This is a genomic window from Pseudothermotoga elfii DSM 9442 = NBRC 107921 (assembly GCF_000504085.1).
Taxonomy (GTDB): Bacteria; Thermotogota; Thermotogae; order Thermotogales; family DSM-5069; genus Pseudothermotoga_B; species Pseudothermotoga_B elfii.
This window is the reverse complement of the sequence record NC_022792.1, coordinates 1257844-1315514: the sequence shown is the minus strand read 5'-3', so window position 1 is coordinate 1315514 and position 57671 is coordinate 1257844. Positions and strand designations below refer to the sequence as shown.

The following is a 57671-nucleotide window of genomic DNA, read 5'->3' as shown; positions in this document are numbered from 1 at the left end:
ACATGGTCCATCACCATCTTCGAGCAATTTATTTTCTCTTATTTCTTTGAATAGATTGCTTTTTAATCCCTCTTTAAGCGTTGCTTTTTTCAAATTATGGGTGGAAACATTTGTGACAGGACAGGGTGTCAAATCACCAGATGCGTTGATGTGTATAAAACCTCTTCCTGCAGAAACACAACCACCGAAAGGTTCTTCATCACCGGGCGAATGGATAATGAAGATTGGCTTTTCATTTTTGTAGTACAGAATTTTTTCTCTAAAAAGTTTTCTTTGGTCATAGTCCAGGGCTTTTCCATCTTCTTTTGCACCAATATATTCTATGAAAAAGCAGAGTTTTGCACCGGCTTCTGTAAGATTGTTTATGTTTTCATCTTTTATCCAGTATGTATAGTTGTCTCTGGTTATAGTTACAGATATGCCGTTTACTACACCAATTTTCGAAAGTTTTTTCAAAACTTTTATCACAGCGCTGTAGACACCATTTCCTCTTCTTTGATCTGTTAATTTTTCATCTCCTTCTATACTCAAAATAACAGCTGTATTGGGGCAATCTTTCAGTTGCTGCAATTGTTTTTCATTAATGCGTGTTCCATTACTGAATATCGCAAAAACACGGTCTTTGTGAGATGAAATTAAATCGAGCAAATTTTCAACTAAGAAAGGTTCGCCCCCTGCTATTAGAAAAGCGAAAACCCCAAGATCTTTTGCCTGATTTATCAGGTTATTCCATTCTGATATTGTCATTTGCCTGCCAGAGAGTTTTTCCACAAAACACCCCTGGCAGTGCAGATTACAATCGTTTGTTATGCTCAATATAGCAACCGGTGGGACTAAAAGATTTTCTTTTGAAAGTAGTTCTTTACGCATTGATTCGCATTCCCAGAAAGCCTTAATCAGAAGCGGCGCATTTTTCAGATATCTTGGGTTTTTCAAAATCCATGGCAAAATTGCTCTTGAAAACCTTGGGCTTACAAAATCTGTTAGTTTTGAAATATTCATGAAAATTCCTCCTCGTTGCGCTCAGTATAACATTCAATTTCATGCCACTTTCGAAAATTGTGTAACTTTAACCAAAAGGAATGTTCTTAATACAATGCAGGGAAAGGAAATTAGGTGATACAATTGTAAAGCGATGGTGAAAACACAAATCGGAGGTGTTGATGTGCAAAAGAAAATATTTTCGATGCTGGTGCTTTTTTCCCTTATTCTGTTCGCGTCTTCATGTGTTTCTGTATTCAATAATCCTCCAAATGCGCCGGCAAACCCTTATCCTGAAGATAATGCAACAGATGTCTCGCCAGATTTATCACTTCAATGGAGCTGCAGTGACCCAGATGGAGATAGCCTTGTATACGATATATATTTTGGGACAGATTCAAATAATTTGCAGCTCGTTGAGCAAAATTATTCAAGCAATTCATACCAGATATCAGATTTAGAATACAACAAAAAATACTACTGGAAAATAGTTGCAAAAGATACAAAGAATGCAAATGAGGAAGGCCCAATCTGGTCATTCACAACTGTAGATATAAATAAATGCAAAATAACTGTGAACCAAAAAACAATTACTATAGGAAGGGTAGGGTATGTAGAAGCAAAGGTTTTGAGCAGTACAGATAAACCAGTGGAAAATATCGATGTAGCTTTTGAATACTATGATGGCACGTGGAAACAACTTTCCACTGTGAAAACAAATTCATATGGCATAGCTTCACAAGAGCTTCCGTACGATTTTCACACGCAGGAAGGTCAACTTCTTTTTCGGGCTTATATAAAAGATCAACCAGCGATCTCAGCGCAGGAAAACATAAATTTTCAAAAACCAAGCTGGGTTTTTTTGATCTATCTTGCAGCAGATAATAACCTTGAACAATATGCACTTGTTGATCTTGAAGAAATGAAAAACACCAATTCAAAAATATCGGTTTTCACATTGCTTGATGGCAAAGATGTAGAAGATGCACTTTTGACACTTGATGAATATGGTGAATACAAATACATAGAAACTTACCAGCAGGATATAAACAGTGGTGATCCAGAGGTTTTGAAAAACTTCATTGAGCGTTTTTCAAACATAACTTCAGCTTATAGGGGACTTATCATCTGGAACCATGGCTCTGCCTGGCTTGGTGATTCAGATTACACAACAAAAGCCATAGGATTTGACGATACACAAAATACTGCACTTGCCGTTAGTGAGATTCGCCAGGTACTTGAAAAATTCGAAAAGTTTAACATCCTTGGTATGGATGCATGTTTGATGGGATCAATCGAAGTTGCCTATGAACTGAAAGATTGTGCTGAATATTTTATAGCGTCGTTTTTCAGTGAACCTTCTTCAGGATGGGATTATAGTTTTCTATCAGAGATAGATGGAGATTCACTAACTGCAGGACAGTTAATTGTTGATAAATATTTTAACAGTTTGCCAGATTCCACTCCATTATCGCTTTGCGTTTATGATATGTCTCATCTTTCAGATCTGGCAGATAAAATATCTAACATAGGCTCAGAATTAAAAGATGCTTTGCAATCAGATAGCTCTCTCAGGACTCGTATATTGTATTACCGAAATTCATCAACAAAAGCTGGTTCATATCCTTACAATCTACTCATTGATATGGGAGATTTTGCCAGTCAGGTGAAAGAGAACGAAATACAAATCACTACAGCAAGCGAAGTTCTTTCATCGCTCGATAATACCGTCGTTTACAAAAAAATAAAAGGTGCTGCTGAAACAACGTATGGAGTGAGTATTTTCTTTCCAGAGAAACAAAATGATTTGAAATCTTTTACTGATGATCTAAACACACTGTTATTTTACACAGATACAACAGGGTGGATAGATTTTTTAAACGAGTTTGTGCGATAAGTTTATGCTGAAACGAGAATTTTCTGCTAATTTTGAAAACTACTCATAGAGCTTCAAAATCAATGCTTCATAAGAGCAAAGCTCCAAATTTTGTAGCCGGCAAATTTCATTAATACGTCTTCGATTACTGTGAATCACTTTCGCTTTTCCTGTTAATTTCAAATCTGCAGATATATTTTCACTCGAAAAATTGAGCGCCACAATAATCTGTTCTTCTTTCCAGGAACGCAGGTAGGCAAAAACATTTTTTGAAGATTTAAGCACACTAAGTTTCCCCAATTTCAATGCATTTGAGCCTTTTCTGAGTTTTATCAGAGATCTGTAGAAATTTAATAGAGAATTAGGATCATTTTTCTGTTTTTCTACATTTATTTCAGTCCTATTCTGATTTACTGGCAACCAGGGTTTTATTGAAGAAAAGCCACCATACTGAGAATTATTCCATTGCATGGGGGTACGACATCCATCCCTACCAATTTTTTCAGGCCAGAGATTTTTCCCTTCAGGATCTTGTATTTCCTCGTATGGGATTATCATTTCTTCCATACCTATTTCTTCGCCATAATATATCATGGAGGTGCCACGCAATGTCAAAAGCATAGTGGCAAGAAGTTTGCATTTTTCCATAGATTCGTCTATAGATTCACCACCACTGTATCTTGATCGCACCCTTTTGCAGTCGTGATTACCTAATACATAACATGGCCAACTCAGGTTTTTGAAGATACGCTCAGTATCTTCTACGATTTTGCGAAAAAGCGTTGCTTCAAATGCCGGAATGTTCATAAACTCAAAATTGAACGCGAGGTTCAATCTGCCTGGTTTTGTATATTCGAGATAAGAGTAAAGGCCCTGAGGCGATGCAACTTCTCCTATGGTAACTCTACCAGGGTATTTTTCTACAAGTTCCTGTATTTCTTCCACAACAAGCAAAGTTTCAGGTCTATCTGTGTTGAAAATAGCTTGCTGTTCTCCACTTTCCTCAGTTGGGTTATCTCTGAACTTAATATCTTTGCAAAACATGTTAACCACATCAAATCGAAATCCATCCACTCCTTTCTTTAACCAAAAATCTATCGTATCGAAGACTGCTTTTTTCACCTGTGGATTACGCCAGTTCAGGTCAGGTTGTTCTTTTGTAAAGAGATGCAGATAATACTGCTTTCTTTCTTCGTACCATTGCCATGCAGGACCACCGAAAAAAGATTGCCAGTTGTTGGGAAATTTCCCAGGTTCTCCGTCTTTCCAGATATACCAGTCTGCTTTAGGATTTATCTTTGAACTTTTTGATTCTAAAAACCATGGATGTTGATCAGAAGTGTGGTTGTAGACCTGATCAAGTATCACTCTAATGCCTCTTTTGTGTGATTCTTCAAGTAGAAGATCAAAATCTTCCATGGTTCCAAAGATTGGATCTATATTCCTATAGTCGCTGATATCATAGCCGAAATCTACCATCGGGGATTTGAAGATTGGAGAAAGCCATATCGCATCCACACCTAACCATTGAAAATAATCCAGTTTTTCCACAATTCCTTTCAGATCACCTACACCATCATTGTTACTGTCGTAGAAGCTTCTCGGATAGACTTGATAAATCACTGCACCTTTCCACCATGGATATTTCAAAGTTTATTCCTCCTTTTTATTTGAAATGATTAGAATCGAACTCCAATAATAAAGATGCGGAATCTTGATCTCATATCTGTTTTGAAAAAGTTTAACCGATATTTGCTCTGGTTCAAGTTGATTATCAGCTGAGACGAAATAAAAATCCGGATTTTCAAAGGAAATTAATTCGAATGGAATTGAGACACAAATATTCTCCAACTTTTCTGGCTGGGAGAGAGGTTTTTTCCAGGTCAGTTTTTCAACGCCGATGTAATTAACCATATTTATCATGCAAGCTTTTTTTGCTTTTAAATTTAAAATAGAAATCCAGATTTTATTGGCCTCTGGTTCTGTGGACGCGTTTTCACATATTTCGTGAGCGTTTTTAATCAATTTAAATTCACCCTCAAAAAAATCCCTGTAACGTGCAAAGAAGTCATAGTAACTGAGCAAATGTGTCGCTAAATTTTTATCTACAGTACCCCAATCGTTGGGAAAGTAAGGTCCACTCAAAAGCCTCTTGTACTCTCCCAATTCGAGTCTTTGGCCTGTGGAAGAAAGTATAGTTGCGTCAGTCAAAAGAATAGATTCAGTGAAGTTATGATTGATGTATCCAGCAATAATTGGAATTTTTCCATTACTTCTTTTTCGGGCTTCACGTGTCGCTCGGGAAAGTTCTTTTAAGGTTGGACAACATTCCCATGGTTCTATATAGACAATTTCAGTTTTAAGATTGTTTTGAAGTTCGGATGGCCAGTTATCCACATAATTAAAAATCAATGGTTTTTCAATAAACTTTTTCAGCTCATTTATGAATTCCTTGAACCCTCTTGATGTGTTGTAAGGTTTATAAGTGTCTTCTTCTAAAGCAAGGGCTTCTCCATCTTTTGGGTAACCATACTGATCGAGATGAATTCCATCGAAACCAAACTCAATAACCTTTTTGCACTCTTCATATAGTAGTTTTGTCCATCCACTATTTTTGTAGGTATTCATTATGCAGAGTTTGTTTGAAAAATCTAACAGGTTGATTTTATCTTTGTCGTGTACGTAAATTGCCCAGTTGGGATGCTTAATTGCTACATTTTTTCGTGCCGCATAAATGGATACATACGCCAAAGAAACAATATTTTTAGAATGCGCGGTATTTATCAGCTCCTTAAGTATCTTGTTCGAAATATACCTTTTTCGCCACCATGCATCTTTATACAGGTCTCCCTCTTCATACACGAGCTTGTGGTAATCATACATCCAATCGTAATACTGAAGAGCGCTGACATGATATTGAGTTAGCCAATTGAGTGTTTTCTCAATATCGTACCGTTTCGGTCTAAAATCTGTGAGATATCCATACACGGGAAAGTCAGACCATTTTTTTGCAACTGTGATTCCCCTGTGAATTTTATCAACGACCTCATTATGTTCGTCCAATGCTTCAATATCAACCCCATATCCTCCGAAAGCGTTGGGGGGGACCACAATTTCGATATTCTTTTTTGTTGTAATTGTTTCAAAAACGCAATCAGTCAATTTAAGAAATCTCACTCTGAAAAGGTTTTCCGCAGAAGATTCAATATGCAATACAATAGTATCTCCAGGGCAATAATAGGCTTTGTCGAAAATTGCTCTCATAGTTAAAATTTCAATCCTCCTTCTGCTACAGTTTTCACAAAATATTTCTGAAGCAAGAAATATATAATTATCACAGGTACCACTGCTATCATAGTTCCAGCAAAGATAAGATTCCATCTAACTGTATGCTGGCCTTTCAAAGCCATGATTCCTATGGGCAAAGTCCAATTATGTTTTGATTGTAGAATCAAAGAAGGCCAGAAGTAGTCATCCCAGATACCAAGAAACGACATTATGGCGAGAGTAGCAATAGCCGGGCGAGCCATAGGAATAACTATATGCCAGAAAATCTGAAATGCGTTGCAGCCATCTATTTCAGCAGATTCCTCTATTTCTTTTGGCAATCCTTCGAAAAACCCTCTGAGGAAAAATGCGTTGAACGCTATTCCACTAATACCAGCTGTTAAAATAACTGTCAGTTTGTTATCCATAAGGAACTTGAATTTACTGATGATTTGAAATTGTGGTATTATCAAAAGCAAACCAGGCACAGAGAGCGTAGCTATTAACAGGCTGAATACCATTTCTTTTAAAGGAAATCGGTATCTTGCAAATCCATAAGCTGTCAATGCTGAGAGAAAAACGTTGAGAAGAACCCCTGGAATAGTTATCATGACACTGTTTAAAAAATATTGTCCAAAATCTGCCTCTTTCCATATGAAGGCATAATTTTCAAAAGTTGCCGGCTTTGGTATGAGTTGTGGAGGAATTGTGAAAACATACGCAGCTTGTTTGAGAGAAGTTATAAACATATAATAAAAAGGAAAGATCATAACCATAGCACCAACGACGAGAGCAGCAAAGACGAATGTATTCATCAGTTGCTTTTTCATTTACCCACCTCGCATTTTTAATCTCTTTTGAAGAGAATTCGCTGAAGTTGTGCAATAGAGAAAACCAATATGAAAAAAACCACAGAAATTGCTGCACCATAACCAAAGTGAAAATATTGAAATGCTTGTTTGAACATATATGTTGATAATACCTGCGTTGCATTTCTTGGCCCGCCACCCGTCATGACATAAACCGACAAAAATACGTTAAATCCACCTATGGTCAACATTACAAGTTCAAAGACAAATGTTGGTTTTAATAAAGGGAGGGTGATTCGCCGAAAAGTGGTCCAAGCACCTGCACCATCAACACGTGCAGCTTCGTAATATTGTCGTGGAATAGCTTGAAGTCCTGCCAGAAAAATTAACATCGACCAGCCTATTCCTTTCCATATCCCCAAGGTGTAAACAGGTATCATAGCCATAGATGGTTGTGAGAACCACCTGATGTCTGTTGATATAATATGCAGCACATCTTTCAGCAAGAAATTCACAACTCCACCTCTTGTTGCAAACAAATATTGGAAAACAGCGGATACTATAACCCAGGAAGTAACAACAGGAAGATAATACAAAAGTCTAAAAACCGTTTTACCCTTAATATTTCTGTTTAGAAGTATTGCTATCAAAAGACCAAGGACAATCTGTCCTGGGACAGTAACAAGAACATATATAATGGTATTTTTCAATGCCGACCAGAACAAATCATCTTGAAACAATTTTCTATAGTTCTCAATGCCTACAAAAACTGGGGGTATATCGGGATTTATATTCCATTTGTAAAAACTCATTGAAAAAGATTTGATAATGGGATAAATGGTCCAACCAAAGTACGAAATAAGTCCTGGTAGGACAAAAAAGGTTCCTATGATTTTTTTTCGGGTGCTTCTTTTTTTCATAAAAAGCCACTCCTTGATGGGCATCTGTACTTATAGTAACGATATTGAGGGCAAGCGATGAATCACTTGCCCTCAGTTAATAAAATTATTCGAATTCATCGAGAATTGCTTCTATTTCTTGTGCAGCCAAATCGAGTGCTTCTTTTGGATTTATGTCTCCTATCACAGCATCTTCCCAAGCTTTTTGAAGGACATCGCTTATCTGATTCCAGGCAGGATGTGGAGATCTTGCCACGGCTGTTTCGAGCTGTTTCAGGTATATAAGCATAAATGGGTGCTCTTTTATATTGGAATCTTCAAGCAATGTTTTCAGAATGGGAATTTGCCCTACTGTAGAAAATTCTCGCTGGACTTCATATGAGACCATATATTTTACAAATTCCCACGCTTCTTTTGGATAACGCGTACTTTTGAAAATTACGATATCTTCTCCGCCAACCACAGATCTCGAACCATTTTCCCCGCGAGGGAACAGCGAATAATTAATCTCCGCGTCAGGATATTGTCCTTTAATAATAGACCAGCTCCAGGGACCACCTATAGTCATAGCATAAACCCCTTCAGCATATCCTTCAAACGAACCTATGCTACCACCGCCTGCTATGGTGTCAGATATACACCCTTCTTTGTATAATTTTGAAAAGACTTCAAGGGCTTTCACGCTTGCTGAAGAATTGACATATCCTTCAGCTTTTGAATTAGTTGGATCCAGAATTGAGCCTCCCATTGAATAAATCCAGGGTATTGTATTCCATGGATTCAAACCGCTATCCGCATAACCCCAGCGATCAATAGTTCCATCTTTATTCAAATCTTTGGTCAAAAGTTTTATATACTCTATGAACTCATCCATAGTTTCAGGTGGTCCTGACAAACCTTCTTCTTCAAACACTTTTTTATTCCATAGCAAGATACGTGTGTTCGTATCCAGAGGAAGTCCGTAATAATGATCATTCCAGTAGCACGTGGATAAAGGCCCATCGAAAAAATTATCTTTCAGAGATGCAAAATCTTCTGGAAAAGTTTCGTCACAGCTAACAGCACTCCTATCTCAGCAAATTGCGGAACCCAGATAATGTCCATCCTCATGACGTCAGGAAATTGAGCTGCAGCTGTTGCTGTGATAAGTCTTCGTCGCATTTCATCGTATGGAACCTGCATCTCGACTATTTTGATATCCGAGTGCTGTTTTTCGAATTCGGGTATGATTTTTTCTACAAGTAGTTTATATTCACCTGAATCTGTGGAATAAGAATGCCAAAAAACAATCTCTTTTTTGGAACCAACTGTTGTCACAACCATAAAAACCAGCAAGATTAGCAGTGGTAATTTAAACCTCATAAGTGTTCCCCCTTCCGTCAACCTGGAATACCTCTTTTTCAATAAGGTTTAGAATTACTCCCTGAACCCATGCCACTTCCCCCATGTCATCGATATCAATTACGACATCATCTCCAAGATCTCCGAATGAATTTTCTCGAGCTATCAGAATAGCTTTCTTCAAAAAAAGATCTCTGAATTCCAAGGCTTCTCCACCAATGAGTACATAATCTGGCGCAAAAATGTTTATCATGTTCTTAATGGCAACACCAAGAAGTACACTAATTTCATCAAAAGCTTCTATCACCGCTTCCCGATCAATCTGTAATGCTTTATGAATATAGTGTATAGCTTCATCTTCTGTAGTCAGGCAAGAACGATTTTTAAGAGATTCTATATTCGTTTTCTTTTTGATGCGATCAACCAGAGCATTGAACGAGATTTCCGCTTCCAGGCATCCATAACTGCCGCATGAACATTTCTTACCATCACAAATAACTGTCATATGACCAATTTCTCCTGCTCCCCCCCTTCCGGTATAAAGTTTTCCACCAAGGATCATTGCTCCGCCAACACCGCTCCCCAAAGTAATGAAAATACAGTTTTTGTATTTTTTTGCTCTTCCAATCGTGTAGTGTGCTACGGCAAAAGAATCAACATCATTGTATACAAGAACGGGAGCTTTGATCCTTTCTTCGAGCACGGGACCTATTGGAACGTTTCCCCATTCAAGAATGTATGAGCTTTTGACTATACCATGCTCACTGTCAACAGAACCAGATACAGCAACGCCTATTCCGAGAAATTTTCTATCAACATATTCAGGAATTTTCACGATGGTGTTTACAAAGTCTGCAATTTTTTCTACAACTGCATTGTACGAAGCGGTATTTAACGGTATTTTTTGTTCCAAAACAGGAGTACCAAGGAGGTCTGTAACAACAAAATACAGATACAGATACCCAACCTTTACACCTATAGCCCAGCTATGTTTTTCATTTATTCCAAGGAGTACGGGGCGTCGTCCGCCTTTCGATTTGCCATAGCGATTCTCTTTTATGAGATTTGCTTCAAGCAATCGAGAAGTGATGTTTGTAATAGAAGCAATGCTTAAGCCTGTTTTTTTACTTATTGTAGTTCTGCTTACTTCCCCCATTTGTCTTATTGTTCTGAGAACGATTTTTTCGTTGTGATCTTTGAGGATGTCTCTGGTGAGTTTCATCGATAACCTCCTTACGTTCATATTTCTTTATTCAATGAAAAAAGTATCACATTAAAAAAGATATCACAATCCATAAGAAATGTCAAGAAGAAACATAACATCAAAGGGCATTTTCTCAAGGAAAGCCTGCCAAGAAAAAGCGGAAAAGCGAAAGATTAGTTCACTTCGAAAAATTCTGATCAATTTCTCTCAACGGCTCCGGGCCAGGTTTTGCAAACAAGTATCCCTGCATCAAATCCACACCAAGCGCAAACAGGGTTTTACATTCTTCTTTTGTTTCAACCCCTTCGGCAATTACTTGAATATCTGATTTTTTTGCCATTGAAACCAGAGCTTCAACCATATAACGTTTCAAGCGATCTTTCTGGATATCTCTCACAAGTCCCATGTCTATTTTTATTATATCTGGTTTTAAATTTGCAAGCCTTTCGAGAGATGAAAACCCATTTCCAAAATCATCGATGGCAATTTTTATACCCCTTTTTTTCAGAGATTCAAGGACAAACTTCTCAAATTCCTTGATTTCTTTTTCGCTTTCTGTTAATTCTAAAATAACCTGCTCGGGTCTCATTTTGAGTTTTTCTAATTCATCTGAAATTGTTTTATATACAAAATCAGGATCGAGCAAAATACTTGGTGGAAAGTTTATACTTACTGGTTGAGTAATGTTTTTTTGCTTAGAGACCTTCAAAGCTTTTACTATTGCTAATTTGCTAAGCTCGAGAAGTACATCTAATCTTTTTGCCAGATCAAAAAGTAAAGCCGGGGCTATCAGTTCACCATTTTGATCGATTCCTCTTGAGAGACATTCGTAGCAAACAACCTTGCCAGTTTTGTAATTCACAACAGGTTGAAAAAAGGTTGTGAGAGATTCATTTTGAAGGACAAAATCGAGCACATCCGATCTTCGAAGATCTATCCAGTACTGAAATGTTCGTGAATTTTTTAAGCAACGCAAAGTAAAGGTTTCTCCAACATCGAGTGGTAAGAGTGTTATTTCCTCCAGCTCGATTTGTGTGAATTCTTGTGAAGACAATGCAAGATCTATGAATTTATCGAACTCCATCTCGAAAGAAAGATAATCATCCATTAAATCTATTTCCACATCGTGCTTGAAGATATCGTTGAATTTATGAAGTAAGTAATTAAGATAATCTGAATGTGGTACAAACACAATTACTTTCTTTCTTGAAGTGGGAAACTTCGGTAAAAATCTGCCCATGCTTTCCCCCCCTGATTAGATCTTACCATAACATGAAAGTGCCTTTGAAAACTTGGCAATTGAGATAATCCAGAGAAATTGTTTTAGGATCTTCCAAATATATTGTCATTATTTTACAGCAGGTGTAAAATATTGTCGAGTGATCAGTATGAAAGAATTCAGAGAAGAGAGATTGAAAAAGGTTATACAAATCCTTGAGAGATCTCAAGAACCTATCAGCGGATCGAGGCTGGCACAGGATCTTGGTGTAAGCCGGCAGGTAATTGTTCAAGATATCGCATATTTGAAGAGCATTGGGTATGATTTCATCTCAACTCCACGGGGTTATGTGCTTTCAAAAGGAAGGTCTAAGATTTCGAAATTAGTGGCTGTGAAACACGGTACTGATGAGATAATGGAAGAACTTATGTGCGTAGTGAAAAATGGTGGAAGAGTTGTTGATGTTATTGTGGAGCACCCAATTTATGGAGAAATACGGGGAATGGTTGATGTTTCATCTGAAGAAGATGTTATAAAGTTTGTGAATCTTATGAAGATGACGAAAACCGAACCATTACTGGCTTTGTCTGAAGGGGTGCATCTTCACACTATTGAGACTCACGACAGAGAATCTCTGGAAAAGATATTACATGAGCTCAGAAAAAAAGGTTTCTTGATAGAGGAGGAATAATGAATGAAGATAGACGAAGTGGTTGAGAAATATGTTGACAGGAAAACCCAGAGAAAATTTCTGCTACTCACATCGATTGCATGGATGTTCGACGCGGCAGGTGTGATGCTTGTATCTTTCGTTCTTGTTCCTGTTATAAGAGAATGGGGACTTTCTTCCACACAGGGTGCATCGATTGCCAGCATTACGTTTCTTGGCATGCTGGTGGGAGCCCTTCTGGCAGGATTTATAGCAGATCTGTTTGGAAGAAAGATCTCGAATTTGTTGTTTTTTCTCTGTACGATCACCTTCACTTTTTTATCTGGATTCACACATTCACTCCGCTCACTTCTAACCCTGAGGGCATTTTCAGGATTTGGCTATGGTGGGTTGATGCCTTCTTTCAATACGTATCTTTCTGAGTTCACAGGTTTCAAAATTAGAGGAAGATATCTGGTTCTTCTGGAATCCAGCTGGGCTGTTGGGAGTATATTGATTGGATTATTTGCTGTTTTTGTTCTTCCAAACTGGCGATGGATTTTCTGGATATTTGCCGCGGGATATCTTTTTGTTCCGGTGTTTGCCAAAATGAGCGAGACCCCAAAGTATTCTTTTCTTAAAGGTGGTAAAGAGGCTCTTGAAAAGGCAATAGGTTCAAAGATATGTGAAGATATTGAATTATCAAAGAGAGAAAAAACCTTTATTTTTTCTCTTTTCAAAAAAGATCATCTCAAAGACACTGTTGTTGTATGGGGCGCGTGGTTTGTGGTAAGTTTTGTTTATTATGCTCTGTTCACCTGGGCGCCAAAGATATTTTCTTCTCAGGGAATCAGTGTTGTTAAATCTTCGTGGTTTACTTTCTATATGATGCTATCGCAACTTCCAGGCTATCTTTCAGCCGCGTACTTTATAGAAAAATGGGGAAGGAAGGTGTCGCTTGGAGTTTATTTTATTGGGACTGGTATCTCCACCATATTGTGGGCAAGCGTTAGTGGAGACATCTCGCTTTTGATATCGGCCCTGGTGCTCTCTTTTTTCTGCTTGGGAGTATGGGGACTGGTCTATGCATATACTCCAGAATTGTACCCCACCTTTCTCAGAGGAACGGGAAATGGTGCGGCTGGCGTATGGGCACGAATAGCTGGAATTATAGCTCCTTATTACACAGGTTTTATGATGGAAAAGGGAAAGAATCTTGCACAGATATTAGGATGGATCTGTGTGATAGCAATACTAACAGGGATTGCTGTGCTGGTTTTTGGAAGAGAGACAAGGGGAAAATATCTGGATTAGCTCAAAGAAATTTACGATTTCAAGAATTACAGATTTAATAATTATTTGCTTTTTTGCACTGGACAGAAACTTTTTCGCCAGATTCGCACCATCTTTTCATCATTTTTTCCAATCTTTTTCTCACCCTGCTATCTTCCTCACACCAGAATGTAGCGAACAAAGGCTGAATTTTTAGATGGTACTTTTTTGCAAACTCTCTCACCACATCCGGCCCTTTTAACCTGATGCCAAACCTCACTCCATAGTACCTTCCGTAGTTTCTTAGAAATTTATCCAAAAGCCTTCTGTCAGATTCTTTCATCTCGATGTATTTCAAAGTGAATCTTTCCAGTTTCCTTCTTTTCATCCTTTCAAGGGCTTTCTTCACCGCTTCTTTTCTTCCTTCAATGAAAGGATGAGCCTTCACCATTGAAACAACAAATTCCATGGTCCGGTGATCTTTTGCCATGAAGTCAGCGAACGATTCAATATCTTCAAGGAGTGTGTATGCCTTTTTGAGTCTTTCTTTCCTTGAAAGAAATTCTCTATCAAGAAAAGCCATGTAAGTGGAAAGAAAAAGGATTTGTCTCTGATGAAAGGGAAATTCTTTAAGCTTTTCTGGCAATTCCTTGAATTTTAGCTCAATCTCCATTTTTATCCACTCGTTCCAGACAGGAAAGCGTGCCCATGCATCAACATCAGATGTCAACAGTCTTCTTATCGTATCCGCACGAATCATTTTTGTTTTTCCTTTCAATATATCCGAGATACCTTTGGAACTGAGAGGTTTTCCTTTCCAAGCGACCCTTTTAATGTATCTTCTCAACTGACTTGTGTTTGGATAAATCGATCTGGTGTAGTCCAACACGAACTTCTTCGCTTTTTTGAATAGAGACAGATAATCTTCTGGTACAGGAAGTGAAACGATGATATGCGCAGTGCTGTGGATAAACGGTGAATTCATATCTTTTTCCATAACAAATAGAGTATCCAGCGCTCCAAAGAGATTTCCTGGTTCTTCTCTATAGTATCCAAGCCAGAAAATGGCTCTTTGAGAAAGGACATGGGCGAGTCTTGGGTGTTTTTCCTTGATATCCCATGCAAGATCGTTCAGGGAGGAAACGATGCAAGTTGGGTGGGGAATCTCCCTGGACAGTCTGTAGGCTTGTATGTAATCGTGTGCCGCCTCAGAGAGTCTTCCAGAGTTTGCTTTTCTTCTTGCCAGGGAAAGGTATAAAAAAGATAGAGTGGATTTTCTGTAATTGTTTTTCCACACTCTTACCTTCCTCAGTGGCTTTATTCCACTTGCTTCAAAATTTATCAAGGTAACGATCACAGTGTCTCTTATTGATTTTGACATTTTGGGAAGGTTTCTTTTCAGGTATCTGTAAAGATTCATATCTACTTTGCCTGTATATTTTAAAAATGCGAGTTTGTTCGCTAAAAGAAAATATTTCGCTGCTTCGGATTTGCAGCTTCTCAAAACCTTATCTATTCTCTGGACCGCTTCTTTGAAGTTCCCTTTCCATGCAAGTTTCAGTACACAGAGAATCTCTCTACACTCTTTTGAAAGGTTCTCTTCGAGTAGCATGTAATTCACTGCTGGAAGAGAAAAAGCACCGTACCTGAATACTTCTTTCAAGTCCACTATACCTTTCATCTTTGCTCTCTCCGTTATAGTTATACTTCAAAAAATCAAATTGTTCCAGATCCTATAAAAATTGGCAATCTGAAACGCTCTTGTAGACAGGAATCCGGAGCGTGCGAAAGTTGAAAACCATATAGGGTTTGATAGAAGTTGAAGCGAAAGGAAATGGAAGGGGGCGGGAAAATGAGAAAAGCTCTTCTTGTAATTTTTATAGCGTTTTTGCTTCTTTCCGTAACTGCCTTTGCAGATAGAACAGACGCAGACAATGAAACGCACTCTTGGAATTCTGTGATTGGTGGAACTGCCGGTGGTTATCTTCAAGAGTGCAAAAGCAGCACCTCTTGGGAAGGATGTGATTCAACTATGAAGCAACCGGCAAAAGTGTGGGAGGGGGCACTGCAGCATGATACTTTATTACAAGACCAAATCCATTTGCATTCCATCTGCACTACTGGGCAGGTGCAAGAGCCATACCAGCGCAGTTCATTCGATATTTATGCTTGGCCTCCTTATTAAAAACCAAATTCTCAAATTCTTATATCGATAAGAAGGTGAAAACATATGTAAGTTGATGCGCAAACGCGAGGTCAAAATTTTATTTGCAGAATTAAAGATCTACGGAAGGATGCACGGTATCAATCAAAAAACAGCGTTTTTAATGAAGATATTAGCATTAGTGTAAATAATGAAAATAAAAGCAATTTCACGATGGTATTCAGAAGGGTGGGGGGAAAGTCATGAGGAGGTGTTAGAATGAAAATATTACTAAAATGGTCAGATGTGAAAAAGTTGATTTTTAAAGTCACAGCCGCCAGGGTGAATTGTTCGCTCTCAGCTGCTCATTGCTCATACTTCGTGCATTAAAAATTTCCTCCCCCACCCTTCCCATATGTTTTTTATCAAGAAATTAAGGAGGAAGAAAAATGCAGCGGTTTTTTAAGGATATAAAAAGTGATTATTGCTTATGTTTTGACTCAGACACTCTCAGATGGATAATTGTCGACAAAAGGTCGGCTTTAAAATGCAAAAACAGCAATCAGGATTTGATTAAAGTTTTCGAGGACAAAAAGCCAAATGAAAAAGAGATGAAAAATCTAAAGGGTAATACATTCCCCAACTTCATTGGGATATCAATACTCCCAACATTTAATTGCAATTTGCAGTGTATTCATTGCTTCTATGAATCAAAACCGGACGAAAACTATCAGATGCTCAATAAAGAATATATTCCTTTAATCATCGATCTTATCAATCGATACAATATTGAGAATGTAACAATAGGTGGGGGTGAGCCCCTAACTTGGCCGCATTTAAGAAATTTATTAACAGAGATATTAGAAAAAACAAATGCAAAAATTTTCTTATTAACCAACGGACTTTTATTAGATAAAATAGAAGACATATTGACGACTCCGCGGTTTAACGTACAAATTAGCCTTGATGCGGTGCATGAAAATACTTATCAAAAAGTACGTGGTGGAAATTTTCGAAAATTACTCAAAAATGTAGCCAAACTGAAAAATGCGAAGACTGATATTGCTCTAAGTTACACATTACATTCTTATAACAAAGACGAGGTTATAAAGTTCATAAAATATAGTGAAAAAATAGGTATTAACTTTATTCACTTTCCAATTATTGAAAATTATGGAAGAGCAAAAATTAATCAATTGATCCCTTTTCGTGAGGAATTAATTGATTTATATCAGTTCTTAGTTTATTACTCACTTCATTATAATAAAGTTAAAATCTATTTTGTTGAGGAGATTAAGTTTAGATTACTCAATCAACTTAAGAGATACAACTGCTCCGCGCTTTACAATCAACTGTCTCTTGGACCGGATGGTTATTTGTATCCGTGCAGCGAATTAATAAATGATAAATTTAAAATCTGCCATATTACAGAATCGGAGAAACTAAGGGATTATATTCATCTGTTTCGAAGTCAAACAGGTTTTGGGTCGCCTATCGTTCAAAAAATTTGCCCAAATTGTCCTATAAAATATTTATGTGGTGGTGGATGTAGGGCAGTTGACTTACTTTCCGGAAAAAATTACTTCGAAGCACAAGCTGACAGTTTGACTTGTGATATATTTTTAAAAAGCGTTTTCACTATTTTATGGGAGCTCGCCAATTATAAACTCGATCCAAAAGTCCCGATAAACTTGCTTTATTCCAACAAAGTGTTAAAGTTGGTGAAAGAACATGAAAAGCTCGACTAAAAGGCAGATATTGAGGCTTCTTAAAGAACACTTTTTACACTTGTTTTTTGCCTTTTTGCTGCTTGTTTGTGCAACGGGGATGACTATCCCCATTCCGTTGCTTTCGAAAAATATCATCAACTCTATACTGGCTAAGAGTATTTCAGACAATCTGTTCAAAATCCAAGTAATGCTACTTCTAGTGGTAAGCCTGTCAAAAGAATTTCTAACATACGCTTCATATTACATCTTTGAAAGTAGAATGAGACTTTTCTCTGCATCACTTAGGAAAACAATATTTGAGGTGGCTCAGAACAACTTTAACCAGGTTTTTTCCTTAGAGATGGGTAGATTGTTCACCTACATCAGTTCGGATACGGAAAGAATTCAAAATTTTTTCTATCCAACTTTCGTATTTTTCATGAAAGACTTACTCACGTTTTCATTCGCTTTAACCATCGGTCTTTTCCTAAATCCTTTGGCGATTGCGGTATCGACCTTTCCTCTGCTGGCTTTTTTTGTCTTAGCTCACTATGTGAATCCCAGGGTTAGAAGTTTAACACACAAAACTCTCGAATTGCAGACAGAATTCGTAAGCAGGCTTAAGGAATACATCCAGGGTATAGAAATGTTCCGGGTGTTTTTGAAGCAAAAATTTTCGATAGCAAAATTCAAGGAATTCAATGACGAGTACACAAAAAGTGATATCAGGCGAATAAAGTCAATCGTTCTATTCAACGTTCCTCTTGCTATATTGTTCAACAGTGGATACATAATAGTAATCATCATGGGAGTTTATCAAATGAAAATAGGCCTCATGCAAGCTGGTGGTTTGGTGGCAGTGTTGATGGTAATAAACTACATCTACGACTCTGCCAGGAACTTTTGGGATTTCAACATACACCGCCAAGAGATAAAAGTTGTTTACAAAAGACTTTCGGAAATTTTAGAAGCGCCATTTGGAGGAAGATCCTATACCACTTTCAAACTGCAACAATTAGACAGAAAGATCGAGTCTTTGAGGGTACACATACCGAGTTTTTCTTACAAGAACTCTTCCCTGCTGCTTGAAAATTTCAAACTGTATGCCAAAAAGGGTGAAATCGTTGGACTTTTCGGAAAGAGTGGGATAGGAAAGAGCACAGCAATAAAGATCATTCTTGGACTCTTAGGTATAGAAAAAAACTATGTTTTCGTCAACGACATACCATTGAGTGAAATTGAAATAGACTCGTATTATTGCAGGGTCGGCTATCTTCCTCAGCATTCGATCTTTTTCAAGGGAACAGTTAGAGAAAACATACTCCTTGGGGAAAATAAACCTCTTGATGAGGAACTGTTGGAGTTTCTGGATGATCTCTCACTCGAAAAAGAAGTGGAGGAAGTTGGGCGCAACCTTTCCGGGGGAGAACGCCAGAGAATAGCGATAGTAAGGACATTTGCACAGGATAATAAAGATCTGTATCTTTTAGATGAACCAACAACTTATTTGGATGAAATGAAAATCCGAGCATTAGAGGAACTGATACAACGCAAATCAGGTGAGTCTATAATTTTAATCGTTTCGCATTCCCGGGATTTCCTGGAGAATTTATGTGATGGCATTGTGGAATTCTCTTAAACTCTTTAAACAATTTGAACGCGAATTTCGAAGTCAAAACAGTCAAAGCATGCGGTTTTTCAAAAACACTGCAAGATTGTTGCGAGAGTTCTTATTGATAGCAAAATATGTGATAATTTTAACGATTGCGGTTTTATCTTTTACCAACGCAGCGGGGAGGCTTCAAGTTATCGGAAAAAGGGGGATTGTAAATGGAAAGGAAAGGTGCTCGCACCAAAGCCATTACTCTCAGAGAAGTTAACAAGAGCATAGGCGGAAAGCACATTTTGAAGAATGTTTCCTTCGACATTTTCATGAACGAAATCCTCGCACTGATAGGTCCCAACGGGGCGGGAAAGACGACACTTTTGAAGGTTATAGCCTCCTTTCTCATTCCTGATAGAGGGAAGGTTCTCATAGACAGTGTGAACATCGTGGAAAAACCTTCCTTTGCAGTAGAAAAGGTCAGCATATCAACCGGGTATGAGAGGAGCTTCTACTACAGGTTGAGTGTGGAAGAGAATCTGAAGTTTTTTGGTATGTTGAATGACCTTCTTGGAAAAACGTTGAAGAGAGAAACAGAAAAAGTGATGAAGGAACTGGGTCTTCTGGAGTGCAGGAAAAAGAGGTACATGGAACTTTCCACCGGGTACAAAAAAAGAGTTGATGTGGCAAGAGCCCTGATGAAAAAGGCGAGCATATACATCTTCGATGAGCCGTGCAGTGGAGTTGATCTCAGAACGAGATTGAAGATACACGAGATCATGAAAAGACTCAAAGAGAGTGGTAAAATCGTCATCTTTGCAAGTCATGACCTGGAGGATTTAAAGATCGCAGACAGGGTGATCGTTTTGAAAAAGGGCGAAAAAGTTCTCGAATTTTCTCCAAAAAAGGAAGATTTAGCGGCAGTGTTGAGAGGTGTTTTGGAGATACAGGCATTTCCGGAGGATTGAGAGGCTATGAAATTTTTCTCAGCAGGTAAGGTCAGAGACAATATCAAAAAATTCGAGAGGAAATACAAAAAGCACTATCCGATTTTCTTGTTACTGGAGAGCCTGTTTTTAACCACCAACGTTCTCACTCCACTTCTCATAAAAAAGACCATCGACAGTGCATTCTACAGGGGCTCTGTAGAAGAAGTCATTCTGTTTTCTATGTTTTACTTTGTTGTTCTTGTGTTCCAGACATTCATCATGTACAGACTGAACTACTCAGTTGTGAAATACCTGCTGAACGCATCACGGGTTAAAGAATCAAAGGGTGCCTATGCAAAAATCCTGACACTTCCACTATCTTTTCTAAGCTCGAAAAACACAGGTGACTATCTTTCGGTGTTCATGAGTGATATTCCGAAGGTGTCTTCGGGGATTTATCTTGCAAGGCTACAGTTTTTCTTCAATCTGGGTTTTTTTCTTGTTGTTCTTTCGCTTCTGTTCATCTTGAATGTAAAACTTACCCTTGTGGTCCTGGTGAGTATCGCCCTGTTTTTTGTATCAACCTCAATCCTGAGAAGGCTGGTCATCAAAACTTCTCAAAAAGATCAGGAAGCCTACCAGAGATTTTTGAAAAGATCCAGAGAAGTGATGGAAGGAATACCGGTTCTCAAACAGTTTTCTGGCTTCTTTTTTCTCAGAGATTTCCTCGATTCAAGTGCTAGAGAGTGGAGCAGGGCGAGCATTACCCACAGTACAGTAAACGAACTGTCAAACAGAAACATCGACATGAACAGATGGGTTGGAGGTACCATTGTCCTTGCCTTCGGTGTTTACCTTCTCTGGAAAGGTGAGATAAGTGTCGGAACGCTTCTGGCTTTTGAGTCCTACATGAACTGGATGTACGATATTGTCAGAATGGCACTCACAGGCTTGACGATGTTTTTCTCGACACTTCCAAACTGGGAAAATTTTGCAAGAGTGTTTTCCCTACCTTTTGAAAGAGCAGGCGGCATAAATCTTGAAAAGTTCGAAAAACTGCTGTTGAAAAACGTGCATTTTAAATACGATGAAATACCTGTTCTCGCTGGTTTGAACCTCGAGATAAACTCCGGAGACAAGATAGCCATAGTGGCAAGATCTGGTGCAGGAAAGAGTACACTGGTTTCTCTCTTCAGCAGACTACTGTCTCCCGCAAAGGGTGAAATTCTCATAAACGGTGTTCCCATTGAGCAATACTCTCTTCTTTCACTCAGAAGAAACATCGTTCTTGTTCGCTCAAACGATATACTTTTTGATACAACGATCAAAAACAACGTGACACTTTTCGAAGACTTTTCAAAAGAAGAAATAGAAAGAGTTCTTAGAATGTGCGAATGCGACTTTGTTGAGAAACTGGAAAATGGAATAGACACAGTTGTTGGTGAAAGAGGGACAAGACTCTCAGATGGTCAGAGACAGAGAATCATTCTTGCAAGGGCTTTAATTAGAAAACCACAGATACTAATCTTGGATGAAATTACCTCTGGCATAGATAGTGAAACAGAAGAAAGGATACTTGAAAGGATTTTGAAAGAGATCGATACTGTTGTTATTATCTCCCACAGGCTTTCTACTATAAAGAAGGCTGGCAGAATCATCGTACTGAACGATGGAAAGGTAGAAGCTGAAGGAACACATGATGAACTCATGGAAAAATCCTCCACATACAGAAAAATAGTGGAAAATCAATTGACAACATAAGTACCTGCAAGAATTTTGTGAACACACACAAGACTATTTGATTCGAAAACACCTGCTGGTATTCATATTGACAGGTGTTTTTATCAATTTTAAATTGTATGGTAGCATTAGATATTATATAGTAGCAGAACGAAAAAGAGGGGGGATATTGTGAAAAGCAAAGAGCGAAAATCAAGAAAAAGGTGGATCACAGATTGGTGGCCAAACAGACTAAACCTGAAAATTTTAAGGCAAAACTGTTCAGATTCAAATCCATACGGATCAGATTATGATTATCTCAAAGAGGTTAAAACTCTCGATGTTGATGCTGTTATAGAAGATTTGAAAAAACTTATGAAGACTTCTCAAGACTGGTGGCCCGCTGATTTTGGACATTATGGTCCTCTTTTTATTCGACTTTCGTGGCATAGTGCCGGGAGCTACAGAATTCACGACGGCAGAGGTGGTGCTAAAAACGGCAGTATTCGGTTTCCAGCAAGGATAAACTGGCCGGACAATATAAACCTCGATAAGGCTATCAGGTTACTCTGGCCTATCAAGAAAAAATACGGGAAAAAGCTCTCTTGGGCAGATTTGATTATTCTTGCCGGGACTGTTGCCCTGCAGGATATGGGTGTAAAAATTCTGGGATTTTCTCTTGGCAGAGAGGATGTTTTTGAAGCCGACGAAAGCCCGGATTGGGGAGCCGAGCAGGAAATGTTGAGTGGAAAAGAGCGTTTTAAAGAAGGAGAACTGGAGAAACCTTTTGCTGCAACTGAAATGGGGTTGATCTATGTCAATCCTGAAGGCCCCATGGGAAATCCCGACCCAGCTGGATCTGCCAAAGAAATAAGACTTGCCTTTAGCAGAATGGGTATGAATGATGAAGAAACAGTGGCTTTGATTGCTGGTGGGCATTCTTTTGGAAAATGCCATGGAGCCGGGCCCAGCAAAGACCTCGGTCCAGACCCAAGCTCTTCGCCCATAGAACAAATGGGGTTGGGATGGAAATACACATACAAAACCGGTAAGGCTTCTGATACATATACATCGGGATTTGAAGTCATATGGTCTTCAAAGCCAACGAAATTTGGTATACAGTATTTGAAGTTTCTTTTGGAGTTCGAATGGGAACTCGAAAAAAGCCCAGATGGGAAAAACCAGTGGGTAGCTAAAAATGCCCCGGAAATGGTTCCTGATCCTTTCGATCCAAACAGAAGGCACAAACCCCGAATGCTCACAGCTGATCTGGCTTTGAAATTTGATCCGGTTTATTCAAAAATTGCAAAGAAGTTTCTTGAAAATCCCGAAGAATTTGAAAAAGCCTTTGCCCGAGCGTGGTTCAAACTTACTCACAGAGATATGGGACCAAAATCGTGCTATATCGGTCCTTATGTTCCAAAAGAAGAATTCATCTGGCAGGACCCTTTACCCAAAAGAGATTATGAACTGATCGATGAAGAAGATATTGAATATCTGAAAAAGCAGATCCTCAATTCTGGTATAAATATTTCTCAACTGGTCTATACCGCCTGGTCTTCAGCTTCAACTTACAGAGATTCTGACAGAAGAGGTGGAGCTAACGGAGCACGGATAAGGTTGCGTCCCATGAATCTATGGGAGGTAAATCATCCATATGATCTGATAAAGATCATAAAGGTTTATGAAAAAATCCAGAAAAAATTCAATGAAGAGCAAAAAAACAACAAGAAGGTTTCCATAGCCGATTTGATAGTTCTCGGAGGCTGTGCTGCTATAGAATTTGCTGCTAAAAAGGCTGGGTTTGATGTCAGAGTTCCATTCATTCCTGGAAGAGTAGATGCCCTTCAAGATCAGGTTGAGGAAGAATTTTATAGAGAAATAGAACCTTTTGCAGACGGTTTCAGGAATTACTTCAAAGATCCATACAAAATAGATGAATCAGATATTAGCACAACTCCAGAATATTTTCTAATAGACAAAGCCCAGTTATTAAAACTAACAGTGCCAGAACTGGCTGTAATCGTTGGAGGATTGAGAGTACTTGGAGCTGTTTACAGTTATAAAAATTATGGAGTTTTAACACATACTGTAGGCACTCTGACAAATGACTTTTTTGTAAATCTGCTGGATATGAATATTGAGTGGAAACAGATAGATGAACATCGTTATTTGTTTGAGGGATTTAATAGAAAAACAAAAGAGCCGGAGTTCAAAGCAACAAGAGTAGATCTTATCTTTGCCCATCACGATGAACTGCGAGCTGTCGCGGAAGTCTATGCGAGTGATGATGAAAAGGAAAAGTTTGTATCTGACTTTATTAAAACTTGGGATAAAGTTATGACTCTGGACAGGTTTGATTTGAAAGTATAGCAAAAAAGTGTATTTTCAGAAAGGCGGTACAAGTGAAAATACATATAGCGTTTGCAATGATTTTTGTGGTCTCCTCGCTTTGTTTTGCATTGAATGTCATTGAATTGCACAGAAATGGTGTCACATTTCTGTATGCAAAAGAATTTGCAATTTCTTTGCAAAGCTCGCAAACAGCCCTGATCAACAGGCACATCGATGGGGACACTGTCGAGGTTAGATTGAATGAAAAAGTAAAAACACTGCGAATTATTGGCCTGGATACTCCAGAAAGTGTTCATCCACAAAAAGAGGTGGAATATTTTGCGCGAGCAGCATCACTTTTCACAAAGATACTCCTTGAGAAAGACGGTAGGGTTTTTCTAACGTTTCAGTATCCTGATTTATTAGATAGATATCAGCGTTTGCTCGCACATGTTTGGTACTATGCTTTTGATAGCTCGAACGAGCCTGTCCTTGTTTCTCACAGTTTGGTTTTATTACTCAATGGTTATGGGCGCGCTTTGACATCTTACAGAGTAGATGAACCAATGCGCGATTTTTTATTGCAAGCAGAACGCTATGCAAGAGAAAACAGTCTTGGCCTGTGGGGAAAGATCGATGAAAACATGGTTCTACAAAATCTCAAATCTGGTTTTAGCACTACACCTGTTTCTGTTGGGGTTTATGTAGAGTACAAAGGTCAAGCCGAAAAGGTATTTGTAATAAATCTCGGTGGTACAGAGCTAAATCTGAAAGGCTGGAAAATAGAAAGTTATGGAGGGCAATCATTCATTTTCCCAGATTTTGTGCTCAAACCTCGCGAATCTGTAGTGATTTCATCCGGGCCAAAAGCAGCCGGGACATTCATCTGGACAAAAATACATATCTGGAACAATTCTGGCGACGAAGCAAGAGTGTATGATCAAAATGGAAAACTGGCTGGAAGATATTTCTACCCAATGGTTTTTTATTTGGACCATGGTGTATTAAATTTTGAACACATCAGTTTCTGAGATGATATTAAACTTTACTGTTTTGAAAAATTGCATTCGAGCTTTCAAAGAATCAATGTTTAGAGTCAGATACAAAGTTTATCGTATTTTTTTGGCAATAAAATCCTTCAAAAAATTACGGTGTTCGTAAGCAAAATTGCCGGACACTTTTTCTTTTATCATCCAGATTATTAACGACAACAGCTCCAATGGAAATATGCACACTATTACCAATTTTTAAACCGTTCGAAATGGTTGCATTGGGACCAATCCAAGCATTTTCTCCTATTTCTGTATTTCCTGAAATAACTGTTCCACCAGCGATCTCTGAGTTTTTCCCGATTTTCACAGCATGTGCTATTTGAGTAAAATTATCAATTTTCACATTCTCACCTATTATTGTGTCATATCCTTTAAAAAGACCTTTACAAATACAAACATTGTGTAATATTTCAACATTCTTTCTCAATACACAATATCCTGTATGTGGGACAATTTTATTGACTCCAAAAATATTAGCAACTTCAAATCCTTCGCAACCAATGATAGAGTTATTTCTAACTATTACACTTTCTTCCAAAATAGATCCTTCTCGAATAACAACATTGTCCTCAACTACACAGTCGTCGCCTATAATAACACCAGATTTTGCAATAACAGCTCTTGGTGAGATATATGCTTTGTCCGATATTTTGTTTTCTGCATACTTAAAATATCCATTTAAATAAAGTTGGTAGTAAATTTCGTAAAACGTGTTTTTTGGTTTCTTCGAAACCACAATGCCAATGTCTTTGTCGACAAAATATTTAATAAGTTCTTCAGTACAGACTATACATGTGATTTTTTCATTAATGTGCTTCAAGTATTCTTCCGAGTTTATGAAAGATATCGTGTTATTCAGGTATATTCTCCCTAACTTCCCAAAATTCTCGAAATGACCATCTTTTAAGAAATTTATGCCTTTAATTTCTGACAAAAGCATTCTACCAACTCCTGGAGGTTTTAAAATATGTCAGATGGTTCCATTATCAACATGGATAACCTGACCTGTAATTGAGTAACTTTCTTCATCTAATAAAAATAGAACAGCTTTTGCCACACTTTCAATTTTCGTTTCTTCTTTTAAAGAATTTCTTTGATATATTCTTTTTTTATCTTCTTCTGTAAGTGATCGACTCATATCTGTTTCCATAAAACCAGGAGCTACACAGTTACTTCTTATTTTCTTAGTACCAAATTCTCTTGCCACTGTTTTGGAAAAAGCCTCGATGGCTCCTTTTGTTGCTGCATACATACTTAAACCTTTATATCCTGTGTGCGCGCTTACAGAGCTTATATGTACTATACTTCCCTGGGTGTTATGAAGTAACATATCCCTTATTATATATTTTGTTAACAATATAGTGGAATAAACATTTACTCTGAACATTTTCTCCAAAGGTTCAATTTGTGCGTTTGTAACAATGTCATCGTAAGCTATTGCTGCATTGTTTACTAATCCGTATATCGGTCCTTCAGGTTTTAAAAGATCGATGTACAAATCTTTTATCTTTTCAGACTCACTCAAATCAAAATTTATGTGATTATAGAGTTTCCCATAGATGCTTTGCATTTCTATAACTTTTTCAGACACTTTTCGGCTTATTCCTATGACTCTATAACCTTTTCTTAGCAACTCTTTGCATATTTCGCTTCCTAAGCCTCGTGAATCTCCTGTAACCACCACAGTCTTCATATTCTCATCTTCTTACTTGTTTTGGTTGTCTCTATTTCTTCAACAAAATTCAGAATTCTTGGGACTTTCCAATTCTGCAATTTTTCACTCAGAATTGTTATTATCTCTTTTTCTTTATTCTCAACATCCGTTCCATCTTTAACCTTTATATCTGCCATCAATATATTCCCAGTTACTTTATTTTTTCTGGCTTTGACCACGGCATCTATTACTCCATCAATTTTCTTGATCTCATTTTCTACTTCGTGTGGGTTTACCTTATACCCACCAATGTTTATCATCTCTGTTTTTCTTGCGAAAAACCTGAAATGATTTTTATCTATTTTTTCAACTACATCGCCGGTTCTGTACCATTCGCCATCTAACTGAAGATCATGTGAATACCCCAACAGGCTTTTATGGATTAACAGCTCATTATCGTCCGATATTTTTATTTTATCCGCCATTTCTGGATTTATTTTAAATATATCACCTTCCGCAGCAAACAAACTCCCCGCTTCTGTCGACGCATAAACATTTCTGATCTTCGCGTTTGGGAAAATTCTCAAAAGTTCCCTTTCTAAATCTTCGTCAAACTTTTCGCCACCCATTGTAATTCTTTCTATAGAAGTCACCTGATTCTTAAAATACGGTATGATCGAGCGGTAATATGTTGGTGTTGCGGAAATGTTGGTTACTTTGAATTTTCTCAGGGTTTCCTCTATTTTCTTTCTATTCATTTCAAAGACGTAAATCATGGGGTTTTCGTTATAAAAAGCCTGAAAAAACACCTGTAATCCAGCAAAGTGTGTGGGATTATATGCGAATGCCCAGATGTTATTTTTGAATCTCTCCCCAGTTTTTACACCCCTGGTTAAAGTTTCCAAGTTGTGTGAAACTCTTTTTGGTCTTCCAGTTGTTCCAGAAGTATAGAGCGTAACCTGCCAGTTTTTCCCATATGTTTCAATTAATCGCAGCACTTCTTCAAAACTCGATACACTTATATCTTCAACATCTACTTCTTCTTCAAGATTTTCAATAGAAATGCCCAAATTTAATATCTCTTCGTTTGAAAAATCCGAATCCAGAAGGACCACATTTTCACAGGCTAATATACTTGCTATCAAATTTTTGTATATCTCATACGGCTCTTTTTCTTTTATATATCTTTTCAATTTTTTTGTTTTATTTATATCATCGATCAAATTCTCATATGTTTTCTGCATGTTTTCAGTCCAGAAAAATAATTTCATATCATCACCTTTTATTAATTTTATCCATTATCTCACCAATTGTATCAATAATCCCGTCTTCGAACACATCAATTCCAAATGCGTCTTCTATCCTAACAGTCAGTTCTGCCAGATCTAATGAATCCATATCCAGATCATTTCTCAGCGATAGATCGTAATTTAGTTCTTTTAATGGTTCCTTTTTCTTTCTTTCTAAGATTTTGTTTATTATCTTCTTTACTTCTTCTTCCATATCATGACTCTCCTTCCTGCCAGATACTACTTATGAAATCGAACTTGCCACTATTATATAGTATAACACTGATAAGTAGTTTCTATAACGGTTCTGCAATATAATAAGGTGTGCCATAATAAATTCAGCTTTTCTGTTAGTATAGTCTTTAGAGATATAAATTCAGGAGGTTTGGTCGAATGAGACTGCTTTCATTAGTTGGGGCAAGGCCGCAGATTATAAAAGAAGCGATTGTTCACAAGAGGTTGAAAGAACATTATATCGAAGAGATACTCGTTCATTCTGGGCAGCACTATGATTACAACATGTCCGATGTGTTTTTTGAGGTGCTTGGCATAAAAAATCCAGACTACAATCTCAATGTCGGTTCAGCCAGTCATGGAGAGATGACAGGAAAGATCATGATAGAGTTTGAAAAAGTAGTTTTGAAAGAAAAACCAGATATGATACTGGTTTATGGAGACACAAACACCACTCTTGCAGGCGCAATCGTTGGAGCAAAGTTAAAGATACCAGTTGCACACATCGAAGCAGGAGTCAGGCAGGAGCCAAAAGATATGCCAGAGGAGATAAACAGAATATTGACAGATCATGTATCAACTTACCTGTTTTGCCCTTCAATGCTTGCCGTAGAGAATCTGAAAAAAGAAGGGATAGAAAAAGGTGTGTATTTTGCTGGCGATGTGATGTACGATCTGTATCTGCAGATGGAAAAAAGTTTCAGGTATGATACGTACAAAGCCCTCGATCTTGAAGAAAATGAATATATTCTTGTCACACTTCACAGAGATTTCAATGTCGACAGCAAAGAGAAATTAGGAAAAATTCTTCAGCAGCTGAAAAAGATATCAGAGCAAATAAAAATAGTGCTTCCAATACATCCAAGGACAAAAAAGAGAATAGAAGAATTCAAACTGTGGAAATATTTAGAAAATGCTGTGATAATCGAGCCGGTAGATTACTTGAATCTAATGGGTCTTGTGAAGAACTGCTGGAAGGTCATAACAGACAGTGGAGGCCTTCAAAAAGAGGCTTATTTCGCTGGAAAACAAGCAGTGGTTGTAATGCCAGACACAGGTTGGAGAGAGCTTGTTGAAGCAGAATGGAACAGTCTATCAGATGAAAATAACTTGTTCGATATAACCATGGAAGATAACTCTGTGGAATATCCTGAAAATGTCTATGGCGATGGAAATTCTTCTGAAAAGATTGTTGAGATTATAAAGACGAGTTTTTTCAGGAATAATTAAAAAGATTTTATATAACCGGTAAAGAATTTCTTTATACTGAGCCATTTTTCTTCCACTTCTTCAAAATCTATGTTTTTCTCTGCGTCTTCGAAATATACGAGTGCCTTAAGGAATATAAGCGGATTATAATCCTTGTATTTTCTCTCAAGCATTGAAAGCAATTCTTTCATACCCCATCTGTAAATGTTGATTAAATACCATAAATCGAAGAAATCTTTTTTGAGTCCTCTCTGAGCGATTGCGCTCATTTTCATACAAGCAATATCTTTATCATGTGCTAAATAAAGATCTGTGATCTTGTCTGGTTCTTCTAAAAGTGGGTATGGATATTCAAATAGTGAAACCTTAATCCCATCTAATTGAAAAATAAGCGTTTGGTTATCTTTATAAATAAATTCTATATTGAAATGTTTGTATATCTCGTTCTCGTATATGTTTGAAAAGTTTTTTTCAGGAAAAAGGAAAAAGTCAAAATCCAAAGAAGGCCTGTGGTTGTATTTCAAGCAAAGAGATGTTCCACCTGCAAGGTAAAAATCATGGAAAATACCTAATTGCAGAAGTTTCTCTAAAACTTTCATTTGATCTTCTCTCAATTTCTTCATCAGAAACCTCCAGCAAAATTTTCCAGAAACTTCTATCTTTGCCACGAAATCTATGGAGATTGCTTAGGAAAATTTCTTTCAGTTTCTCTTTATGGTATTCATTCAAAAGCCATTTTAGATCATCCACATTTCCCAGAATCATTTTTCTGATAATCGTTTCAACACCTGTACAATAATCCCAGGAGAAATTCATTTTTTACCACCTTTTTTATTTTACCACAAGCCATGAACAGTGATAGTTCGCATGAAATTGAAAATACAGTGGAAAACGTCCATACCATCAATATATCACAGCAGGATGAACAAGTCAGGTCACTTTATGTCTTCGAGCTTTATTCTACGCGAGTGTTCTTTTGAAAAGGTTTATAGTATCAAGCAAAAGACCATTACAGGCTGATTTCAAAAGAAACCATTTTGTTTCATCTCTCAATTTGTCCCACTTGTTGTTAAAAGCATCTTTTAGAGTTGCCTCTGCAAAGTTCATGAACACATTTTCTCTGTCTTTTACCTCTCTCCATTCCCTGATTTTTAAAGTGAGAGCTTCTTCAACAAAATGTATCTGTGAACTGGTTAGATTCGTTAGAACATCCCACAACTCGAGTATTTCAGAAATTTCATAAAAATAATATGGTCTTTCTGTGAGGAGTCTGTAGATCTCATCTGCTCTTTTTATCTTCTCTCCTTTTGAATAAGCTATATTGTATCTGTCTGTATTTTCCGAAAGTAGATCGAAGTCGAAATATCCTGGATAGAGATAGAAGATCTTTCCTTTAGAGATTGGATTCAGATCATCGAGAGTATATTTGTTCTCATGTTCTACGGGCTTTGCAGGATAAAAACCATAGAACTCATCGTGTCTTTGAATATTCCACCATGGATCCATTGCCACTTGTTTTTTGAATTCTTCATCCTCAAGCATTCTGTTTTCTGCATCGAGAAATAAATAAAGAGGGAATTTTCTTTTTGTCACAAGGAGCTTGATGTTTAAAGAAAGCTTTCCTATAACTCTTTTAAACATTTCGTTGTATAGATCTGTAACCAGAGCTATGATTTTCATCGAGTCTTGCGCGGGAACTATTAGGCGAAGTGAGAATGGGGATTTGTTGATTTCAATTAATGGATAGTATTCTTCTATTTTTATATTATTTTCGTCGGGCTTTACTGATTTGTTCAATAGATTTTCGTCTGGATCATCTTCTGGAGCGAGATGCTTAAATTCCTGTTTTAGCGCCTCTTTAACAGCTTCTTCCCCTATGTTATTGTTAAACTTGAATTTTCCAAGAGATTCTATTGTATAGAATTCTCCATTTTCATCGTGAAAAACGAGTAGTTTTTGTGGCTTTAAATCATCTATTTGAACTAAGTAAGGAGTTTTCTCTTCTATTCCCATCCCTTGCTTTAGTTTAGATTTTAAGTCAGTATAATTTACGAAAAACTTTATTCTTTTCCATTTATTGCTGTAGATCTTATTTTTTACCTCACTAACTACCAAATCAAAGAATTCAGTTGTTTCCTGCCATATCCTGTACAATCGGGCAGGAGACGGGTTCTGGGTGAAAAGCAATTTTTGTAGGTTAGATGGATTAAATGGTTCAGGTTTTAATCGTTCCTTTAAGTTATTAACAAATCTTTCGACATAATTTCCATCAGATGAATGATCCTGTGAAGAGCTAATATCTTCAAAAAATGTGTTTATTAAATTGCTTTTAAATCCAGCATCCTCTTTAATATCCTCATCTGTAATAGTTTTGAGTAACTCCTTCGACAGATTCATATTATTCTTTTTTTCTATATTTACTCCTTTATTTCTTAACTTTTGAATGTTTTGTTTATTTTCAAAAAACTTTTTTGCTTTTTTAGAGTTCAACCAATCTTCAAATGTCTGCGAATAAATTGTTCCTACCATTGTTCCATCGAGCCATTTATCAAGGTAAAAATTCAAAGATATCAAAGCAATTTTGTTGTTTTTATCTGCAACTTCGTCTATCCATATAGTTTCTTCTCTGTTTGAAAGCCATTTTGAAAGCCTTCCTTGCCTTCGCTTATAACATATTTTGCATCTTTCTTTTCCTTCATCTCTTGGTCTGATACCACAAACAGGACATATGCTTTGTCTAACAGTAAAGGATGGAAGATCAGGATTTTCCAGATATCTTTCCTTATCTTCAACAAATAATACTGGTGTCATTTTGGGTACCTTTTTCTTTTCGAATGCAGATCTCTGTACATTAGCAATGATCGTGAGAGTTCGGGTTGCCTCACTCAAGATGAAAAATGGCCACAGTTCGTTCTGGGTTTCTTTTTGAATCGTTTCTAAAGCAATTTTTGCACATTCTTCTGCAAGATCACAAGCCCTGTTCAGGTCTGGGAAAGTGAAATAAATTCCATTCATGTCTTCAAAGACCACATTACCCACAGGAATTTCTTCCTCGAAAATCCCCGTTAACTTCTTCTTGAGATTTTCTATCACATCGTTTCTTGACTGGATCTCAGCCACCTTTTTTCCTTTGTTTATGAATTCCATTCCATTCCAGCATATAGCGAATATTCTCCATTTTAAATCCTGAGGATTTGGATTTGTTCCACATGTTATTGCAGCTAAAACAGATTTAAACAAAGATGCTGTTGAATAAGAATGATCCCACAAAGTGACATCGTTTGCCGGAATTCTTGTTTCCCCAAGGGCATGAGAAAATGGGGTTTTGAGGTTGTTAATCAGAGTGTTTCTGAAACAACTTTTATCCATAGAAGTATAATTTTTAAAAAGTCCAATCAAATTATCCTGAAGATCATCAAATATTTTTTGGAGGCAGTTCAGGTCTATTTTCTCTTTTGGATGACCAAACGGCGAAGAAATCCATGTGCTATCCAAGTGCTGCTTTCTCCTTACTATACCCTTGTCATCAGCAGAGTCTTTCTTGTCACACTCTTTTAAACACTCTAAAATGTTATTCGTTGAGTTATCATGATGAAACCTGATGGAATCGTATATCGACATGCTTTCAGTGTTTATCTTCGTATCTATGCTTTTGAAAAAATCAATTAGCTCTGCTTTCATAAGCTGATCTATGCCTCTGGCATGGTGAGGCAGTCCTTTTATGCCTTCTACAGACTGTGTTTTGATAAAATTAGGATGGAGTTTTCCAATATCATGAAGTAGTGCACAGATTTCCCCGATCAATATCATCTCTCTGTTGTTTTTAATCATTTCAACACACATAGTCTTCACCTCTTGAATTACAGTTGAAAACACCGTTTCAAAATCTGGCAGTTCCTTTAATTGATGACCAAGAGAAAATTCCCATGCATTTCTGAAATCATTTTTCCTGCTTTCAAGATCCTGGATGTCAATTAGAACCCCTTTTTCTTTGAGTTTTTCAGGAAGAACTTTGAAAACCACTTTTCTGTCGATATCATTCGTCTTACTCCATAGATACCAAACATCATATAAATCTCTTGGCCGTGTTCTTTGAAACAGACTCCTTATTTTTTCTGCTACTATTTCTTCCAGAGAATATACTTTTACTTCACAGTCCAGGTCATCAGAATAAGGGTGAATTATCTTTTTCATAAGCACGGGTAGTAATATTCTTTCATTCTTAGCTTTTGTTATATCCAACTTTATTTTGGTTCTATTTTCACCTCTCTGCATAAACTGAAAGTAAGTATCAATCTCAAAACCGTTATTATTTTTCTGAAACTCAAAATCCTCGAAAAAATTCATTCCACTTTCTTCCCTTGCCTTTTCAATAACTTTATCGATAGTTGTTTTAAATTCTTCTGCACTAAATTCCTCAAGCAGAGTGAAATCAAGATCATCAGAGAATCTGTAATTACTTATATACACTTTCCTTATACCAGTTCCTCCCTTCAAAACTAAAGGAAGGGAAGACAAAGCCATTAATAGCCAATTCTGAGCATAATCTCTTTCAATAGTTGATGGATTTACCCCGTATTCCCTCGCTTTCTGCTTCATTTCGTTTTGCGTAATCATTCCAGCGCCCCCAGAATTTTCTCGTCAAGATTCACGATCAGATGCCATTTTGCATCTTTGATTCCATTCTTTGGCATTGTTGGATCAAGATACAGGTAATTCCTCGTCTCAATTCCTGGTAGGTTTATCTCAATTCTCAAAAATTCACACAAAAACCCAAGTCGCCTGAGAACAGCAGAATTATTTATTTTCTCAGCGTATGATACTAATTTATCTTTATCAAATCTTCCATTCTTCAAGGATTTTGCTACTTCTATTATTCCTCCACTGTATTGAGGTTTATCCAGACAATCTATAATTGTCTTTTCTCTGTCTGTAATAGTTATTTGAGTTTCCTCTATCCATTCTTTTCGAAAGCCAAAAAACTTCGTTTGTGCTACTCTTACTATTCTGTAATTAATTCCAAAAATTTCGAGGGTTTGCTCTTTCTTCCTTGATGTAGTTTGAACAAACACTGTACTTGGTATCTGTTCAGTCAAACCATAGTAATGAAGAGCGCTCCAGTAAGCAATCGCATAGGGCTTAACAAGAGTGGAAGCAATAACAAACTCACTCAGAGTGTATTTACCCTTTTCAGCACCAAGAGGAATGATCATATATTTTCCCTTTTCTATTCTTTCAATCCATCCTCGCTTTTCAAGGCGACTCAAAATTACCCACAGAGTTTTTCTTGAAATATTGAATGTCTCAACCACTTCCTCAAAGGTAAAAGTATTACCCCTTTTTGCAAGACGATCCAGCAGGTTGATTCTCATTTTTATACACCATCCTTAACTCTATTGTTATGTGTGGTGTATAATATTGAGAAAATCCCTTTTTTGTCTTTGGGGTAAATTTCTATGTTTTCTTCTTTCAGTTCCTCAATTGTCCCGAAACCAGATGTCTTTTTTGCCGAAAATCCATAGGTATAGAACATAAGTTTCAAAGCGCTCGCAAGAAAATGTAGATCCTCTCCGATTTGTTTTTCTTCAAAATTTTTTCCTTTGGGATAAGGAACGTACAGAAGATAGAACTCACCTTTACTACCCTGCTTCATAACTTCCATAAATATTGGACCTCTGGCTGGTGTTCTGGTATCTCTTTTAAGCGGTGTGATGACATCTTTTTTTGAATCTTCTTCAAAAAATGTTGGGAAAAAATAGAGCCTTCCTTTTAATTTTTCTTCGTCTTCAGTTTCTGAACCAAAGAGGCGATTTATGATTTCTTTTTTGTTTTGACAGTCAACTCTTTCGGCAGCAAATCTCAGATGGCCTTTCCACGTTGAAGGTCTGACCATTGGAAGTCCTGTGAACTTGTCTCTGACGATCGGGTTTTCAAAAATTTTGTCATCGATAATATGAAACTCTCCCTCGTCTTTACTTGTGTATGGCTTTTTGAGGGTGAAAGTGATTTTGATCAATACAGAGCCGTTGGGAAGATATGCTAAATCTTCTTCTTTGGGGTAAAAGCAAAAGCATCTGATATAATCTCTTCCTTCCGCTTTGACTTCATCAAGAATTTGTCTTTTCAATTTGGCTATGGAGATCCTATTGTTTTCGGCTGTAGAGATCCTATTGTTTAACAGATAGTAATCGTAGCACCTTTTATTATCCATAGATCTCACTCCTTGCATCAACTAAATCATCAAGAGTTGGATCCCAGCATTCCCAGATGGAACCAATATTCACAGGATTTTCTTTCGTAGAAAAAACCCCTTTCCAAAATTGTTCATTCTTAAAATTGCTCTGTAATAATTGCTTTATCTCTTCTCTTGTCTTGCCTATTTTTTCGGGTATTTCTGGAATCCATCCCCATACTTTCATTTCCCATGATGATGAGGAATTGCATGTAAAAACGTTTTTGTTATAGAGGTGTGAAACAAAAATTTTCGAACCAGTTTTCTCTAAAATATCTGTTTCAACAACTTTTTCCTTGCAATTATTGCAGTAAAACTCGTCATTTTCCATTTTTTCCACAGAATGGGTCCAGCATTTTAAATGTATCGGTTTAGGTTGTTTGTTCATACTAGCAAAACCCATTATGAAATGTCTCAGCACATCATTATCGCTGAATAAATGCCTTACAGATTTTCTTACCAATGGGGCTGATGGAATGTACGATAACGTAGATAGGTCGAAGTTCACTGTTTTTTTATTGCGAAGGTCTCTCATGATTTTATAGAGACTGGATTTCATTGCGTCTTTGATCCCGTCAATATACGTATCGTTGATCGGAATTCTATAAAAAAAGAATTGATCAAACCTTGGCAGAAATGAGTTTTGTTTCTCTGTCATTTTTTCAGACACAACTGGTATTTTCATCACGGAGAAATTGGAATCACTTTCCATATAACAAATACCGAAACCTTTCTGAATGCCTGAGCCAATTCCCCAGTTGGTGGCGAGTTTTAGAAGCAGGTGAATTAGTTTTATATGAAATTCATCGTCAATGAAAAATGTCAATCTATATTCTCCAATTAATCCTCCATTCTTTTCATATTCGCTCCCAGACCTGTCATGGTACCCAAGAAAGTATGGATTTCTGGACCTTGGAAGTTTAACTATAAAAAACGGTGCATAGGAACAAGATTTCTCCGGTTCTATTCGTAATATAAACTTCCTGGCCCATCCTGTGCAGCCAAACAACTGACATGCTGGGCATATTTGTTCACTCAGTGCTTTTTGTTGAGATTTACCATTTTTCAGAGCTTCTTTAAACCTTTTTTGGTCCAATGAGCACCTGCCATCAATTGTTGGATCACATGCATACCCACCCAATCCCCTGATCAGCGCTTCGTACCACCATCTTAAACTTCCAATGATACCTGTTTCTCTAAGAGTTTCACATTTTCTATTTGCATTTCCCGTCCATATGGGTGTCAACGCCTTTATCTTGATGGTGTATTCATCCATTTTTGCTCACCTCTAAGGTGCCGTCCCATCTCACTTTGAATTTTTTAGATTCCATTAGGATCGTCCCTGGGACAAAGTAATATTCAGGAATCGATATGGCAGCTCCCGGTTTATTACCACCTGCAGTTTCTGTTGAATTCGGATCGTAATATCCTCTCCCCGTGAGAAGCTCTATATCTCCCTTGAATTTTAAATTTTCATCATACTTCAAATGGGCAGGAAGAAGCTTGCTTCCTATTTCCACACTTTCAGGATCGTTCCATTCAAAAACTGAAATCTCATTGATTGATTCCAAAACAACATGACCAAAACCATACTTCGATTCTCCACCAAGAATGAGTTCTTCTATCACGTTGGAATTTTCTATGAATATGCCTTCACCCAAAATTATTTTTTCTATTTCTGTATCTTCTTTTATCCAGATACACCCGGCTATTTTCACATCTTTTGTGTTTCCATTTTCATCTTTGAACCTGCTGTTTATGAACTCTATTTCGTGAAGACTTTTATCTTTTGCAGTTCCAGTGGTATCAATCGCAGTTGAAACAAAACTCCCTATGAACCTGTATTCGAATTCTGATTTGGTTATCTCATGGCTGTTGTCTCCATATTTCAAACCATTTTCTGTATAACACGGAAAATAAACCGTTTTTCCATCATAGACGTAGAAATAAGAAAACCTGAAATTCTTCATAACCTTCACGCCGATATCTTTGTAATTTTCCGCTTTTGGTTTTTCATACAGATATTCTGTTATTCTCTTTGTTATAGCGCCCCAGAAATTTCTTCCAGGAACATAGTAACGCGTGGGAGAAAACACAAACACTTCGAAAGGCATATAGCCTATGTGAAGAGGGCTCTTCAATCTGAAGACGACATTGAGTTTTTTCCACATCTTTCTCACCCGATTTTTGCATGATACAACGCATAGATCAACGCACGCTCAATAATTCTTTTCATGAAAAGTAATTTATCTATATCTTTTGCGACTTCTACCAGGTTTCTGCAGAGAATAGCAAAATCTTCGTCAAATCTTTCTGAATCATTCAAAAGATATCTTTTTATCTCAGGTTCATTCAACAAACCTGTGAGTTTTTCTCTGACTGTTTTATCTTTATCCTCAAGCCACAGAAACATTGCATAAACGCCATCTTCTTGAAGAACACCAAGGGCTTTTCTTAAGTTGTTTTCTAATTTGTCCTTATCAGTACTCGATGTTAAAATTTCCTGGGCAATTTTCATGCACTCAAAGTCAAGATTGTGCATCATTCACGCCCCCCGTTGAACCACTGTCGACGTTGTTAAGCAGCAATTCCAATCTTCCAAATCCCCTTGTACCCATTCCGCCTATGCCGAGATTTTTGAGATATGGGCTAACGGCATTCATTATTGCCTTTATCACGTTGCCTGAAATAGAGTTTCGTGTCTTATCGTGGCAAATTTCAAAGCCAAAGATTGTACCTCTTGGTATCGCTTCATAGGTGAAAAGAGCTCCTTCTACCGCTGTGCCGGTATCTTTGTCTATTTTCACAGAAGTTCTCACTTCAAGATTGTCGTTTATAATGTGAGAAAAAAGCTTGTCTGACAAAACAACAATCCTTTTCACCCAATTAACTATTTGAGAAAGAGGAGATTGATTTTTCTCAATTTCGAGTAACAACCAACCAAGGTTCAGCGGCTTTGTTGTATCTATTCCACAAAGTGCAAAAGCTTTATCTCCCAGGCCATCTGGAATTTCATTTTTTACGCCAAACCAGTAGTTGAGAAGTTCTTTTGTGGTTATCCATACTGTGCCCTGGATCGAAGAGACAGGAAAGAAGATTATCTGGCCATCATAAAAACGTAAAATACCCTTTTTTGTTTCAGTTCCAAATAACTCTTCAATATCAATACCTTTGAGTATTTTGTCTGTATCGCTTTTCTTTTCATCTTCTTCTTTAACAGCTTCTGCAAATGCCCTTATCACTCCTGAGATGGAAGTTCCTGGAATCTTTGGTACATCTGTTGCTGGATCTCTCACAATAGTGTTATCCACTCTGCCCAATCTATATCCTCCTGCTCCGATGTGAACAGGATCAAGGGCTCTTGCAAAGACTTTTTCGTACTCCCACATATTGTCCCCCCTAATCCAAAAGCAAGAAATCTGTAAATCTGTTTGTATTATATCACTATTTTCATATAAATGTAAACTAATAAGTACTTCGACACCGTCGACAAGCTCGACAAATATTGAATCAGCTCAACAGTAATCAATCAACATCTTTAAAGATACCATTCAAGGGGGATCTTTTCAAAAAAGGGGACCCGGGTTCAGCATGATCATAAACGCCGGCCAAATCTTTCACTTGCCTTTTTTTCGAACCAGTTTACAAAATCAAAAAAGTTTTCTTTTATAACATCAAGTACATCAATGAAAAGAAGGTATGCGTACCTGGAGAAATATATTCCCAGTCTTTTTACTTTACAGTCTGTCGGCATACCGTCGATATTTCCAATTGTGTAGAGAATATAATAGCCTATTAGCTGGTCAAAATAATTTCTCGTCAAGTCAAGCTTTTTTGTGGTTTTTATATCGATTATCGCATCATCTATGATTAAATCACAGTCTGCTCCACCAACTAATCTGGATGCTTTTCCAAAGGTTGGGTTTAATATGCATATTTTCCTTGATTTGAAATACTCTGGTTTTACTATTGATATCAAATTTCGCAGATCTTTTATGTCATTCTCGTCGATGTTGCTTTCGTCTAAAAAACCATTTCTATATATTGCGCGCGCACCTTCTCTATATACTGAATCTATCTGTGCCAGCAATAACACCGTTTTAAACAAGTCGTGATTCATAATACCTGTGTTGATGTATTCGCTGTAAGCTTTTTTTGCATACTGAATTGTTTCTTCAATTTTTTCGATGATTTCATAATCAATGGGCATACCGTGCGTCCCCATTAATAAGTAGCCAAGAGCCGATTCACTGATCCATCTATGTTCTACAGCATCAGGATTTAATCGCTTTATATAAAAACGGAGTAGGTAATCAAAAGCAGTACCCACAAGTGAATAATTATTCGTCAAAGGAGGTGCTAACAGCTCAGCCTGGAGGTCGAATTGTGGTTTTTTGAAAGCCCGCTCAAATGCGCTTTTTACATCTTTATTTTTCAAAAACGACGTTAAACTCATACAATTCAACCCCGCTCAATATTTTGTTCGACATCCTCGCTTGTTTCAGCAATCTCATCTGTTTTGTTCATCTGTGTTAAAGTATCACCACTTGCAATCAATTTACCCTTTGATGTTAATGTCTTTATATCATTGCTGGCGTTGGAAATGGATTTTAATGCCCTGTCTATAGATCCAATTTTTCTTTCTATTTCTCCAAGGAGTTTCAACAAAGTTTCTACCATTTGTCTGTATTTTCCTGCTTCATCTTGTTTTGTGCTGAAATATCGTGCCTCGAGATAATGCACAACAGCAAAGATTTCTCTGTAAGAACACAGAAAAACATTGTGTTCTTTGCCTATTGCAACTAATTCTGGGGCAATATCAAGTACTGTGGAAGGCACTACCATGATGCAGCTGTCTATTGTATTAGGCTGGTTGCAGTATTTTTTAATATTTTCTATTTCTTTCATTATTTTCTGAACAATCTGTTTTTTCATCTGTTCGCGATTGTCTGGTTTTTCTTCATACTCTTCAGCCAGAGAGAAAATCTCCGGGAACTTTGAATCAATCGGGATGTATTTTCCATCTCCCAGTTTCCAGGCAAATTCCACATTCATTGAATTTATAGAAAGATTCTTCACAACTGTTCCAGTTTTTATTGTCTCACTCAGAGCATCATTCAAGAGCATCTCTCCAACATTTCCTCTGGTTTTGGTTCCAGAAATCGTGTGTATGAAGTTTTCCATGATCTTTCTCATATCTTTTAATTCTGCATCACGGCGTTTTTCGATTTCTTCTCTTGTAGTACCCTGCTGCAAAAGAAATTTTTCAGTTGATGCCCTTTGCTCATCGGTAAAACGTTTCATATTTTCAACAAGCTCCATTATTCTTTTCTCTTTTTCCTCATCAATTTTCAGCATCTTGCTGGAAACTTCTTCAAAAGCATGCCTCATATTTTGCATGAAATCCTCCATTTTTTTATCACGCTCAAGGCTTAACTTCTTTTCGCTTTCTTTGATTTCTTCATACCTCGCTTTGAGGTCTGCCACAAGGCTGGAAAGATTGTTTAACGTGTTCAGGTGAGAAGAAAAACTCCCCTGCTGCCGGCTAAGCTCAGAAAGTTGTTCCAAAAGGGGTTTTAATGATGACTGAATATCTTTCTGACCTTCATTTTTAGCAGCTGCTTGTCCGATAATGTATCCCCCAACAAACCCAAGAAGCATCCCCAGAATTACTAAAAAGAAGCTCATAATATCCCCCCGCTCGTGTAAGTCCCTCGATCATTACTTTATTATTTGAAAAATATATTATTCGTCCAGCAGAAATTTTTGCGAAAGTTGGGCATCTGGGATACGTTTTTCTAAAGGTAGATACACTTGTACAGGTATATCAAGTTGTCGCAAATATCTGCACATCAATGGCCCCACAGTTGACCACTCCAAGCCACCAAGACCACAACCAAGTGCTGGAACAGCTATTGATTGTATACCTTCTTTTTTATAATTTTTAACGATCCAATTTAATCCAGATTCTATTCCTTCAAGATCTGCCATATTTTTCCAGTGACTTTTAGTAGCAAAAAGCAAAAACCACGTCTGGTGGTTGAGATTCGGTAATTTCTCCCCTTCGTCAGCCAAAAGTGAATCTAATGATGATTCTCTTTTATACAGATATGGTTTACCGAGTTCAAGTTCTCTGGTTTTGCAAACATCTTGATATCTCACGTAAACATCGGGAAATTGGTATTTTACTCTGGAAGCAAGCCCTTTTCCCATAACACCAACTGTGTTTACACTTACAGTGAGTGTCTGCATCCTTGAAAAAAACATATCTCCTTCGACCAGCGATAGCTTTTCAGTCAGGTCAATCTTTCGAGTAGGTAGGAAAAACAATGTAGGATCTGGTATGATCGAGATATTTTTAGTTTTCACTATTTTTTTTAATTTCTCCGCCACTTCATAATCGCTAACGTATACCTCACTAATATATTCAGGGCCAACGCTTCCTGGGACTAAACACTCAGCCATGATTTTTCTTTTTGATCCATCACTTATATTCCAAAATTCTATGTCCTTTGCTGAGATAATGCTTTTGATATCTTTAATATCGCTTTTTCTGTATATCTTTGTTTCTGCACTGGCAGCATTACCATCAGCAATGAATATATCGTTTCTTTTCATTAATGTCCATTTCACACCTATTATTGCAAAATTTTGTGATCTAAAATCTGGCATTAATAGACGATAAAGCATAGGATTTCTTGGCTGAAAATACAAATTAGCAAACTCCCACAGTGATCTACCATCCTGTAACGTCCTTTCTTTTCTTTTCAAAACAATATTTTCATCGTATACCTTATTACAATGTATGGATTGCCTCTCAATTTCTGCGTGAGACAAAATTCCTCTTTGCAAAATAGACGGAACATTGTCGATATGAGTAATGTAATACAACCCTCGTAATTTTGGAAGAGTTAGCACAATTCCACCTCCGATTTCCTTCATTATACGGTGTCTACTACCTGTTCTTTGATCCAATGAAAATTCTGTTATTTTTAACATGAGCTTTTGAATCTATGATCAATTATAGCAATTCTTTTTTACCAATCAGAGTGAAAGCACAGATATGACATATTATCTATTTCTTCAGTTTTCTTACCTCAGCGGTTTTTTCATTTATGGTTGGACAGAAAAAATAAGAAAGGATTTTGATATACCAGATGATAATATGATATATTTTCTCGCCTTCTGGCGTGTTTTCACCGTTTCCAAATTCCCAGATCTGTCACTTCGAAGGTAACAGTATTTTTCTCCACGACAGAGCCTGGTACCCAGCAAAGACCATGAGAAGAGACATTTTTCCCTGCACCTTTACTCTGACTCCATTCTCTTCCCATAAAAATTTCTATCTCACCTTTCATTTTCAAACCTGGAACATATTCAACATGAGCCCACACTGGTTTTCCCTTTGGTATGGTCACATTTACAGATTTCTCACCACACCACTCACCACAGAATTCTTCTGCTTCTAATTTTGGATCGCTTATCTTTCTCATCTCTGCTAACTCTACCTGCCCAAATCCGTATTTTCTCTCACCACCTATTTGTAAAAATTGCATTAGTTCGGAAAGTCTCAATTGAATACCTTCGTACATGAATGAAAGATCATTATCTTGCTCGGAAAAATTCTCGAGTCTTACCCATAGCAATCCTTTGAGAAACAGAGGGGAAGAATCACCCATACCGCGAGGATTTATATATTCAAGGTGATGCAGAGTCTCTTCTTCTGCTGATAAAGAATATGCATCTATAGCAGTTGTCGAAATGGAGCGAATGTACTTTTTCTCAAATTCGTGCAAGTGCATTTGATCCAGTTTCAGACCTTCCTCTGTGTATTGTGGAATAAAAAGCTTTTTACCATCTGAAAAGTACAGATATCCAAACCTCATTTGTTCTTTTAAAAACTGCCCAGCTTTTTCATAACCACTCACACCTGTTTTCTGCACAAGTCTCACTGTCAAAGCACCCCAAAAGGTTCTTGCAGGAACATAAAACCTTGTACACATAAGGTGCATGATTTTATGATACCCAATATGCAATGGTGATACCAGCCGGAAAGTTGCAGAATAGAGGGACCAGCTCATCCTTTTTCACCCTGGTTTTCAACCTTTTTCGCCAATGCCTTGGCATGGTATCTTGCATATATTAGGGTCTTTTCTATAACTTCAATTGCAAACATCAAATCATGTATATTCTCCGAAAGCTTACTTACATTCGAAAGATCATCTGCTGCCGAATTGTTCAAAACTCCAAGTTCCTGCAGCATATCTATAGCCTTCTCAAGGATTTTTCCTGCTTTACTTTCTGCTTTACAAAACAAACTAAATGCGTATAAGCCCTGTTGCTGAAGAACACATAGTGCTCTGGTTATAAGGTTCTGAATTTCTTTTGGATCGTGGTTAATTTTCATCTTCTCGACGATCTCAACACTGTATTTTGCACAGATTTGATCGATGTTCTCAGCCTTGATTTCCTCGCACATCTTCATTCGCCCCCCTTAGATTCAACACCCTCATCCTTCCCATGCCGCGCGTGTTCATACCTCCTATTCCTAAAGTTTCAAAAAGCTTTAAACCTTCCTCTACTTGAATCTTCACCCAGTCTATGTCAACATCCTCCCCGTGTTCTGTTTTCAGATCTTTATTACCAAATTTAAAATATTTACCAGAGTTGTATGTGATATCGAATTTCAAAATGGTGCCGCGCGGTATCGCTTCATAAGTGAAAAGTGCCTTCTCTTCTGCGGTACCGGTTTCGGGATCAATGCTCACCGAGGTTCTCACTTCAAGGTTGCTGTTTACGATCTTTGGAAAAACAGCATCTGAAACGAGAACGATCCTCTGTTTTATAAATTCAGGGATCGGGATATCTTTTTCAAATATCTTCTTTTCTATTTCTTTAATATTATTCCCTGCTTTTTCTAACATAAGCCATCCAAAGTTGAGTTTTTCTCTATCCATTACCTCTTTTCCCATTGGATAGAATCTATCTTCCGAAAGATCAGTAATTTCATACGACCCCAACGCTAATGGAGAAGTCACCCATACCGGACCTATTATTGACGCAACAGGAAAAAGAAGAATGTGCGCGTCGAAAAATTGTGCAAGTCCCTGCATGCTGTTACCAGAACCCTTAGAAAAACCATATGGAACACATACAGGACATGCAGGATTGACCATTCCACAATGTTTTTCACCACCTTCTCCTCCTCTCCCCGCGCAGGAATACTCACGATCATTCTTCTTCCACCTGTATCTTCCTGTTACAAGTGCAGTGTATGCCCTGGCAGGCCCACTTATGCTTGATCCTGGTATCTTTGGGAGCTTTGTAGCAGGATCCCGCACTATGGAAAGATCAACCCTTTCCAATCTTGTTCCCCCTACCCCAACATGTATTGGATCAATGGCCATTGCGTAATAGGTTTTCAGTTCGAAGATTGATTGACTCATTTTGATCCCCCTTCCTTACTCTCTCTTTTCTGACCTGGAGATTCCAATAGAGGCACAGTTCAAACAGGCCATCTTCAATCGCTTTTTTCAAAAGCTCGAATTCATTTGAAGAACGATTAAGACCAAATATGTTGATGAGATTTGATTCCAAAAAATATTCAAAAGTTTTTTCATCGTACTCTTTTATTCTCTCAAGTTCCTCTAAGAATGAATACAGTTGCGATACTCTCCACTTTTGTGATTTCAGTTTACATTCAATTACCTTCCATAAATGCTGAATTTCATGAATGTCATCTGTGAATTTCAAATTCTCATCCACATGAAATCTATCTGAAGCTTCTTCTATGTAACAGAGTTTGAAATAGGAAGTTTCTATTTTTATTCCGTCTTTTTCCTTTATCTCTTTTACGTGAACAACATAATCTCCGTTACCTGTATAATCAAAACAGAGATTTCTGTCAGGTTTTTCTGCACTGCAGATCCTCAAATATGGATACCAAAGATCTTCTACTTCCGAATCTTTTGTGGAATATGAAACAGTCCACCTCAAAGGAATTTTTCTTTCACCAAATTGCAATACAAGTTTCCTACACTTTCCTAATGCTGGATCTTCAATATCTTTTGCTTCTTTCACATTAACCTCTAAACTCTCCGATGACTCAAACTTTTTCAGTAACCTTTTTGCAGCATCCATTACGACATAAAGAGGTGTTCTCCTGTGGAAAGCTATGATTCCAAGATGCACAGGTAATCTATCTCTCACCTTGGAAAATTGTTTTTCGTATTCTTCAACAATTTTTTCTGTTATATCGAGTGCTTCATAAGCAGGCACGAGTATCATGAATTGGTCTGGAAAGTCATAGATTTTTATGTAAGGAAGATAATCCTGATACATATCATCTGCCGGCATTGCTCTGGTTATCTTGAAATCTCTCCAGATCTTATCTGTCTCTGTTTTCAGTTTTATGTCCTGTCCAGAAAGCGCATTTGCTATTTCTCCAACTGTCTTTCCAAATTTGCTCAAAATTTCAAGATTTATCGTACTTATAAAAATTCCATTTATATCATCAACACATACCGGGCTGAACCTCACGCCACTTACAATTACGTCGCATGTTGAGTTTTTTGGAATATGGGGATCTGGAGATATCTTAAACTGGATTCGTTTTGACCTTGGATTTGAATGTGTGAGAGTGTTTTTTATTATTTCGATCACTGTCTCATCAATAAATTCCTTAGTTGTCAGCCAGACACGCCTTAAACGAGCAAACGAAGGATGTTTTCTAAAAAGTAATTTAATAAGATGCCTTGCTTTTTCTTTATCGTCCGTGAGCTTTAAGGCATATCCAGTGGCATCTCTTTCGGCAATAGCATTCCAAAAAAGATTGAAATCATCTAATTTTATATCAACAAATGATTTAATAAGTTCTATCTCATCTTCGTTGAGTTTGGGATTTTTGAACATATCTTGAAATTTTCTTTCTAAATCTTCTACTGTATTAATTCCAAGCTTTGAACAAACAGAACCATTTTCATCTCTCCACTCATTGAAAGTTGCTGAGGCTAATGTATCCAGGATTCTTCCAGAAAGCCATTCGTTTAGATTAAATTTTCCAACTATCATAGCAACACGGTCATTTTTGTCTGATACCTCATCTATCCATACGGTCTTTTTCGGATCTTTACTCCAGGCCTTTGCCCTTTTCTTGTATCGCTCATTGCACGCTTTGCACCTGCTATCCTTCTCCGATTTCGCCCTGATACCACAAACAGGACATTTTTCGAGGCTATGGTTTCCTTCACAACTTTCATTGGTCAGAGTGCTTCCCCAATATAGCATGTCACTGTCATATGGAAAAGAAACTTTCCTTAGGGCTCCTATCCTTTCACTGGAAAGAACCGTCATACTTCTACTTTCCTCTGAAATGTTGATTTGAAGGCTAACATCAAAACTGATTTCTTTGGAAAAAGTCTCCTTAATTTCTTTTAAGAATTCATTGATGTTTGTGAAATTTGGACAAGAAAAGTAAATGCCCGTTCTGTCTCTATAAATTTCATTACCAAAGGGATAGGTGTATTCAACGATTTCTTTTATTTTATTGAAAAGTTTTTCGATTTCGCTCTGGTATCCTAAAATATCCCCTATTTTCAACCCTCTGGAAAGCAATTCAAAAACATCAAGATTTATTGATAATATCTTCCATTTGGACCTGCTTCTTGGCTCATACCAGCCATCTATGAGCATTTTGGCGAGATTAGATTTCATCAAAGATGCTATTGAATAAGCGTAATCATAAAGAGAAATCTCATTGATAGACCTTCTGGTTTCACCGATAGTTTTTGGATAATATTTTTCCGCAACCGAAAGAAAATATAGATAAGTTTCGTAAGAAATTTTTCCGAAATGCTCAAGTTCATTGAAAATCTCGGTTAGAACTCTATGTAGTTCTTTGAACAACTCTTTTTTCAAATCGGTATTTTTCAGCAGTTCTATTTCTTTTTCATAACCAAAAGCTGTGGAGCGAAATATATAGTTTTTCCTCTGTTTTCCTGTTTCCACCATGCCAGCTAACGATTTGTCTATACCAGATACAATTCCATGGGCATCTGCCAATATTCTACAAAGCCCTTTTGGATCACATTTTGAGTCACGGTTCCAGGTGTGTTTCTGAATAAAATTGCAGAAACTGGAAACTTTGTCTGTTTTTAACTCTCCGAGATTCACTTTTTTATTAACATTGAGTTTATTTATAAAAGTTTCTAACATTTTATCGCTAAGTATTTCATGCAATCTTGTTCCTTCAAAAAATGCAGGATCTGAACAGATTTCTTTATAATCAAATTTTGATGATGAATCGCCATTTTTAGCATGGCTTTCAAGAAATTTTTTCGAAAATCTTCCAACTAAATGTAAATGCGCTCCTATTTCAGCGAGCAAAATAGGGGTTCTGTTTTCTTCTAACGTTTTAAGAATACTCATTTTCCCACACACCCCAGAATATCATCAAAGTTCGAAAATTTCTGGGCTGGTAAAAATCCCTTTATCTCCAGTCTTCCTGAATCTAATTTTTTTATCTTTCCAAACCCGATCGTCTTCTTTGCAGAAAATCCATATTCGAGCATCATAGCTTTGAGCCCGGTTATAGTCTGAGCTAAATCTTCCCAGACCTTATTTTTCAACTCTTCATCATCTTTTCCAAGCCAGTAGTATGGCACGTAGAGTAATCTGAACATGCCCTTTGCTCCTTCAGGAACGATTTCAAAATAAATGGGATTCTTTCCAGTTTTTGTTTTCCTGTCTTGCGGATTGATAACCATCAGATCAATTCTGTCCCAGAAAGTAGAATAAAAATGGAGCATTCCTTCAACATGCGGATCTTTTATCGTGTTCTCATTTTTATTGAACATCTTCCTCAATATTTCTCTATATAATGTTTGTGCATCAGGGCACATTCTATCTATATATTCAGCCCATCCAGTTGGTGTTTCTTCCCATCCCTTTTCTGTTCCAAAAAGTAGCGTGTGTCGAAATCTTGCTTCTGCAAATTCCTCCGGGTTGTTTTTCCTCTCCTCTAAAAACTTTTTCATCATTGCCCAACGAAGATTCCCTTTCCAAGTAGTAGCAGATGTGTAAGGTACTCCAAAAACTGCGTCTTTTTTTACAGGGTTTTCGATGATATAAAACGGTATATCGTCTTTCGACAGAAAGGGTTTTTCCAGTTCTGTTTGAAACTCAAGAATCCAGCTTCCTTTTGGTAAAAGAGTGATGTCTATACTTGAATCTATTTCAAGCAATTTTATTTCATTCAGTTTGCAATGAATGTACTGATCATATTTCTTTTGAGAATGCAAAATCACTTTTAATCCAGAAGTCTTATGTCTATCTCCAGATTTCGCATAGTCGATAGCGCCTTTACCCTTAGAGTAAGCAGTAGAGAGAAGTAAAATCTTCTGATACGTGTCTAAAATATCGTTGTATTTTCCAGAACCACTTATAAGTTCGTCGATACTTTGTTCATTTCCAACCTGATAATAAGCATAGAAATCATGATACATCATCTGTCCCCCTCAGCAAACTTTCAACGAAATTATCGAAATTTTGCTCTTCCTTAATAGTATCTCTCTTTGAAGCATATTCTCGCCACACAGCAAGTTTGTGATCTGACGTACTGTTGCCCAAAAATCCAGCAATTCCAGTTTGCAATACTTTCTTGAGTTTATCCAGAAATTCTTCTCTTGGAAAATTCTGGGGTGCATCTTTCGGTATCCATCCCCAGATTCTGATTTCCCAAAGATCATTGCCAATTTTATAAGCACAGGAGATATTTATTTTTGAAGCACATTTATTGATAATTTCTTCTTTTTTGAATTTTTGACCACAATTTTGGCACTCATAAACTGTCTTCCCATTTTCATTTTGCGGATTTACAATGTTATAGCACTTTGGACAAATATTTCGAATTGTTCCAAATAACCAATTTTCAATGCCTTTCGTGGTTCCATTTTTAGGTTTCCAAATTTGGCTTCCATCATCATATCTCAACCAGTTTTTGATCACAGGCGCTATGGGTAAGAAATTGTTACGAAAGCACTCCTCTATCCCTTTTTTTCTTATTTCTTTTTCAAGTCTACTTTTGCTTGATTTATCTATTAGCCCATCAATCTTCTCCCAACAATTTCCGTTTGCTTTAAATCTGACTTTTGCAAAAAACATATCTTTGAGGTTTGGAAAACCAGGTTCATTTGATTTCTGGCGTTTTCCTTTCTGTGAAAGATTCCTAAGAACTCTTTTGAAATTCTCGAAACTGACATTTGGAGGATTTGTTATTTCAACAACTCCATATCCAAGTTGTGTTTTTGCTCCAATTCCTCCCCAGTTGGAAGCGATAATCAGTGGTGTTAATACGAGAACTTCATCGAATTTCTCATCGAGAGGAATCATTTTCATCTCTAAATTTCCTACAACACCAGGCTCAAAAAACCAGCCATGTGACCGACCGGAAGGTTTTATGTTTATTGCTCCATTTCCTGGAAAAGAAATTTTCTCTCCTCCGTTTATTTCGATTCTAAACAATCTTCTTCTTCCCGTAGCGCCAAAAATCAAGCAGGAAGAGCAATAATTCCCACCATCAGGACATCTTGAATTGTCGGTGGGATCACAGGCAAATTCACACATTCCTCTAAGGAGCGTTTCTGTCCACCAGCGAAGAGATCCAACAATACCTGTTGATCGAATAATATCACTCTTTGAATCAACATCACCGGTCCAGATAGGAGTTTTTATTTGTAAGTTAATCTTTACACCCCCACGGTTGAAATCAGAAAAATCTTTTTATTACATGTTATTTTATTATATTTATTATAAATATTTTTACTTTTCTGTCAAATGAATTTGCTTAATTATTTTCATCGAAGTTATTTAGAAGAAGACGATTGTTATGGCAGATAGCCCAAAATCAAGATTCATCGATTGGCAGAAAGTTTTAAATCAATCAAAATTGAGCAAAAAAAGATAAGCAGGTAAAGCCTTTATTTTCAAATCATTCCAGACAAGTTCGGTGTATAAATCCCAGGTTATGAGGTATCTTTCAGCCACGGGGGATGGGAATTCTATAAAACCTTTTAGTTCTCTTTCTTTTATCTCAGATTCTTTTGAAGCATACGAAATGTTGTACAATACCAGATCATTTCCTTTTCTACACACGAAATCAATTTCGTTCTTTTCTTCCCAGTAATATACTCCTTCGTACATATTTCTTAACTTCAAATAGACTGCATTCTCCAACAATCTTCCAAGATCAGGACTGAATGAAGGGTATATCGCATTCCTTAGACCTGTGTCTATCAGATAGTACTTCACCGGACTTCTGACAAGCTCTTTAAGTGAATAATCAAACTTTGGAACTTCGAAGCATAAGTAAGCAGATTCCAGATATGAGATGTAATTCGATATTGTACTCGTGGAGGATTTCTCCGCAAAAATATTTTCAAAATACTTCTGCATCCTTCTAACCGAGAATCTGTTACCTATATTCTGAGCGATGAATTTTGATAGCGCCTTTAAAAGCTTTACATTTTCCACACTGTACCTTGCCACCACATCTTTTAAAACAATATCCTCTGCGTACTGTGAGAGAATTCTGCCGATAACTTCTTCTCTTTCTGTGTTTTTAACTGTTTCTGGAAAACCACCGTACATAAGATAATCTTTCAAAAGCGAAAGATAAATGTTCTTCTCAGAGATCAACTTAAACTTATCTGTAAAGCCATATCCCCTTGCAGCTACATATTCCCTGAATGAAAAAGGAAATAACTCAAAATCAACGTGCCTTCCAGCTAAAAAAGACGCCAATTCACCGGATAAAAGCTTCGAAGACGATCCCGTCACGAAGATAGTCTTCGCCAAATTGGAATCTATCGCAGTTCGAATCCACCTATGCCAATTTTCCACATTTTGAATTTCATCGAGAAACAAAAGAAAGTTCTCTCCTTGATATACCTCTTGTTTGTAGGCATCGATAATACTTTCAAGCACCGCTGGAACGAGTTTCTCCGAAGAAAAAGCGTAATCTTCGAAATTCACATACAGCAAGCTTTTTGGATCGCCCCCCTTGGAGAAATCTTCCATGAGTTGGTACAGGAGAGTTGATTTTCCCGCTCTGCGTGGTCCTTTTATCACAATAGCGCCGTGGTAATTTTTAAGGGATACTATCTTTTGAATCGATTCCCTTGGGATCGCCTCACCCTTTCTCGCCTTTCCCCATATATTCCATCTTATAAGAACCGATAGTATTTCTTCGCGTTTCATCTTGAACAGCCTCCAAATATTTTTCCAGAAACTTGTTTCTACTCCATTGTAGCATATTGACCTATAAGCAGGTCAAGTTTTGAATATTTTGACCTTCATGCAGGTCAAAAATTGGGAAATTACCAAAAAACCCGAAGAATGCTGGCAGGTGGTAAAACGACTTACTCCTTCCGAGCCCTTTAAAGAGAAGCCTTCAGCGTGTTTGCCTTGAAAGAAAAAGGAAAGATCTGGGCTGCAAAAAATGAACAGGATGGAGATTTTATCTTTGAGGGTATGAAATTGGAGATCGGTGGAAAAAAGAAGTCATCCAAATTAAGTGATTTTGTGCTCAGAGATGATATCGATCTTCCTCTGAGAAATGTAATTCCTCTATGGATGCTTGGAATGTTATGGTAATGGCCAGAAGGATTCTATCGATTACATTCCTTCTCTCCCGGTTCTCCGTATGCCTAATTGTATGTTGTATCTCCCCTCTAAAAGAAAGGATTAACATGTTGGTCCTAAAATAATTATACGAAATCAAAAATATACTAATAAATTATACTAATCTTGCTTAGTATCACGCTACAAAAACTAAAGAAATACAAGTTTGCAAATTCATACTTTTAAATTCTTTTTTTCAATGCCTCATTGCTATGATTGAATTGGTATAAATATAGTCAGTTTAATGACTAAATAGGGACTTATTTAGTTATTTGATTGACTGTATGCTATAATATAATTTGCTCAGGAGGTACAAATATGGACTTTTCGTATGTTTATAGACAAAATCCATGGTGGGAAGACAAGGAATTAATATATATCGATATGCATATAAAAAACTTTGAAAAAAGCAAATTCAAACACATACCTGATTTTATGGATGAATTGAAAAATTACAAAAACGGGGTTTACATAATAAAAGGTCCTCGGCAGATTGGGAAAACAACCATATTAAAATTGCTTATAAAAGACCTTATCGAAAGAAAGGTCAATCCACTAAATATTTTCTATGCCACACTTGATTTGATAAGTAATGAAAATGAGCTTACACAGCTTTTGCTGGACTATTTTTCGATGAAAGGAAGGAATAACAACAAGTCATACATATTCCTTGACGAAATTTCAAGTGTGAATAATTGGCAAAAATCAGTAAAATATTTATATGATATTGGAAAGTTGGAAAACTCGTTTGTTGTTTTAACGGGCTCTTCTTCGTATGACTTGAAAAAATCTTCCGAGAGACTTCCGGGAAGAAGAGGATCTGGAAAAGACATCGTGTATTTGCCAGTTACATTCAGAGAATATATTAATCAAAAATACAACGTTGATTTTGAGTATAACTTAGAAGATTTATTTGAAATGAATGAGGAAGAGTTAAAAGCTGCAAATCTGAGAGTTTTAAGATTCAAAGACGATTTTAAAACATATATCACAACTGGAGGCTTCCCAAAAGTGATTAATGACTTTTTTGAGAATAATATTATTTCAGAAGAAATCTTGAATACATATATGAATTATTTGTATGGTGATATTGAAAGATTCAATCGCTCGAGGTTGATATTGAATCAGTTGATTTTTAAAATACCTGATTTAATAGGTCAACGTTTTTCTTGGAATTCACTTTCAAACGATATAGAGGCAATTAGTTCGAAAAATACAATTGAAGATTATTTCAATTTATTATGTTTTAATTTCCTTTTTGGGATTTTGTTTTTTTATGATTTTTCTAAAAGAACAATTAAGCTTAAAAAGCAGAAAAAGATTTATCCTGTCGATTTGGTTATTACATCTGTAATTGAAAACATTACAAATACTGAAATTAAATTATCAACAAAAATTGAGCAAGTTGTCTTTACTCACCTTTTAAGATATTCAAAAAGTTTATCCGAAGGGTTGATATTGTACAACGGTCCATATTTTTGGTATTCACAAAAAGGAAATGAAATAGATTTTCTAATCGAATTAAGAAATAAGATTTTACCCATAGAAATTAAATTTCAAAACAATATTTCTCCATCTGATTATTTTTCGATGAAAAAAGTATTTCAAAGGGGAATATTGGTGACAAAAAAGACTGTATTAAAAAAAGATAGCATAATTGCACTTCCAATTGAATCGTTTTTACTTTTCTTATAAATTCTTATAAATAAATTATCTGACTTGAACTATGCGTTACTTTCCCTTTTTTGATCGATTCCTCTTGCCTGGTTATTCTTCGCAGTATTTCCCCATTCGAAATAAATATATAACGGAGGTATTTAACAGAAAAAATACACTTTTCATTATCTTAAGTGCATTCAAGGAATTATCATCCGTCGGTCACAAAATACAAAAATTTCTTTTTCCTCATTTCAGATGAATTCATCTTTGTGTTTTCTTATATTTTCAACCAGTAATTCATAATCATCCATGGTATGAACCTTTACGATGGGCCGTTTTTCTGGTATTCAGAGCGGGGAAACGAGATCGGTTTTATCTGCAACCATGAAGGAATTCTGATTCCAGTCGAAGTGAAATACCAGAACAAGGTACATAGATCTGACTACCTTGGAATGAAAAGGGTATTCGGCAGAGGAATTCTCATCACCCAGGATGCGATCTTCAGAGACGAAAATATCGTGGCGATCCCGGCGTGGCTCTTCTTTGCGGTGTTTGAAGGGAACGAATAGCGACCTTTGGCTTCACAATGTTCAAAGAAATCTCTGTTCTCAGCTCTCAGCCCATAAGGAATCTTTCAAATGATCTCAGAAGAAGGCCCAGTGAAAGCCGAAACGACACAGTTTCTACAACTGGTCATGTTTTCTTCTCGCCTTCCTTCTGAATCTTCCAGAATCGAAGCCGAAAGGTTGGTGAACTATGCCGAAAAGATCGTCTCAGATTCGTGGCGCTCTTCAGCTCATACGCAAAGGGAACTTCACCGCCTTCAGCGATGTCGATCTGCTTGTAGTTTATGATGACCCAATCAGAGAAGATGCCTACAAAATAGTGAAAAAGACCATCAGGTTGAAAGGCCTCGAACTCCACGTCTATTCTCTGAGTGAATACAAACATGTCGGTATTTATCGAATGAATTTGATAAATTCGTGCGTTTTTATCGAACATCGCAAAGAAGGCGCAGTTTTCTACGTAATGGAGATGAATTTACGGATTCAGCGTGTTTGTGGTGAATGGTTCAGAGGCGGCGGAACCCCAAGAGAGTTTTACGAGCCATCACGGGTTGAAGCGGGAAGCCATAGGTTTTCAAGATTTCGAGTTGGGTTTATCATGATACATCAAAAGGATTCAGTGCACTTGAGGAACTGGCTGTCTCAGAAGTATTATGACGTTTTGCTTGACATGTTGTGGGACATATCGTATGATTTTAGTGGAGGTGATGATATGCGCTTTGTTTCAAGTAGAGACATCAGGAACAATCCGGCTGTGCTCTGGAAAGACAACGAAACAGTCATCACAGTGAATGGGAAACCAAAGGCTATTGTCATGAAAATCGATGGTGATCCAAAGGAAATTCTGGATTTCATGGAAAAAATAAGAGTTCAAATGGCAGTTGAGAAGTTACGGTTGTTCTCACTGGAAAAAGGATTGGACAAGCTCTCAGAGGATGAAATCGAAGAGATAGTAAGAGAGGCAAGGAAATAGAAATGAAAGTGGTTGTTGACACAAATGTTTTGGTATCTGGAATCATAAATCCACACGGCAGACCTGCCCATATTCTCAATCTTGTCCTGGATGGAAAGCTCATACTCTGTATTGATTCCAGAATATACGATGAGTATGAAAGAGTTCTTCTAAGTCCAAAGTTTTCTTTTCCTAAGGAGTATGTGAAAATACTCTTGGATTTCATAAAAAGAAAGTCTGTATTTGTAGTACCATCACCTCTTAGAATAGATCCACTCGACGAGTCCGATCTTCCCTTTCTGGAAGTTGCTTTTTCAGCAAAAGCACCTATCATAACAGGAAACAGAAAACATTTCGAGAACGTGAAGGGAATAGAAATATACACTCCCTCTGAGTTCATTGAGAAGTTCATTAGACACACTTTTTGAAAAGCTCTTTCTTATTCATCACCAGGGCATATTGTTTTGCCAGTGGGATCACACGCAAAATCATTCATACCTCTGAGGAGATCTTCTGTCCACCATCGGAGGGAACCCATTATTCCGGTTGGCTGAATAGTATCACTTTTTGAATCGATATTTCCTGTCCATATAGGGGTTTTAGCCTGAATTTGAATGACTATATCCCCTCCACTTATTAGAAAAGATCAACCAAGCCGTTTGTTGCACTCTGGCAGTCTTTTGTTCTCCTTTTCAAATCTCTTCAGCAGGGCTTTTTCTCTCTCTTCAGCCCTCTCTTTGTTAGATGTTTTTTCATACCTGAAGAACCTTGCCCCTGGACAGGTCTTTTTTCTAAAATGCTCACTAAGACGCTCTTTGAGCTTTCCATGACCAATGTAAACAATTTCTCTATTTTCATCTGCCAGTTCATACACACCAAATACATCTGGTACGTCTTTAATCTTCTCTTCTTTAAAGGGACTCCACTTCTTTTGAATTTCCCTTGCTTTTATTCGCTTCACCCCCTGCAGTTAATTCACTTGAATTATCTCAGTGATTTATGTTTAAATAATGTTACAATTTGTTCTGAATTTCTAAATAACACCATTCTTCAAAAACACTGATTGACAACGTTAATAATCGACAGGGTTATACAAAAAAGATACGAAAAGTCCTAGATCTCACTCTATCTCGACATCGTCGACAAACTCGACAGAGGCTGAACGGATTCGACAAACCGTCAAATCTCCACATACCAAAACTTTCCAGAGATCCTGTAACCTTCTTTTTCAGCAAGGAGTATTCGCTTTTGAAGGAGTTGATCCATGACTGAATACGCCGTTGTTCGCTTGAAGCCTTCTTTTTGGAGTGTTTCTATGATCTTTTCTCTGGAGTAAACAGAACCTCTCAGGACTCGGATGGCCTTTTTCTGGTTTTCTGTCAGGCTCAGGGTTAATCCGGTGTACTCTGCTATCGTTCTGTTGATCGAGTTGATTAGATCCTCTTTACTCAACCTTTCTTTGTGAATATTGTTGTAGATTGCCTTTGTCAGTATCCACAGACCATCTCTTGGGTTTCCATCGGAAAAATCGGCCACTACATCGAGCACTTCGTCTTCGATGAGTTCAATGTAGGATCCAAGTCTTTTGATGATCAACTCTTTGATCTCAAGTTTCTTCAGAGGTTCAACAAAAACGATGTCTGTGAATATGTTTTCCAGATTTCCTGCTTCGTTCCATCTCAGTCTGTCGGCGGCGTACTCCCGGTATATCGAAAAGGGAAGAGAGAGAACAACAACGAAATTTTCCATGATGATGAAATTCTTTATCGAATCTATCACCCTGAGAACGTCTTCCTTCTTCTCCTTGTCCAGTTCATCTATGATCAGAAGGAATTTTTCCTTTCTCTGAACCGTCTGTTTTATCAGTTCTCCGAGTTTTTCTCTGGCTTCGAAGAAGTTGAACCTTGGCCTAATCGACTTTTCGTGTGTCAGGCTGGCGTTCACACCAAAGGAAACACCAAGGGAAAAGCCCTTTATGGTTGAAACTTCATCTGTTATCCACTTTCTAACCTCTTTTGCAAGATCTGACACTCCCTCCACCTTCTCCAGGGAAAGTGCCAGGCTATGTAAAAGATCGTAGAGTATGCTCTCCATGGAGTCTCTGAGCGAAATGTTTACCCTGACCGTGAAGACTCCTTCTGGATTCACAAAGTTGAGTACCGTAGTTTTTCCAATGCCTGTCTCTCCAGAAAC

At 37.2% G+C, this 57671-nt stretch carries 49 protein-coding genes and 2 pseudogenes (2 of these 51 only partly in view); 16 read left to right on the top strand and 35 right to left on the bottom strand.

What is annotated here, in order from left to right:
- Positions 1-1002, bottom strand: the 5' portion of a protein-coding gene (locus TEL01S_RS06335) for a radical SAM protein (RefSeq protein ID WP_028843970.1). The gene continues 60 nt to the left of window position 1, outside the view; only the first 1002 of its 1062 coding nucleotides appear in the window; the start codon lies at positions 1000-1002; its stop codon lies off the left edge, out of view.
- 163 nt (positions 1003-1165) lie between these two features.
- Between TEL01S_RS06335 and TEL01S_RS06330 the strand changes: the two genes are divergently transcribed.
- Positions 1166-2878 carry a clostripain-related cysteine peptidase gene (locus tag TEL01S_RS06330; protein WP_028843971.1) on the top strand — a complete coding sequence of 571 codons (1713 nt, stop codon included), beginning with the start codon at positions 1166-1168 and terminating at the stop codon, positions 2876-2878.
- A gap of 39 nt (positions 2879-2917) precedes the next feature.
- Here the strand turns inward: TEL01S_RS06330 and TEL01S_RS06325 are convergent, their stop codons facing one another.
- The 7 genes and pseudogenes from TEL01S_RS06325 to TEL01S_RS06295 all read right to left on the bottom strand — a co-directional run bounded on the left by TEL01S_RS06325 (position 2918) and on the right by TEL01S_RS06295 (position 11617).
- The gene (locus tag TEL01S_RS06325) at positions 2918-4507 is read right to left on the bottom strand and encodes an alpha-amylase family glycosyl hydrolase (RefSeq protein ID WP_012003266.1); all 1590 of its coding nucleotides are present in this window, start codon (positions 4505-4507) and stop codon (positions 2918-2920) included.
- Positions 4508-4510: 3 nt separating this feature from the next.
- Positions 4511-6121, bottom strand: coding sequence for a glycoside hydrolase family 66 protein (locus tag TEL01S_RS06320; protein WP_012003265.1), 1611 nt, complete (start codon positions 6119-6121; stop codon positions 4511-4513).
- Between the two features lie 2 nt (positions 6122-6123).
- Positions 6124-6954 (bottom strand): carbohydrate ABC transporter permease, encoded by an 831-nt coding sequence (locus TEL01S_RS06315; protein WP_012003264.1) that lies wholly within the window; start codon positions 6952-6954, stop codon positions 6124-6126.
- Positions 6955-6971: 17 nt separating this feature from the next.
- Positions 6972-7853 (bottom strand): carbohydrate ABC transporter permease, encoded by an 882-nt coding sequence (locus TEL01S_RS06310; RefSeq protein ID WP_012003263.1) that lies wholly within the window; start codon positions 7851-7853, stop codon positions 6972-6974.
- 85 nt (positions 7854-7938) lie between these two features.
- Positions 7939-9155, bottom strand: a pseudogene (locus TEL01S_RS06305) (extracellular solute-binding protein).
- A 28-nt stretch (positions 9156-9183) separates the two neighbouring features.
- Positions 9184-10395, bottom strand: a complete 1212-nt coding sequence (locus TEL01S_RS06300; RefSeq protein ID WP_012003262.1) for an ROK family transcriptional regulator — start codon at positions 10393-10395, stop codon at positions 9184-9186.
- 160 nt (positions 10396-10555) lie between these two features.
- Positions 10556-11617: an EAL domain-containing protein gene (locus TEL01S_RS06295; protein WP_028843973.1), complete on the bottom strand. Its 1062-nt coding sequence runs from the start codon at positions 11615-11617 to the stop codon at positions 10556-10558.
- 142 nt (positions 11618-11759) lie between these two features.
- On the opposite strand from TEL01S_RS06295, the gene TEL01S_RS06290 reads away from it, so the two are divergent.
- Together TEL01S_RS06290 and TEL01S_RS06285 are read left to right on the top strand one after the other, a co-directional pair.
- Positions 11760-12287, top strand: a complete 528-nt coding sequence (locus TEL01S_RS06290) for a transcription repressor NadR (protein WP_028843974.1) — start codon at positions 11760-11762, stop codon at positions 12285-12287.
- 3 nt (positions 12288-12290) lie between these two features.
- Positions 12291-13559, top strand: a complete 1269-nt coding sequence (locus TEL01S_RS06285) for an MFS transporter (RefSeq protein WP_012003259.1) — start codon at positions 12291-12293, stop codon at positions 13557-13559.
- Positions 13560-13593: 34 nt separating this feature from the next.
- Here TEL01S_RS06285 and TEL01S_RS06280 read toward each other — a convergent pair whose 3' ends face one another.
- The gene (locus TEL01S_RS06280; RefSeq protein WP_028843975.1) at positions 13594-15198 is read right to left on the bottom strand and encodes a hypothetical protein; all 1605 of its coding nucleotides are present in this window, start codon (positions 15196-15198) and stop codon (positions 13594-13596) included.
- Positions 15199-15369: 171 nt separating this feature from the next.
- On the opposite strand from TEL01S_RS06280, the gene TEL01S_RS06275 reads away from it, so the two are divergent.
- The 7 genes from TEL01S_RS06275 to TEL01S_RS10720 all read left to right on the top strand — a co-directional run bounded on the left by TEL01S_RS06275 (position 15370) and on the right by TEL01S_RS10720 (position 24985).
- Entirely contained in the window at positions 15370-15702 is a 333-nt protein-coding gene (locus TEL01S_RS06275) for a hypothetical protein (protein WP_038051602.1), read from the top strand.
- A gap of 407 nt (positions 15703-16109) precedes the next feature.
- Positions 16110-17408: a radical SAM/SPASM domain-containing protein gene (locus TEL01S_RS06270; RefSeq protein WP_012003256.1), complete on the top strand. Its 1299-nt coding sequence runs from the start codon at positions 16110-16112 to the stop codon at positions 17406-17408.
- Positions 17392-19008 carry an ATP-binding cassette domain-containing protein gene (locus TEL01S_RS06265; protein ID WP_012003255.1) on the top strand — a complete coding sequence of 539 codons (1617 nt, stop codon included), beginning with the start codon at positions 17392-17394 and terminating at the stop codon, positions 19006-19008. Before TEL01S_RS06270 ends, TEL01S_RS06265 begins: the two co-directional genes overlap by 17 nt.
- Before the next feature lie 191 nt (positions 19009-19199).
- Positions 19200-19940: an ABC transporter ATP-binding protein gene (locus tag TEL01S_RS06260; RefSeq protein ID WP_012003254.1), complete on the top strand. Its 741-nt coding sequence runs from the start codon at positions 19200-19202 to the stop codon at positions 19938-19940.
- Between the two features lie 6 nt (positions 19941-19946).
- On the top strand, positions 19947-21662 hold the full coding sequence (locus tag TEL01S_RS06255; RefSeq protein ID WP_028843977.1) for an ABC transporter ATP-binding protein: 1716 nt from the start codon (positions 19947-19949) through the stop codon (positions 21660-21662).
- A 150-nt stretch (positions 21663-21812) separates the two neighbouring features.
- Positions 21813-23993 (top strand): catalase/peroxidase HPI, encoded by a 2181-nt coding sequence (gene katG / locus TEL01S_RS06250; protein ID WP_028843978.1) that lies wholly within the window; start codon positions 21813-21815, stop codon positions 23991-23993.
- 32 nt (positions 23994-24025) lie between these two features.
- The gene (locus TEL01S_RS10720; protein ID WP_012003251.1) at positions 24026-24985 is read left to right on the top strand and encodes a thermonuclease family protein; all 960 of its coding nucleotides are present in this window, start codon (positions 24026-24028) and stop codon (positions 24983-24985) included.
- Between the two features lie 115 nt (positions 24986-25100).
- Here TEL01S_RS10720 and TEL01S_RS06240 read toward each other — a convergent pair whose 3' ends face one another.
- The 4 genes from TEL01S_RS06240 to TEL01S_RS06225 are packed head-to-tail and all read right to left on the bottom strand — an operon-like array spanning position 25101 to position 28163.
- On the bottom strand, positions 25101-25946 hold the full coding sequence (locus TEL01S_RS06240) for a DapH/DapD/GlmU-related protein (protein ID WP_051366193.1): 846 nt from the start codon (positions 25944-25946) through the stop codon (positions 25101-25103).
- 30 nt (positions 25947-25976) lie between these two features.
- Complete coding sequence (locus tag TEL01S_RS06235; RefSeq protein WP_028843979.1) at positions 25977-26699, bottom strand: SDR family NAD(P)-dependent oxidoreductase; 723 nt, start codon at positions 26697-26699, stop codon at positions 25977-25979.
- Positions 26696-27931 (bottom strand): AMP-binding protein, encoded by a 1236-nt coding sequence (locus TEL01S_RS06230; RefSeq protein WP_028843980.1) that lies wholly within the window; start codon positions 27929-27931, stop codon positions 26696-26698. Before TEL01S_RS06230 ends, TEL01S_RS06235 begins: the two co-directional genes overlap by 4 nt.
- A gap of 4 nt (positions 27932-27935) precedes the next feature.
- Positions 27936-28163: an acyl carrier protein gene (locus TEL01S_RS06225; RefSeq protein WP_028843981.1), complete on the bottom strand. Its 228-nt coding sequence runs from the start codon at positions 28161-28163 to the stop codon at positions 27936-27938.
- Between the two features lie 179 nt (positions 28164-28342).
- Between TEL01S_RS06225 and wecB the strand changes: the two genes are divergently transcribed.
- Entirely contained in the window at positions 28343-29413 is a 1071-nt protein-coding gene (wecB, locus tag TEL01S_RS06220; RefSeq protein ID WP_028843982.1) for a non-hydrolyzing UDP-N-acetylglucosamine 2-epimerase, read from the top strand.
- On the opposite strand, the gene TEL01S_RS06215 is transcribed toward wecB, so the two are convergent.
- From TEL01S_RS06215 to TEL01S_RS06125, 19 genes are all read right to left on the bottom strand, one after another.
- On the bottom strand, positions 29410-30015 hold the full coding sequence (locus TEL01S_RS06215; RefSeq protein ID WP_028843983.1) for a nucleotidyl transferase AbiEii/AbiGii toxin family protein: 606 nt from the start codon (positions 30013-30015) through the stop codon (positions 29410-29412). The two genes, wecB and TEL01S_RS06215, sit on opposite strands and share 4 nt — an antisense overlap.
- On the bottom strand, positions 29948-30208 hold the full coding sequence (locus TEL01S_RS06210; protein WP_028843984.1) for a hypothetical protein: 261 nt from the start codon (positions 30206-30208) through the stop codon (positions 29948-29950). The genes TEL01S_RS06215 and TEL01S_RS06210 overlap by 68 nt, the downstream gene beginning before the upstream one ends.
- A 144-nt stretch (positions 30209-30352) precedes the next feature.
- Entirely contained in the window at positions 30353-34009 is a 3657-nt protein-coding gene (locus tag TEL01S_RS06205) for a CRISPR-associated protein Csx11 (RefSeq protein ID WP_028843985.1), read from the bottom strand.
- Positions 34006-34764, bottom strand: coding sequence for a type IV toxin-antitoxin system AbiEi family antitoxin domain-containing protein (locus TEL01S_RS06200; RefSeq protein ID WP_028843986.1), 759 nt, complete (start codon positions 34762-34764; stop codon positions 34006-34008). Before TEL01S_RS06200 ends, TEL01S_RS06205 begins: the two co-directional genes overlap by 4 nt.
- A gap of 2 nt (positions 34765-34766) precedes the next feature.
- Positions 34767-35603: an RAMP superfamily CRISPR-associated protein gene (locus TEL01S_RS06195; protein ID WP_038051606.1), complete on the bottom strand. Its 837-nt coding sequence runs from the start codon at positions 35601-35603 to the stop codon at positions 34767-34769.
- Positions 35596-36900, bottom strand: a complete 1305-nt coding sequence (gene cmr1 / locus TEL01S_RS06190) for a type III-B CRISPR module RAMP protein Cmr1 (RefSeq protein WP_028843988.1) — start codon at positions 36898-36900, stop codon at positions 35596-35598. The genes TEL01S_RS06195 and cmr1 (TEL01S_RS06190) overlap by 8 nt, the downstream gene beginning before the upstream one ends.
- Positions 36893-37795 (bottom strand): hypothetical protein, encoded by a 903-nt coding sequence (locus tag TEL01S_RS06185; RefSeq protein ID WP_012003244.1) that lies wholly within the window; start codon positions 37793-37795, stop codon positions 36893-36895. The genes cmr1 (TEL01S_RS06190) and TEL01S_RS06185 overlap by 8 nt, the downstream gene beginning before the upstream one ends.
- 5 nt (positions 37796-37800) lie before the next feature.
- A complete protein-coding gene (locus TEL01S_RS06180; protein ID WP_028843989.1) occupies positions 37801-38169 on the bottom strand; it encodes a hypothetical protein in 369 nt (122 codons plus the stop codon).
- On the bottom strand, positions 38153-39013 hold the full coding sequence (locus TEL01S_RS06175; RefSeq protein WP_012003242.1) for an RAMP superfamily CRISPR-associated protein: 861 nt from the start codon (positions 39011-39013) through the stop codon (positions 38153-38155). The genes TEL01S_RS06180 and TEL01S_RS06175 overlap by 17 nt, the downstream gene beginning before the upstream one ends.
- A gap of 206 nt (positions 39014-39219) precedes the next feature.
- The gene (locus TEL01S_RS06170) at positions 39220-40080 is read right to left on the bottom strand and encodes a hypothetical protein (protein ID WP_028843990.1); all 861 of its coding nucleotides are present in this window, start codon (positions 40078-40080) and stop codon (positions 39220-39222) included.
- A 5-nt stretch (positions 40081-40085) separates the two neighbouring features.
- A complete protein-coding gene (gene rmuC / locus TEL01S_RS06165) occupies positions 40086-41312 on the bottom strand; it encodes a DNA recombination protein RmuC (protein WP_051366192.1) in 1227 nt (408 codons plus the stop codon).
- Between the two features lie 57 nt (positions 41313-41369).
- Entirely contained in the window at positions 41370-42542 is a 1173-nt protein-coding gene (locus tag TEL01S_RS06160) for a DarT ssDNA thymidine ADP-ribosyltransferase family protein (protein WP_232504347.1), read from the bottom strand.
- A gap of 278 nt (positions 42543-42820) precedes the next feature.
- On the bottom strand, positions 42821-43705 hold the full coding sequence (locus TEL01S_RS06155; protein WP_028843992.1) for an RAMP superfamily CRISPR-associated protein: 885 nt from the start codon (positions 43703-43705) through the stop codon (positions 42821-42823).
- Positions 43702-44109: a hypothetical protein gene (locus tag TEL01S_RS06150; protein WP_232504345.1), complete on the bottom strand. Its 408-nt coding sequence runs from the start codon at positions 44107-44109 to the stop codon at positions 43702-43704. The genes TEL01S_RS06155 and TEL01S_RS06150 overlap by 4 nt, the downstream gene beginning before the upstream one ends.
- Entirely contained in the window at positions 44081-45070 is a 990-nt protein-coding gene (gene cmr4 / locus TEL01S_RS06145; RefSeq protein ID WP_028843994.1) for a type III-B CRISPR module RAMP protein Cmr4, read from the bottom strand. The genes TEL01S_RS06150 and cmr4 overlap by 29 nt, the downstream gene beginning before the upstream one ends.
- Positions 45021-48050, bottom strand: coding sequence for a CRISPR-associated protein Csx11 (locus tag TEL01S_RS06140; RefSeq protein ID WP_051366189.1), 3030 nt, complete (start codon positions 48048-48050; stop codon positions 45021-45023). Before TEL01S_RS06140 ends, cmr4 begins: the two co-directional genes overlap by 50 nt.
- Positions 48047-49129 carry an RAMP superfamily CRISPR-associated protein gene (locus TEL01S_RS06135; RefSeq protein WP_232504344.1) on the bottom strand — a complete coding sequence of 361 codons (1083 nt, stop codon included), beginning with the start codon at positions 49127-49129 and terminating at the stop codon, positions 48047-48049. Before TEL01S_RS06135 ends, TEL01S_RS06140 begins: the two co-directional genes overlap by 4 nt.
- Positions 49116-50354 (bottom strand): type III-B CRISPR module RAMP protein Cmr1, encoded by a 1239-nt coding sequence (gene cmr1, locus TEL01S_RS06130; protein ID WP_248664891.1) that lies wholly within the window; start codon positions 50352-50354, stop codon positions 49116-49118. The genes TEL01S_RS06135 and cmr1 (TEL01S_RS06130) overlap by 14 nt, the downstream gene beginning before the upstream one ends.
- 204 nt (positions 50355-50558) lie before the next feature.
- Positions 50559-51878: an ATP-binding protein gene (locus tag TEL01S_RS06125; RefSeq protein WP_028843997.1), complete on the bottom strand. Its 1320-nt coding sequence runs from the start codon at positions 51876-51878 to the stop codon at positions 50559-50561.
- Positions 51879-52076: 198 nt separating this feature from the next.
- Here TEL01S_RS06125 and TEL01S_RS06120 point away from each other — a divergent pair, with 198 nt between their 5' ends.
- From TEL01S_RS06120 to TEL01S_RS06100, 5 genes and pseudogenes are all read left to right on the top strand, one after another.
- Positions 52077-52274, top strand: a complete 198-nt coding sequence (locus tag TEL01S_RS06120; RefSeq protein WP_028843998.1) for a hypothetical protein — start codon at positions 52077-52079, stop codon at positions 52272-52274.
- A gap of 345 nt (positions 52275-52619) precedes the next feature.
- Positions 52620-53996 carry an ATP-binding protein gene (locus TEL01S_RS06115; protein WP_028843999.1) on the top strand — a complete coding sequence of 459 codons (1377 nt, stop codon included), beginning with the start codon at positions 52620-52622 and terminating at the stop codon, positions 53994-53996.
- 272 nt (positions 53997-54268) lie between these two features.
- Positions 54269-54529: pseudogene (locus TEL01S_RS06110) on the top strand (ATP-binding protein); the annotation flags it as partial.
- A gap of 187 nt (positions 54530-54716) precedes the next feature.
- Entirely contained in the window at positions 54717-55499 is a 783-nt protein-coding gene (locus tag TEL01S_RS11150) for a nucleotidyltransferase domain-containing protein (RefSeq protein ID WP_028844001.1), read from the top strand.
- A gap of 2 nt (positions 55500-55501) precedes the next feature.
- Positions 55502-55906, top strand: a complete 405-nt coding sequence (locus TEL01S_RS06100; RefSeq protein ID WP_028844002.1) for a putative toxin-antitoxin system toxin component, PIN family — start codon at positions 55502-55504, stop codon at positions 55904-55906.
- Positions 55907-55917: 11 nt separating this feature from the next.
- Here TEL01S_RS06100 and cmr1 (TEL01S_RS11145) read toward each other — a convergent pair whose 3' ends face one another.
- The 3 genes from cmr1 (TEL01S_RS11145) to TEL01S_RS06090 form a co-directional block, all read right to left on the bottom strand.
- Positions 55918-56088, bottom strand: a complete 171-nt coding sequence (gene cmr1, locus TEL01S_RS11145; protein ID WP_228369053.1) for a type III-B CRISPR module RAMP protein Cmr1 — start codon at positions 56086-56088, stop codon at positions 55918-55920.
- 36 nt (positions 56089-56124) lie between these two features.
- On the bottom strand, positions 56125-56439 hold the full coding sequence (locus TEL01S_RS06095) for a DUF7508 domain-containing protein (protein WP_012003236.1): 315 nt from the start codon (positions 56437-56439) through the stop codon (positions 56125-56127).
- Positions 56440-56657: 218 nt separating this feature from the next.
- A protein-coding gene (locus TEL01S_RS06090) for an AAA family ATPase (protein ID WP_012003235.1) crosses the window boundary here: on the bottom strand, positions 56658-57671 show its 3' portion. 144 nt of this gene lie beyond the right edge of the window; the window shows 1014 of its 1158 coding nt (coding positions 145-1158); its start codon lies off the right edge, out of view; it ends in the stop codon at positions 56658-56660.

Excerpts from the sequence above, each read along its gene's own strand:
- TEL01S_RS06320 (WP_012003265.1), bottom strand. The coding sequence starts at position 6,121 with ATGAGAGCAATTTTCGACAAAGCCTATTATTGCCCTGGAGATACTATT.
- TEL01S_RS06315 (WP_012003264.1), bottom strand. The coding sequence starts at position 6,954 with ATGAAAAAGCAACTGATGAATACATTCGTCTTTGCTGCTCTCGTCGTT.
- TEL01S_RS06310 (WP_012003263.1), bottom strand. The coding sequence starts at position 7,853 with ATGAAAAAAAGAAGCACCCGAAAAAAAATCATAGGAACCTTTTTTGTC.
- TEL01S_RS06300 (WP_012003262.1), bottom strand. The coding sequence starts at position 10,395 with ATGAAACTCACCAGAGACATCCTCAAAGATCACAACGAAAAAATCGTT.
- TEL01S_RS06295 (WP_028843973.1), bottom strand. The coding sequence starts at position 11,617 with ATGGGCAGATTTTTACCGAAGTTTCCCACTTCAAGAAAGAAAGTAATT.
- TEL01S_RS06285 (WP_012003259.1), top strand. The coding sequence starts at position 12,291 with ATGAAGATAGACGAAGTGGTTGAGAAATATGTTGACAGGAAAACCCAG.
- TEL01S_RS06280 (WP_028843975.1), bottom strand. The coding sequence starts at position 15,198 with ATGAAAGGTATAGTGGACTTGAAAGAAGTATTCAGGTACGGTGCTTTT.
- TEL01S_RS06275 (WP_038051602.1), top strand. The coding sequence starts at position 15,370 with ATGAGAAAAGCTCTTCTTGTAATTTTTATAGCGTTTTTGCTTCTTTCC.
- TEL01S_RS06270 (WP_012003256.1), top strand. The coding sequence starts at position 16,110 with ATGCAGCGGTTTTTTAAGGATATAAAAAGTGATTATTGCTTATGTTTT.
- TEL01S_RS06265 (WP_012003255.1), top strand. The coding sequence starts at position 17,392 with ATGAAAAGCTCGACTAAAAGGCAGATATTGAGGCTTCTTAAAGAACAC.
- TEL01S_RS06260 (WP_012003254.1), top strand. The coding sequence starts at position 19,200 with ATGGAAAGGAAAGGTGCTCGCACCAAAGCCATTACTCTCAGAGAAGTT.
- TEL01S_RS06255 (WP_028843977.1), top strand. The coding sequence starts at position 19,947 with ATGAAATTTTTCTCAGCAGGTAAGGTCAGAGACAATATCAAAAAATTC.
- TEL01S_RS06240 (WP_051366193.1), bottom strand. The coding sequence starts at position 25,946 with ATGCTTTTGTCAGAAATTAAAGGCATAAATTTCTTAAAAGATGGTCAT.
- TEL01S_RS06235 (WP_028843979.1), bottom strand. The coding sequence starts at position 26,699 with ATGAAGACTGTGGTGGTTACAGGAGATTCACGAGGCTTAGGAAGCGAA.
- TEL01S_RS06230 (WP_028843980.1), bottom strand. The coding sequence starts at position 27,931 with ATGAAATTATTTTTCTGGACTGAAAACATGCAGAAAACATATGAGAAT.
- TEL01S_RS06225 (WP_028843981.1), bottom strand. The coding sequence starts at position 28,163 with ATGGAAGAAGAAGTAAAGAAGATAATAAACAAAATCTTAGAAAGAAAG.
- wecB (WP_028843982.1), top strand. The coding sequence starts at position 28,343 with ATGAGACTGCTTTCATTAGTTGGGGCAAGGCCGCAGATTATAAAAGAA.
- TEL01S_RS06215 (WP_028843983.1), bottom strand. The coding sequence starts at position 30,015 with ATGAAGAAATTGAGAGAAGATCAAATGAAAGTTTTAGAGAAACTTCTG.
- TEL01S_RS06210 (WP_028843984.1), bottom strand. The coding sequence starts at position 30,208 with ATGAATTTCTCCTGGGATTATTGTACAGGTGTTGAAACGATTATCAGA.
- TEL01S_RS06205 (WP_028843985.1), bottom strand. The coding sequence starts at position 34,009 with ATGATTACGCAAAACGAAATGAAGCAGAAAGCGAGGGAATACGGGGTA.
- TEL01S_RS06200 (WP_028843986.1), bottom strand. The coding sequence starts at position 34,764 with ATGAGAATCAACCTGCTGGATCGTCTTGCAAAAAGGGGTAATACTTTT.
- TEL01S_RS06195 (WP_038051606.1), bottom strand. The coding sequence starts at position 35,603 with ATGGATAATAAAAGGTGCTACGATTACTATCTGTTAAACAATAGGATC.
- cmr1 (WP_028843988.1), bottom strand. The coding sequence starts at position 36,900 with ATGGATGAATACACCATCAAGATAAAGGCGTTGACACCCATATGGACG.
- TEL01S_RS06185 (WP_012003244.1), bottom strand. The coding sequence starts at position 37,795 with ATGTGGAAAAAACTCAATGTCGTCTTCAGATTGAAGAGCCCTCTTCAC.
- TEL01S_RS06180 (WP_028843989.1), bottom strand. The coding sequence starts at position 38,169 with ATGATGCACAATCTTGACTTTGAGTGCATGAAAATTGCCCAGGAAATT.
- TEL01S_RS06175 (WP_012003242.1), bottom strand. The coding sequence starts at position 39,013 with ATGTGGGAGTACGAAAAAGTCTTTGCAAGAGCCCTTGATCCTGTTCAC.
- TEL01S_RS06170 (WP_028843990.1), bottom strand. The coding sequence starts at position 40,080 with ATGAGTTTAACGTCGTTTTTGAAAAATAAAGATGTAAAAAGCGCATTT.
- rmuC (WP_051366192.1), bottom strand. The coding sequence starts at position 41,312 with ATGAGCTTCTTTTTAGTAATTCTGGGGATGCTTCTTGGGTTTGTTGGG.
- TEL01S_RS06155 (WP_028843992.1), bottom strand. The coding sequence starts at position 43,705 with ATGAGCTGGTCCCTCTATTCTGCAACTTTCCGGCTGGTATCACCATTG.
- TEL01S_RS06150 (WP_232504345.1), bottom strand. The coding sequence starts at position 44,109 with ATGAAGATGTGCGAGGAAATCAAGGCTGAGAACATCGATCAAATCTGT.
- cmr4 (WP_028843994.1), bottom strand. The coding sequence starts at position 45,070 with ATGAGTCAATCAATCTTCGAACTGAAAACCTATTACGCAATGGCCATT.
- TEL01S_RS06140 (WP_051366189.1), bottom strand. The coding sequence starts at position 48,050 with ATGAGTATTCTTAAAACGTTAGAAGAAAACAGAACCCCTATTTTGCTC.
- TEL01S_RS06135 (WP_232504344.1), bottom strand. The coding sequence starts at position 49,129 with ATGATGTATCATGATTTCTATGCTTATTATCAGGTTGGAAATGAACAA.
- TEL01S_RS06125 (WP_028843997.1), bottom strand. The coding sequence starts at position 51,878 with ATGAAACGCGAAGAAATACTATCGGTTCTTATAAGATGGAATATATGG.
- TEL01S_RS06115 (WP_028843999.1), top strand. The coding sequence starts at position 52,620 with ATGGACTTTTCGTATGTTTATAGACAAAATCCATGGTGGGAAGACAAG.
- TEL01S_RS11150 (WP_028844001.1), top strand. The coding sequence starts at position 54,717 with ATGCCGAAAAGATCGTCTCAGATTCGTGGCGCTCTTCAGCTCATACGC.
- TEL01S_RS06100 (WP_028844002.1), top strand. The coding sequence starts at position 55,502 with ATGAAAGTGGTTGTTGACACAAATGTTTTGGTATCTGGAATCATAAAT.